This window comes from Erysipelothrix anatis (genome assembly GCF_009828745.1).
GTDB classification, from domain to species: Bacteria; Bacillota_I; Bacilli_A; order Erysipelotrichales; family Erysipelotrichaceae; genus Erysipelothrix; species Erysipelothrix anatis.
Map to the genome: position 1 here is coordinate 1 of NZ_WTSX01000010.1, position 57671 is coordinate 57671.

General features: G+C 37.1%; 51 protein-coding genes, 1 tRNA gene and 2 other RNA genes (1 of these 54 running past the window's edge). 48 read left to right on the plus strand and 6 right to left on the minus strand.

From position 1 onward, the window contains the following. Nucleotides 1–149 precede the first annotated feature (149 nt). Both GVV19_RS07830 and recU read right to left on the minus strand, forming a co-directional pair. Nucleotides 150–3224, minus strand: coding sequence for a transglycosylase domain-containing protein (locus GVV19_RS07830; RefSeq protein WP_159646882.1), 3075 nt, complete (start codon nucleotides 3222–3224; stop codon nucleotides 150–152). Further along, nucleotides 3217–3804, minus strand: coding sequence for a Holliday junction resolvase RecU (gene recU, locus GVV19_RS07835; protein WP_159639005.1), 588 nt, complete (start codon nucleotides 3802–3804; stop codon nucleotides 3217–3219). Before recU ends, GVV19_RS07830 begins: the two co-directional genes overlap by 8 nt. Before the next feature lie 211 nt (nucleotides 3805–4015). Between recU and GVV19_RS07840 the strand changes: the two genes are divergently transcribed. From GVV19_RS07840 to GVV19_RS07885, 10 genes are all read left to right on the plus strand, one after another. Continuing rightward, nucleotides 4016–4336, plus strand: a complete 321-nt coding sequence (locus GVV19_RS07840; protein ID WP_159639007.1) for a DivIVA domain-containing protein — start codon at nucleotides 4016–4018, stop codon at nucleotides 4334–4336. 17 nt (nucleotides 4337–4353) lie between these two features. Further along, nucleotides 4354–4691: RNase P RNA component class B (gene rnpB, locus GVV19_RS07845), an RNA gene on the plus strand. 129 nt (nucleotides 4692–4820) lie between these two features. Next, nucleotides 4821–5738 (plus strand): helix-turn-helix domain-containing protein, encoded by a 918-nt coding sequence (locus GVV19_RS07850; RefSeq protein WP_159646884.1) that lies wholly within the window; start codon nucleotides 4821–4823, stop codon nucleotides 5736–5738. Beyond that, nucleotides 5735–6328 carry a CDP-diacylglycerol--glycerol-3-phosphate 3-phosphatidyltransferase gene (pgsA, locus tag GVV19_RS07855; protein WP_159646886.1) on the plus strand — a complete coding sequence of 198 codons (594 nt, stop codon included), beginning with the start codon at nucleotides 5735–5737 and terminating at the stop codon, nucleotides 6326–6328. The genes GVV19_RS07850 and pgsA overlap by 4 nt, the downstream gene beginning before the upstream one ends. Before the next feature lie 43 nt (nucleotides 6329–6371). Next, nucleotides 6372–7391, plus strand: coding sequence for a recombinase RecA (gene recA, locus GVV19_RS07860; RefSeq protein ID WP_159639013.1), 1020 nt, complete (start codon nucleotides 6372–6374; stop codon nucleotides 7389–7391). Between the two features lie 265 nt (nucleotides 7392–7656). Continuing rightward, nucleotides 7657–9213, plus strand: coding sequence for a ribonuclease Y (gene rny, locus GVV19_RS07865; protein WP_159639015.1), 1557 nt, complete (start codon nucleotides 7657–7659; stop codon nucleotides 9211–9213). Further along, nucleotides 9213–9977 carry a TIGR00282 family metallophosphoesterase gene (locus GVV19_RS07870; RefSeq protein ID WP_159641610.1) on the plus strand — a complete coding sequence of 255 codons (765 nt, stop codon included), beginning with the start codon at nucleotides 9213–9215 and terminating at the stop codon, nucleotides 9975–9977. The genes rny and GVV19_RS07870 overlap by 1 nt, the downstream gene beginning before the upstream one ends. A 72-nt stretch (nucleotides 9978–10049) precedes the next feature. Continuing rightward, on the plus strand, nucleotides 10050–11048 hold the full coding sequence (locus tag GVV19_RS07875; RefSeq protein WP_159646888.1) for a S66 family peptidase: 999 nt from the start codon (nucleotides 10050–10052) through the stop codon (nucleotides 11046–11048). 127 nt (nucleotides 11049–11175) lie between these two features. Further along, complete coding sequence (locus tag GVV19_RS07880; RefSeq protein WP_159641612.1) at nucleotides 11176–12834, plus strand: ribonuclease J; 1659 nt, start codon at nucleotides 11176–11178, stop codon at nucleotides 12832–12834. Nucleotides 12835–12848: 14 nt separating this feature from the next. Continuing rightward, nucleotides 12849–15203 (plus strand): DNA translocase FtsK, encoded by a 2355-nt coding sequence (locus tag GVV19_RS07885; RefSeq protein WP_159646890.1) that lies wholly within the window; start codon nucleotides 12849–12851, stop codon nucleotides 15201–15203. A gap of 62 nt (nucleotides 15204–15265) precedes the next feature. Here GVV19_RS07885 and GVV19_RS07890 read toward each other — a convergent pair whose 3' ends face one another. Further along, nucleotides 15266–16954, minus strand: a complete 1689-nt coding sequence (locus GVV19_RS07890) for a proline--tRNA ligase (protein WP_159646892.1) — start codon at nucleotides 16952–16954, stop codon at nucleotides 15266–15268. A gap of 182 nt (nucleotides 16955–17136) precedes the next feature. On the opposite strand from GVV19_RS07890, the gene ssrS reads away from it, so the two are divergent. The 8 genes from ssrS (at nucleotide 17137) to recD2 (ending at nucleotide 23834) form a co-directional block, all read left to right on the plus strand. Beyond that, nucleotides 17137–17298, plus strand: a non-coding RNA gene (gene ssrS, locus GVV19_RS07895) — 6S RNA. Between the two features lie 88 nt (nucleotides 17299–17386). Next, on the plus strand, nucleotides 17387–17617 hold the full coding sequence (locus tag GVV19_RS07900) for a YneF family protein (RefSeq protein ID WP_159646894.1): 231 nt from the start codon (nucleotides 17387–17389) through the stop codon (nucleotides 17615–17617). A gap of 31 nt (nucleotides 17618–17648) precedes the next feature. Then, nucleotides 17649–18362: a biosynthetic peptidoglycan transglycosylase gene (locus tag GVV19_RS07905; RefSeq protein ID WP_159641615.1), complete on the plus strand. Its 714-nt coding sequence runs from the start codon at nucleotides 17649–17651 to the stop codon at nucleotides 18360–18362. Nucleotide 18363: 1 nt separating this feature from the next. Next, the gene (gene trpS, locus GVV19_RS07910; RefSeq protein WP_159641616.1) at nucleotides 18364–19353 is read left to right on the plus strand and encodes a tryptophan--tRNA ligase; all 990 of its coding nucleotides are present in this window, start codon (nucleotides 18364–18366) and stop codon (nucleotides 19351–19353) included. Nucleotides 19354–19441: 88 nt separating this feature from the next. After that, nucleotides 19442–19840: a transcriptional regulator Spx gene (gene spx / locus GVV19_RS07915; RefSeq protein ID WP_159639033.1), complete on the plus strand. Its 399-nt coding sequence runs from the start codon at nucleotides 19442–19444 to the stop codon at nucleotides 19838–19840. Between the two features lie 19 nt (nucleotides 19841–19859). After that, nucleotides 19860–20984: a tRNA 2-thiouridine(34) synthase MnmA gene (mnmA, locus tag GVV19_RS07920; RefSeq protein ID WP_159646896.1), complete on the plus strand. Its 1125-nt coding sequence runs from the start codon at nucleotides 19860–19862 to the stop codon at nucleotides 20982–20984. Beyond that, nucleotides 20965–21699: a CPBP family intramembrane glutamic endopeptidase gene (locus tag GVV19_RS07925; protein WP_159646898.1), complete on the plus strand. Its 735-nt coding sequence runs from the start codon at nucleotides 20965–20967 to the stop codon at nucleotides 21697–21699. Before mnmA ends, GVV19_RS07925 begins: the two co-directional genes overlap by 20 nt. Nucleotides 21700–21707: 8 nt before the next feature. After that, a complete protein-coding gene (recD2, locus tag GVV19_RS07930) occupies nucleotides 21708–23834 on the plus strand; it encodes an SF1B family DNA helicase RecD2 (RefSeq protein WP_159646900.1) in 2127 nt (708 codons plus the stop codon). Nucleotides 23835–23866: 32 nt separating this feature from the next. Here recD2 and mscL read toward each other — a convergent pair whose 3' ends face one another. Continuing rightward, the gene (gene mscL, locus GVV19_RS07935; protein ID WP_159641620.1) at nucleotides 23867–24274 is read right to left on the minus strand and encodes a large-conductance mechanosensitive channel protein MscL; all 408 of its coding nucleotides are present in this window, start codon (nucleotides 24272–24274) and stop codon (nucleotides 23867–23869) included. Nucleotides 24275–24429: 155 nt separating this feature from the next. On the opposite strand from mscL, the gene pepD reads away from it, so the two are divergent. The 4 genes from pepD (at nucleotide 24430) to GVV19_RS07955 (ending at nucleotide 28299) form a co-directional block, all read left to right on the plus strand. Beyond that, complete coding sequence (gene pepD, locus GVV19_RS07940; RefSeq protein WP_159646902.1) at nucleotides 24430–25854, plus strand: beta-Ala-His dipeptidase; 1425 nt, start codon at nucleotides 24430–24432, stop codon at nucleotides 25852–25854. A gap of 92 nt (nucleotides 25855–25946) precedes the next feature. Then, nucleotides 25947–26402 (plus strand): PTS sugar transporter subunit IIA, encoded by a 456-nt coding sequence (locus GVV19_RS07945; protein WP_159646904.1) that lies wholly within the window; start codon nucleotides 25947–25949, stop codon nucleotides 26400–26402. Nucleotides 26403–26504: 102 nt separating this feature from the next. Further along, nucleotides 26505–26591: transfer RNA gene (locus tag GVV19_RS07950), tRNA-Leu, on the plus strand. Between the two features lie 961 nt (nucleotides 26592–27552). Next, entirely contained in the window at nucleotides 27553–28299 is a 747-nt protein-coding gene (locus GVV19_RS07955; protein WP_159646906.1) for a helix-turn-helix domain-containing protein, read from the plus strand. Nucleotides 28300–28698: 399 nt separating this feature from the next. Here GVV19_RS07955 and GVV19_RS07960 read toward each other — a convergent pair whose 3' ends face one another. Then, complete coding sequence (locus tag GVV19_RS07960) at nucleotides 28699–29541, minus strand: helix-turn-helix domain-containing protein (RefSeq protein WP_159640316.1); 843 nt, start codon at nucleotides 29539–29541, stop codon at nucleotides 28699–28701. Nucleotides 29542–30050: 509 nt separating this feature from the next. Between GVV19_RS07960 and GVV19_RS07965 the strand changes: the two genes are divergently transcribed. The 5 genes from GVV19_RS07965 to GVV19_RS07985 all read left to right on the plus strand — a co-directional run bounded on the left by GVV19_RS07965 (nucleotide 30051) and on the right by GVV19_RS07985 (nucleotide 36504). Beyond that, a complete protein-coding gene (locus tag GVV19_RS07965; RefSeq protein WP_159646908.1) occupies nucleotides 30051–31820 on the plus strand; it encodes a hypothetical protein in 1770 nt (589 codons plus the stop codon). Nucleotides 31821–31977: 157 nt separating this feature from the next. Further along, nucleotides 31978–32607 (plus strand): ATP-binding cassette domain-containing protein, encoded by a 630-nt coding sequence (locus GVV19_RS07970; RefSeq protein WP_159646910.1) that lies wholly within the window; start codon nucleotides 31978–31980, stop codon nucleotides 32605–32607. A 370-nt stretch (nucleotides 32608–32977) separates the two neighbouring features. Then, nucleotides 32978–33319, plus strand: coding sequence for a hypothetical protein (locus GVV19_RS07975; protein WP_159640325.1), 342 nt, complete (start codon nucleotides 32978–32980; stop codon nucleotides 33317–33319). 413 nt (nucleotides 33320–33732) lie between these two features. Continuing rightward, nucleotides 33733–34164 carry a hypothetical protein gene (locus tag GVV19_RS07980; RefSeq protein WP_159640328.1) on the plus strand — a complete coding sequence of 144 codons (432 nt, stop codon included), beginning with the start codon at nucleotides 33733–33735 and terminating at the stop codon, nucleotides 34162–34164. A gap of 378 nt (nucleotides 34165–34542) precedes the next feature. After that, entirely contained in the window at nucleotides 34543–36504 is a 1962-nt protein-coding gene (locus tag GVV19_RS07985; protein WP_159646912.1) for a MucBP domain-containing protein, read from the plus strand. 170 nt (nucleotides 36505–36674) lie between these two features. Here GVV19_RS07985 and GVV19_RS07990 read toward each other — a convergent pair whose 3' ends face one another. Further along, nucleotides 36675–36947: a hypothetical protein gene (locus GVV19_RS07990; protein WP_159646914.1), complete on the minus strand. Its 273-nt coding sequence runs from the start codon at nucleotides 36945–36947 to the stop codon at nucleotides 36675–36677. 368 nt (nucleotides 36948–37315) lie between these two features. Here GVV19_RS07990 and GVV19_RS10870 point away from each other — a divergent pair, with 368 nt between their 5' ends. The 21 genes from GVV19_RS10870 to GVV19_RS08105 form a co-directional block, all read left to right on the plus strand. Beyond that, nucleotides 37316–39640 (plus strand): InlB B-repeat-containing protein, encoded by a 2325-nt coding sequence (locus GVV19_RS10870; RefSeq protein ID WP_159646916.1) that lies wholly within the window; start codon nucleotides 37316–37318, stop codon nucleotides 39638–39640. A gap of 176 nt (nucleotides 39641–39816) precedes the next feature. Further along, the gene (locus GVV19_RS08000; protein ID WP_159646918.1) at nucleotides 39817–40674 is read left to right on the plus strand and encodes an AAA family ATPase; all 858 of its coding nucleotides are present in this window, start codon (nucleotides 39817–39819) and stop codon (nucleotides 40672–40674) included. A gap of 221 nt (nucleotides 40675–40895) precedes the next feature. Then, a complete protein-coding gene (locus GVV19_RS08005) occupies nucleotides 40896–41480 on the plus strand; it encodes a TetR/AcrR family transcriptional regulator (RefSeq protein WP_159646920.1) in 585 nt (194 codons plus the stop codon). 45 nt (nucleotides 41481–41525) lie between these two features. After that, the gene (gene gap, locus GVV19_RS08010) at nucleotides 41526–42530 is read left to right on the plus strand and encodes a type I glyceraldehyde-3-phosphate dehydrogenase (protein ID WP_159640346.1); all 1005 of its coding nucleotides are present in this window, start codon (nucleotides 41526–41528) and stop codon (nucleotides 42528–42530) included. A 532-nt stretch (nucleotides 42531–43062) separates the two neighbouring features. Next, the gene (locus tag GVV19_RS08015) at nucleotides 43063–44553 is read left to right on the plus strand and encodes a leucine-rich repeat domain-containing protein (RefSeq protein ID WP_159646922.1); all 1491 of its coding nucleotides are present in this window, start codon (nucleotides 43063–43065) and stop codon (nucleotides 44551–44553) included. 90 nt (nucleotides 44554–44643) lie between these two features. Then, the gene (locus GVV19_RS10955) at nucleotides 44644–45660 is read left to right on the plus strand and encodes an InlB B-repeat-containing protein (protein WP_407926021.1); all 1017 of its coding nucleotides are present in this window, start codon (nucleotides 44644–44646) and stop codon (nucleotides 45658–45660) included. Between the two features lie 160 nt (nucleotides 45661–45820). Further along, on the plus strand, nucleotides 45821–45985 hold the full coding sequence (locus GVV19_RS08035; protein ID WP_159640352.1) for a hypothetical protein: 165 nt from the start codon (nucleotides 45821–45823) through the stop codon (nucleotides 45983–45985). A gap of 135 nt (nucleotides 45986–46120) precedes the next feature. Then, nucleotides 46121–46435 (plus strand): hypothetical protein, encoded by a 315-nt coding sequence (locus GVV19_RS08040; protein ID WP_159646929.1) that lies wholly within the window; start codon nucleotides 46121–46123, stop codon nucleotides 46433–46435. A 38-nt stretch (nucleotides 46436–46473) separates the two neighbouring features. Beyond that, nucleotides 46474–46980 carry a GNAT family N-acetyltransferase gene (locus GVV19_RS08045; RefSeq protein ID WP_159646931.1) on the plus strand — a complete coding sequence of 169 codons (507 nt, stop codon included), beginning with the start codon at nucleotides 46474–46476 and terminating at the stop codon, nucleotides 46978–46980. Between the two features lie 88 nt (nucleotides 46981–47068). Beyond that, entirely contained in the window at nucleotides 47069–47527 is a 459-nt protein-coding gene (locus tag GVV19_RS08050; protein WP_159646933.1) for a hypothetical protein, read from the plus strand. A gap of 143 nt (nucleotides 47528–47670) precedes the next feature. Beyond that, on the plus strand, nucleotides 47671–47883 hold the full coding sequence (locus GVV19_RS08055; RefSeq protein ID WP_201288205.1) for a helix-turn-helix transcriptional regulator: 213 nt from the start codon (nucleotides 47671–47673) through the stop codon (nucleotides 47881–47883). A gap of 5 nt (nucleotides 47884–47888) precedes the next feature. Then, nucleotides 47889–48320: a hypothetical protein gene (locus GVV19_RS08060; RefSeq protein ID WP_159640364.1), complete on the plus strand. Its 432-nt coding sequence runs from the start codon at nucleotides 47889–47891 to the stop codon at nucleotides 48318–48320. 142 nt (nucleotides 48321–48462) lie between these two features. Then, nucleotides 48463–49644, plus strand: coding sequence for an NAD(P)-dependent malic enzyme (locus GVV19_RS08065; RefSeq protein ID WP_159646935.1), 1182 nt, complete (start codon nucleotides 48463–48465; stop codon nucleotides 49642–49644). Next, a complete protein-coding gene (locus GVV19_RS08070; protein WP_159646937.1) occupies nucleotides 49645–51012 on the plus strand; it encodes a class II fumarate hydratase in 1368 nt (455 codons plus the stop codon). 18 nt (nucleotides 51013–51030) lie between these two features. Next, entirely contained in the window at nucleotides 51031–52932 is a 1902-nt protein-coding gene (locus GVV19_RS08075; protein ID WP_159646939.1) for a BglG family transcription antiterminator, read from the plus strand. A gap of 9 nt (nucleotides 52933–52941) precedes the next feature. Next, nucleotides 52942–53280 carry a PTS lactose/cellobiose transporter subunit IIA gene (locus GVV19_RS08080; RefSeq protein WP_201288206.1) on the plus strand — a complete coding sequence of 113 codons (339 nt, stop codon included), beginning with the start codon at nucleotides 52942–52944 and terminating at the stop codon, nucleotides 53278–53280. Between the two features lie 134 nt (nucleotides 53281–53414). Beyond that, complete coding sequence (locus GVV19_RS08085; protein WP_159638664.1) at nucleotides 53415–53738, plus strand: PTS sugar transporter subunit IIB; 324 nt, start codon at nucleotides 53415–53417, stop codon at nucleotides 53736–53738. Beyond that, nucleotides 53738–55096, plus strand: coding sequence for a PTS sugar transporter subunit IIC (locus GVV19_RS08090; protein WP_159640376.1), 1359 nt, complete (start codon nucleotides 53738–53740; stop codon nucleotides 55094–55096). Before GVV19_RS08085 ends, GVV19_RS08090 begins: the two co-directional genes overlap by 1 nt. Before the next feature lie 84 nt (nucleotides 55097–55180). Next, nucleotides 55181–55699 (plus strand): GrdB-related putative oxidoreductase, encoded by a 519-nt coding sequence (locus GVV19_RS08095; RefSeq protein WP_159640379.1) that lies wholly within the window; start codon nucleotides 55181–55183, stop codon nucleotides 55697–55699. 16 nt (nucleotides 55700–55715) lie between these two features. Beyond that, nucleotides 55716–56672: a N(4)-(beta-N-acetylglucosaminyl)-L-asparaginase gene (locus tag GVV19_RS08100; protein ID WP_159646941.1), complete on the plus strand. Its 957-nt coding sequence runs from the start codon at nucleotides 55716–55718 to the stop codon at nucleotides 56670–56672. Nucleotide 56673: 1 nt separating this feature from the next. After that, on the plus strand, nucleotides 56674–57671 hold the 5' portion of the coding sequence (locus GVV19_RS08105; protein WP_159646943.1) for a Sapep family Mn(2+)-dependent dipeptidase. The gene runs 112 nt beyond the window's last position; 998 of the gene's 1110 nt are visible here — the first part of the coding sequence; its start codon is at nucleotides 56674–56676; its stop codon lies off the right edge, out of view.

The window sequence follows — 57671 nt, forward strand, 5'->3', positions numbered from 1 at the left end:
TTCATTTTTATCTCATAACTATGCATAATCCGTGTTCCCATAAGAAAACCTCCCGTATTGAATCATTTTACAATAATTCGTTTACAAGAGGTTTTTTCTTGAGTCCCAAGGAACTAGGTCAGTTCCTAGTAAGTTGGTGCTTTTGTTTGTTATTCAAGAACAAGAGTTACTGGGTTTTTTCCAACGACGGATGTTCGAATAGATTGTGTGGTTGTACCGTTGACGGTATAACCAATAATGCGTTTCTTGTCTTGACCGGATGCATTCACAATGTTCAAATACTGAGAATTTGGATCATTGAGCAATGTCTCTACGGTAATGCCGGACTCGAATTGATTATCGCTAACATCAACTTTTAAGGTCAATGCCGCAAGTTCTTTCGAAGTATACTGTTTACCTGCAACATTTGGTGAGACGCTTATTACTTCACCATATGCCATATCGTTTCGTACGACAAAGTTTGGTTGCAGTGTTACTCCTTTTGGTTCAGCCCAACCACGCATGATGCCATAAGACTGGCCAACAAAGTTCGGGAAGGCTTCGCTAGGAATTTGAGAAGCGTCTACCGGCTTACAGATTTGATTTGATTTCCGTGATGTTGCTTTTTCAAATGTGTAGTATGAGCAAACTTCAAGTTGTTTTGTTCCTGGTGGAACAGAAGCAGCAACGGTGAAGGTGTTTGATTCACTCATTTGCTCTGCAATAGGATTTCCGTCTGCTCGGATTTCTGTTTTGTATCTGACTGCACCATAAATCCAGGATTCATCGAAGACACGTTTTCCAGTAACACTACCACCGTGTGGGTGAGGCATTACTAAGCTTGCATCCGCTTCTTTGAGTTTTGAAGCATCAGGGTAAGCTGTCATATCAATATTGAATGTGAATTGCTGTCCAATAGATGTTGCCGTAAATGTAGCGTCTGAAAGTGGACTTAGATCCTGAGGTTTTGCTTCAGCAAGTTTTGCGAAGTCTTTCAGAATGTATCCAGTTGAAATTAGGTCTTTATTCATATCAGGTAATGGTGACTGATATGGGAAAGGTCCTTTAATATGTGTAATCTGAGTTACATCAGAAGGCATTGAGACATCTGTTGGAACACCGAATGAATCTTCAAGTAAGGACAGAATGTAACTGTTTAGTTTACCAGGTACATTACGCTCTTGCTCTGATGGTGAGAAATAAGGTTGACTAATCTGTCCGCGATCAGCAGATGGGAATCCAACCCACGTTGAGATTGAGAAATCCCCGGTAGCGGTCATCATGAGACGGGACTCTTGTGCCGCTTTAGGGTAACCAAGTTCATCCGCCATAATCGGGTCATACTGGTTAGTTCCTGTTTTACCGTAAACTGGGTAGTTTCTGCGTGTTACGTTTGTATAGTCTGTACTTCCGCTGTCGATAACATATTTCATGTTTCGGGTTGCCATGTATGCAGCTCCAGGTTGGATAACCTGTGTTGGAGTGTATTCTGGTACGTATGGAGCACTACCATCTTCAAATTCGATGCGAACGACAGTATGTGGTTTGATATATTTTCCATCATTGTAAAGCATAGCATTTGCAGCGGCCATTTCAGCAGGTGTTGCATAGAGTGGGTCATTACCCATCGCAACTCCCCAGCCAAAGCCGTTGTTAGTTTCATCAATTGTTAATCCGATATTTGTGAAGTATTGACGGTATGCATCGTACCCGATTTTGTCTGCGACGGTCATAAACGTTTTTACAGCCGGCACGTTTCGTGAATCGGAGATAGCACGGTCTAACGTGATTTCACCTTCGTAGCGGTTATCGTAGTTTGTAACAACAAATCCACCACCCGTATCGTATGGATCATCGGTAATGATGTGGTCCGTTGACCAACCTAAGTAGTTGTATGCTGGCGCATAACTGACGACAGGTTTCAATGTAGAAGCAGGACGAACACGAGCGTACTTAGTATTCGTTGCACGGTTTGTGATTCGTTGTCCGTTATAATCATAACCACCAACAGTTCCGACAATCTCACCAGTTTTGTTATTGACGACTGCGGATCCAACTTGGATGCCGGAATCTTCATCAAATGTTAGTTCTTCAATTTCACGAGCTTGAACGCGGTCAAGGCCAGCTTGAACATCTAAGTCAAGTGCTGTATAAACCTTCATTGGCACTTTTCCAGGATCTTTTCCTGTTAATTCAATAACCTCTTCGACTACAGCGTCAGCGTAGGATTGATAAGGGTGTGCATTTCCTTGTTGCGCTTTACGTTCGACCAATAAGTCCTCAACACGGACAGCAGATGCAATTGCATGCTCTTCGTCGCTAATATAACCATGTTGAAGCATTAAGTCGAGAACTTGTTGTGTTCGTTCGTTCGCTTTTTGAATATTCATATATGGCGAATAAGCATATGGAGCATTGATAACACCAGCCATCATTGCGGCTTCAACCGTGTTAAGCTCACTTGCTGATTTTCCAAAATAGGCCTTGGAACTGTTTTCGATACCAACGGTATTGTTTCCAACTCCAAAATCAATTTGGTTGAGATACAGTTCTAAGATAAGTTTCTTACTTAGAACACCACCACCATCAATTTTTTGTGAAAGGTAGATTTCCTGAATTTTTCGGCTGATTCCAGAGCTTCCGACATCAGGACCTTTGACATCTTCACCATCTGACCCATCAGACATAAATTCTGTTTGTTTAATTAATTGCATCGTGAAGGTTGATCCACCTTCAGAGAAGTCTAACCTCCCACTCGTTACAGTTTTCTTTAAGTTATTGAGTGCTGCACGTGTGAAACGTGGAACATCAAACCCGTTGTGGGTAAAGAAACGAGAATCTTCGATTGCAATAAAGGCATCAATGACAGAATTGGATAGGTCATCATAACCAATGTTGTCTCGCAATTTGTATCCTGTTTCAAAGAAGGATTGGTCATTGGATGCGTAGAATGTTGAACTCGATGTTGGGATGAAATCCTCATGAGCCAGTGGTGTTGTTTTATTAATCTGAATTCCGGCATATATACCGACAGTTGCAACACCGAGAACACCAAGTGATGTTAAAACGATTAATACCCAAGCGGTAATGCGTTGTGCTTTAAGTTTACCGGCCACGGGTTCTTTTCTTTTTTTCTTTTTCATTGGACCTTTTGATTGTTTCTTTTTTGAATTATCAGTTGAAGGCGCTGTGTTTCCATCTGAAACACGTCGGAATTCAACTGTTTTCTCATTGTTATCACTCATAAGATACTCCTTTTTGGTAGACCTCTGCGATTACAGGGATGTAATTGCAAGGTATTTGGTAGGACGCGGTCACACTATGACCGTGTTGTTTGATCCATTTATATGGAATTGAACGTTGCGTTGTATCCTTTATAAATGGCAGTAAGTCTTTGGCAAAGATCAGGTAAGTTTCGTCATACTCGCTAAAACGTATAATTAAGAAGGCGATTGCCCCTTGTCGATGAACCGCAGTCAAATGGTCAATTTGATGCTGGTGCAGCGCTGCAAGTGGAAAAACAGTTTTGTTCCGTGTTTCTTTAGCCTCGAAATCTAAAGCATAGCTGTTCCAAACCCCTTGGTAATCAGTGGTCGAAGCCTGTCTAAAATATGCTTCGGTTATTTTAGCTTTATTTCGCGAAGGATAGTCAACATTAACAATCTGGATCGGAGTCGGCTTTTTATGGACCACCGCAATCTCTCGAATGAGATACTGTTCATTGGTTCTGTTGAGGTCTTCTTCTAAACTCATACCACGCCGGCTAGTAACACCAGAAGTGGTTGTTCTTTGGTAGACTTTTTTGCTACCAGGATAATTTATCATAGAATCACCATAGTTATTATACTATAATTCCATATTTTTACATACTTTTGAAATGTGGGAAGTTACGGAAGGGGGAAGTACGCCTGTAAAATATGAAAGATTTGTGTATTTTCATGAAATTGCGGTAAAGAAAACTGCGGGAAACGAAATGCACGCAATCGTGCTTGAAGTCATAGACCCTTTTTGAGATAATACTTGTGAGGTGAATACGATGACACAGAAACTAACACAAGATATGATTTTAAACAAAGAATTCCATGTCGATTTCAAAGGATACAGTGCGCTTGAAGTTGATCAATTTTTAGATGATGTTTTAAATGATTATGCAATGTTTGAAACACTTCTTAAAGAACAACACGAGCGTTTAATGAAATATGAAGAATCATTAGCGCAGCAACGTAAGATGTTACTAGAGTATGAAGGCAAATCACGCGCACAAGGCGACATAACTCCAAACCAATACAGTCACGTTGATGTTCTAAAAAGAATTTCAAAATTAGAGGCTGCAGTCTTCGAAAACCAAGATAAATAGTGTATAATACTCACGTACATGAAAGATAATCGCTGCATTCGTTAGAATGTAGAGGAAAGTCCATGCTCGCACAGTCTGCGATGACTGTAGTGTTTGTGTCTGATGAAACCATAAGTCAGAGCATAGAGGCATCTATGACGGCAGATCAATATCCTAAGGCTTCGGCTATGGATGGCGACTTGAAAGTGCCACAGTGACGGAGTCTATTGTGAAAACAGTAGAGTGGAACGCGGTAAACCCCATAAGCGAGAAACCCAAAATTGGTAGGGGAACTCTAACATACAAATTGAAGTATCACGGAGACGTCTTAGGACGTAGATAAATGATTATCGTAACAGAACATGGCTTAATGATTGTATATGCATTAAAGGAGCGTAAGCTCCTTTTTTTATCCATGTGAACGCATTGTAAAAGTTTGTTTAGATTGTTATAATCGGTATGTATGAAAACAAATAAGTAAATATATAAGGAAGGTGGGTTAAAGTTGGACAGAATCGGATCCATTTTAAAAGAAAAACGAATTGAAAAAGGATTGTCACTTGAAGATATGAGTAAAACGACAAAACTTTCGACAATTCAATTGGAAGCGATTGAAGAGGGAAACATTCAGTTTTTTAAAGAAGACCTCTCATACCTCAGCTATTTTGTTCGTTATTATGCAAATGCCTTAGGGGTTAGCTATGATGAACTGCGTGGTGAATTGGATGATACCATTCATGCGTATACTGATTCCATTACGGTATCACAAATACAAAAACAAGATGAAATTACAACGAATATAAGAAATAAAGTGAACCCGAATGCAAACGTTAAAGTGCACCGGGCTAAAAAATCACGACGATTTGATTTTGGTACGGTCGGTCTTGTTGTACTTGGGGTTGCAATTGTAACCTTGTTTGGTTATTTAGCAATCACATATGTTGTACCGATGTTCGGAAGTTCCGATCCCATCGAAAAACCTGTAATTACTGTTCCTAAAGTCGAAGAGGAAGAGAAACCTGCAGAAGGCAGTGGTAATACTGGAACTGAAACAACTCCGGAAACCAAGCCAAATACAACGGTGACAGTCAATCGTACATCCCCAACAGAATATACAATTGCGGGCTGGGAACAAGGGAAAGATGTCACCCTTGATTTCACATTCAACGCAACGTCTTGGATGCAGTTTGAAGAAGATGGCAAGATTATGACAAGCCCAGCAAGTGGAACATACCCACAAGGCCAGACGGCAAAAGTTACCGTTAAACCAAGTAAGAACAAAAAAATTGAAGTCCAATACGGAGCATTCAAAGGAAATACAATCAAGGTTAATGGCGTAGATTTGGAAATTGATCCAAGCATCGCGCCTGCAGATGTCGTGTTGTTAACCTTTACGTTTATTGAAGGAGCAACGCAATCATGAATTTAGCAAATAAATTGACTGTTTTTAGAATTATTTTAATACCGATTATTTTACTCATTGAACTTTTCCCATATAGCCAATTTGGAATTAGTATTCCATACTATACAATTGATCATGTTTCAATTTCACTCAAAAGTATCATAGTCCTCATTGTCTTTATTGTAGCGTCACTTACCGATTTTGTAGACGGTTATTTAGCGCGAAGCCGTAACATGGTGACAACATTTGGAAAATTCTTAGACCCAATTGCAGACAAGTTATTGGTGAATACATTGTTTGTTCTATTTGCATACCAAGGGGTTGTTCCTGTTGTTGCAGTTATTGTAATGATTTGGCGTGATACTATCGTGGATGCAGTCCGGATGTTATTATCTCAAAAAGGTATGGTAATGGCAGCTGGGTATTTAGGTAAAGTAAAAACTGTAGCGCAGATGCTTGCAATTATTTTTGTTTTACTCAACAACTTACCATTTGAATTGTTTGGAGTACCGTTCTCATCCATACTTGTATGGTTTGCAACAATCATGTCACTACTCAGTGGTGCATCCTATGTAATTCAAGCACGTTCATATTTAACAGAATCAATGTAGGATTTCAAAGTAAACTCGTGTATTTAAACTAGAGGAGATCACCATGGAAAATGATAAAAGAGATAAAATTTTAGACGAAACACTGAAACAAATTGAAAAACAATTTGGTAAAGGATCCATCATGAAACTCGGCGAACGTAGTGCCGTTGATATTGATGCAATCAGTTCGGGTTCCTTAGCATTAGATGCTGCACTCGGAATTGGTGGTTATCCGAAAGGCCGTATTATTGAAATTTACGGTCCTGAATCAAGTGGTAAGACAACGCTGGCACTTCATGCAATTGCAGAAGTCCAGAAGACCGGTGGGAAAGCTGCATTTATTGATGCTGAGAATGCCATTGATCCTGTTTATGCACAAAATTTAGGCGTAAATATTGATGAGTTAATCCTATCTCAACCGGATTCGGGTGAGCAAGGGTTAGAAATCGTGGATGTGTTAGTACGTAGTGGTGCCGTTGATCTTATTGTTGTGGATAGTGTTGCTGCTCTAGTTCCTCAAGCTGAGCTTGATGGTGAAATGTCAGATGCACATGTTGGTTTACAAGCACGGATGATGTCAAAAGCGATGCGTAAACTTGCAGGTGGTATGAACCGTGGAAACTGTACAGCGATTTTCATTAACCAATTACGTGAAAAAGTGGGAGTTATGTTTGGAAGTCCCGAAACAACACCAGGTGGTCGCGCGCTTAAGTTTTACTCATCGGTCCGCTTAGATATTCGTCGATCTGAACAAATTAAGCAAGGTACAGATATCGTTGGGAATAAAGCGAACATTAAAGTTGTAAAAAACAAGGTAGCACCGCCATTTAAAGCGGTACAAGTTGAAATCATTTATGGTAAGGGTATTAGTTATACTGGTGAAGTTATTGATTTAGGTGTTGAACACAACATTATCAATAAAAGCGGATCATGGTATTCTTATAATGACCAAAAAATTGGACAAGGTCGTGAAGCAGTACGTACATACCTTGACGATAATCCAGAAATTAAAAAAGAGGTTGGAGCCTTGGTTCGCGATAAAGTGTTGCCACCAAAAGAACAATCTACTGAAAAAGAGTCATAGACTCTTTTTTTTTGTTTCATTGTAAGCAAGATTATAGAGAGTGTACCTTCGGAGTTTAAATTTCGGACCCATAAGTGAATTCATGTTGAACGTAAAAAGCGGAAAATGATACGGTTTTCATTGTGGTGAAGATGGAAACTGTAAAAGACGAGGCAATTCAGTATGGGTGGTTTGATTTCTAGTTGTGAAACGCTCCAAAATAAAGTATTATATATATGTTAGTTATCTAACAATTTAATTATTTTAAAGAAGGTAGGGGCAAATAATGGACAATGTAACATTATTCTCCATCATTACCGGTTTGATTGTATTTGTTGTTATGGGGATTGCGATGGTCGTCATCAACAAATTAGGAATTAGTCGCTCTAAAAAAGAAGCGAATTCAATTATCAATGACGCAAAAGAAAGAGCAGAAACATTAACTCGTCAAGCACATTTAGAAGCGAAGACGAATGCCTATGAAGTTAAATTAAATGCTGAACGAGAAGCGCAAAAATTACGACAAGAATTACAAGAATTTGAAAGTCGTCTCGAACGCCGTGACGAAAATTTAAATATGCGCGACAAGAATATTGTCACTCGTGATAATGAGCTACTTGATATGAAACGCGATTTAGAATCTAAATCTGCCAAATTGGACAAGATGGAAGAAGCATTAAATGAACGTACGGAAGTACAACTTAGAGAGCTTGAGCGCGTCGCATCGATGCCTGCTTCAGAAGCTAAAACAGAATTATTTGAAATTGTAGAAAAACAAATGGAACATGAAGTATTGTCATATATCCGTGATCAAGAGGAGGAAGCTCGTTCACGAGCTGATGACATCGCACGTAATATTATATCTCTTGCTATTTCACGCTATGCACAAGAAGAAACAACACAACGTACTTCTACAACAATTACATTACCAAACGAAGAAATGAAAGGCCGTATTATAGGTCGTGAAGGTCGAAATATTCGTGCCTTTGAAAACGCTACAGGTGTTGATTTATTGATTGATGATACACCGGAAGTTATTACATTATCATGTTTTGATCCAATTCGCCGTGAAGTTGCGCGAATGGCTCTTGAAACATTACTCAGTGATGGTCGTATTCAACCAGGACGCATTGAAGAAGCGGTTGATAAAGCACGAAAAGAACTGAATACAATTATTTCAAAAACAGGTCAAGATACACTCTTTGAACTTGGTATTAGTAAAATGGATAAAGAAATTGTGAATGTCTTAGGACGTCTCAAATACCGTTATTCATATGGTCAAAACGCACTTGCACATAGTATTGAGGTTGCTAATTTAGCCGGCATGATGGCGGCGGAGTTAGGGCTTAACCAAAAACTTGCGAAACGTGCTGGATTACTCCATGACATCGGGAAAGGTCTCGATTTTGAAATGGAAGGATCCCACGTTGAGCTTGGTGTAAGACTTGCGAAGAAATATAACGAACACCCAATCGTTGTGAATGCAATTGCATCTCACCACGGTGATGTTGATGCAACGAGCGCAATCTCTGTTCTTGTAGCAGCTGCTGACACATTAAGTGCAGCACGACCAGGAGCACGATTCGAATCATTTGAAAGTTATATTCAACGACTCGAAGATCTTGAAGCAATTGCTTCAACGCATGAAGGTGTGCAACGTTCGTTCGCAATTCAAGCAGGTCGTGAACTTCGTGTACTTGTAGTACCAGAAGAAGTTGATGATCTGGGAACAGTTAAGATGGCACGCGAAATTCGCGAGTCAATCGAAGAGAATCTAACATACCCAGGACAAATTAAAGTAACGGTTATTCGCGAACTCCGTGCCTTGGAGCTTGCAAAATAATGCGTATCTTGTTTGTTGGAGATATTGTAGGAGCAAGTGGTCGACAAATTGTTGTTGACCACTTACCTATGTTAAAACAGCAATACGACATTGATTTCACAATCGCGAATGGTGAAAACAGTGCACATGGTAAGGGGATTACAAAGAAAATTTATAATCAACTCATCAATGCAGGTATTGAATGTATTACAATGGGAAATCATACGTTTGCGAAACGTGAAATTTTTGATGATTATGAGTCCTGTCCAGAACTGCTGGTTCCTGCGAATATAGATCCGGTTGATTTTGGAAACTACTACAAAGTATATACAGTAAAAGAAAAACGCATTTGTGTTGTTAATCTCTATGGAGAAGCATTCATGAATCGCGTTGGTGGAAGTCCGTATCCTTTTATGGACGATGTTCTTGAAAATGTTAAAGCTGATTATTATTTTGTTGATTTTCATGCAGAGTCAACAAGTGAAAAGATGCTTTTTGCAAATGTATATAGTGAAGACATCAACGCTTGTGTTGGGACTCACACGCATGTTCAAACTGCCGATGAACGTTTAATTGGCCGTGTGGCATATATAACCGACGTCGGTATGTGTGGCGCTCGTGATAGCATTATTGGTCGTGATGTTGAAGAACTCTACCACAATGTTATCTTGGGTGAAAAAACCCGTTATACTGTCGCAAGCGGCGATTCATTCTTGAATGCGGTGGTCATTGATATCGACGATACCACCATGGAATCAAAATCAATTCAACGCATTGCCATTTAAGCATCTTCGGATGCTTTTTTTATTGGTGTTCGATGATAAATTACGTATAATAAGAAAAACGGAGGAATACTCATGCAATATAATCAACGATTCACACTAAATCCTGGAGACACCATTGGATTCTTCTCACCATCTTCGCCAATCACAGCAACCGTTCCAACACGTTATGAGACTGCAAAGCAGTATTTGGGTTCTAAGGGGTTTAAAATCAAAGAAGGTAAATTGACAGGAAAACAGGATTTCTACCGCTCTGGAACGATACAAGAGCGTGTAGCTGAATTTAATGCGCTTTTAAGAGATCCAGAAGTTCGCTGTATAATGTCAACGATTGGCGGTTTTAATTCCAACGCCATGCTTCCATATATTGACTACGATGCCTTTCGCGCTGATCCGAAGATAATTATTGGGTATTCCGATGTCACTGCCGTACTATTTGCATTATATGCGCAAACGGGAATTCCTACATTTTACGGTCCGGCAGTTGTTCCCTCTTTTGGCGAGGTAGAGCCATTTAAGGGACTAACATATCATTATTTTGAGCAGGTGTTGATGCATAGTGAATTACCCATTGCGTTGGTTAAACCTGAAGTGTGGACCGATGAGCGAAAGCCCTGGCATCTTCCTTATAATCAAAAAACAGAAAACAGTAATGCATGGACGATTATTAATCCAGGGAGTGCCCGTGGACGTCTTATAGCTGGAAATCTGAATACGATGCAAGGGATTTTTGGAACTCAATATATGCCAGAGATTAAACATGGTGATATATTGTTGATTGAGGATTCTATGAAAGATGCCATGACCGTAGAACGTTCATTCGCGTTATTGAAAAATGCTGGTGTATTTGAGCGTATTGGTGGTTTAATGTACGGAAAACATGAACTTTTCGATGATCAAGGAACGGGACGGAAGCCAATTGATATCCTTTGTGAAGTCATCGGAGACATTCCCAATATTCCGATAATTGATGGTGTTGACTGTAGTCATACGCATCCCATGTTTACACTCCCGATTGGTGCTGTAGTAGAAATTGATACTGAAAAAGAAATCCTTGAAATCATATCTTATTAAGATAAAAAAAATAAAATACCCGTTCATGTCGGGTATTTTTTAATGAACTTAAGCCGTTAGTAGTGTATAATAGAAATAACGAATTCACACTTAATACATAAGAATGTTTAAAAAGGAGATTTTTTTTATGGACAAAATTAAATTCCTCGCACTAGGAGGACTTGACGAAGAAGGAAAAAACCTAAATATCGTTGAGATAAATGACGACATGTATATTGTCGACGCAGGATTGAAATATCCAAAAAGTGATCAATTAGGAGTCGAAGAAGTAATTCCTGATTTATCCTATATCAAAAAGAATAAGAACCGTGTTCGTGCTATTTTCATTACGCACGGTCATGATGATGTGGTCGGTGCATTACCATACTTACTAAAAGAAGTGAAAGCACCAGTATATACAACCCCATTGGTTGCGAATATCATTGAAGACGATTTACGCGCACGTAAAGTTAAAAACGTAAAGATTTTCAGAATTAAACGTGATAGCAAATTTAAAGTTGGAAGCCGTCAAATGATTTCATTTGGTGTTACCCATTCAATTCCAGATTCATTTGGATTAGCCATTGCTTCTGATCAAGGGTATATTGTGTTTGCAAGTGAATTCATTATCGACTTCAATATTCAAAATAAAGGATTTACAACTGAGCTTGCGAATATCTCAGATATTGGGAAAAAAGGCGTTTTCTTACTTGCTGCCGAATCTGGATATGCAAAACATGAAGGATTTACATCCCCACATCACCGTACGAGCCGACGTTTAGAACGAGTATTTGAAAATACCGATAACCGTATCATTGTAACGTTGTATGAACAAAATATTTTCCGTTTCATTGAAACAATTGAAATGGCTCAAAAATTTGGCCGTAAAGTGTTTATTTACGGAGATGCGCAAAGACGCTTGATTACACATATCGAAAAACTAAATTACTATAAAATGCCAGAAAATATTGAAATTGATGCTAAAGAATTCGACAATACTGACGAAAATGTTGTGATTATCGTGTCAGATGTCGGCCCAAATGTATTCCGTAAAATGGCGAAAATCGCGATGGGCGAAGATTTAAAAATTGAAGTCCGTGATACAGACAGTGTCATTGTTGCGTCACCAGAAATTCCTGGAACCGAACAAGAAGCAGGGTTGATGATTAATGAACTCTACAAAGATGGCGTTCAAGTCACAACAATGAGTTACAAAGAAGTTCTTGCGATGCATGCATCTGTTGAAGATATCAAAATGATGATTTCATTATTGAAACCGAAATATTTTGTACCTGTAAAAGGGGAATATCAGCACTTAGTTGCGAACGCAAGTATTGCGGTAGAAATGGGCATCAGCGCTGGAAACATTGTGATTCTTGATAATGGTCAAGTAGCTACTTTCGAAGAAGGTCGATTAAAATCAACTAAAGAAGTAATCAAACTTGAAGATGTTCTCATTGATGGTAAAGACCATTTAGATACATCAGGACTTGTTCTTCGCGATCGTCAAATTCTTGCGACCGATGGAACAATCATTGTAGGTGTTGTCATCAACAATAAAACAAAAGAAGTTCTTGGAGGTCCAGACATTCAATCACGCGGTGTTATCTACCTTAAAGATGCAGACAATGTGATGAGTGAAGTTGGAACAATTCTTGAAAATACCATTGCCAAATTTAAAGAGGAACGACGTTATACCAATGTCGATGCTCGTAACGAAGCGCGTGATTTAATCGCAAAGTATATCTTTAAGCAAACTGGAAAACGACCAATGATTCTTCCAGTTATTATTGAAATCAACGTTTAAAAAGGAGGACCATTGTGGCGGCTAAGAAAAAAAGAAAAACAAAAGCAAGTATAGCGAGACAAAATGAATTGATTCGCTTTCTCGTATCAATCGCGACAATCGGATTCTCGGTTATCGGATATTTCCGATATGGAATAGTTGGTGAAATCATCGATAACACGATGCGCGTCGTCGTAGGACAATATACGTTCCCATACTACATTCTCATTACTGGAATTGCATTCGTTGCGATGGTGAAACCAAAACAGTTTTCCCGATCCATAAGCTTTTGGTTAGGGATTAGTTTACTAATGGTATCTTTGATATTAACCGTATCATTATCCTTCAATCAAGATTTGGTTGGCTGGCCAATAATCGTGGACTACTTTACGAGTGTTCCGAAGATTTTTATGAATTATAATCAACCTGCATATGGTGGGATTATTGGTGCTATCTTATATGGTGGTTTGTCATTTCTTGTTGCGCGGGAAGGTGTTATTGTAATTATCTTTGTCTTTTCAATCTCTGCGTTAGCGTTACTCTTTTCACCGCAACAAATTGTGGATACGGCAAGCAAAGGGACAGAAAAAACAAGTTCATTCTTTGGACGTCGTAAAGAAAAACGAGAAGCGAAGCAACTTGAAAAAGAAGCTGAAAAAGCCGCAACCGTTGAAGATATGATCGCGAAGAATTATGATGAACCAGATGTTCGAGCTGGTTTCATGTCGTTAGAAGATGCTTCAAGCCAACAACCGAGTCAACATACTGGAAGTTCATTGTTTGTAACGTTAGATGATGACATGCAACACGAACCGATAGGTAATGAAGATTCTGTAAAGGTATTAGATACGCCTACTTCAGAGACACGTGAAATTGTCGATTCTGTAACATTACCGTCTTCTGATGCAACCACGTTACGTGAAAATGTCAAAAATGATAGCGATCAAAGACCCTTAAGCTATGATAATTATCGAGTACCGCCGGTCACGTTGCTTGAAACGGCGAAAGCGAACAATCGCTCTAACGCAAATGCAACTAGCGCTAAGAATAAAGCTGACCGCTTAATCAATGTTCTGAAACAGTTTGGCATTGAAGCGACGCTTATCGATATTCATATCGGACCCGCAGTTACAAAATTTGAACTCAAACCAGACAGCAACGTAAAAATATCGAAGATTTCATCAATCCAAGATAATTTGATGATGGAACTCGCGGTCAAAACCTTACGCATTGAAGCGCCAATCCCTGGAAAAAGTGCAGTTGGAATTGAAATTCCAAATGTTGAAATGATTCCAGTGAAAATGAAGGAAGTTATTAACCAATCGCCTAATTTTGCGGATAAAGACAACATCAACGTCGCACTCGGAAAAGATTTAATGGGGAAACCGATTACTGTTGCCTTGAATAAAATGCCGCACCTTTTGGTTGCTGGAGCAACGGGGAGTGGTAAGTCAGTATGTATGAATTCCATTATTACTTCAATAATTCTTAATAAAAAACCTGACGAACTTAAGTTGTTGTTAGTGGATCCTAAAAAAGTAGAATTTACACCCTACATGGATATCCCACATTTAATTGGTCCGGTTATATCAGACCCAATGCAAGCATCGATGGCTTTAAAGGTTATCGTTGATGAAATGGAAGAGCGTTATGATACATTCTCTAAAGTGGGTGTCCGGAATATTGGATCTTACAACGAAAAGGTAAAATTACACCCCGAAGAAAATCGACCATTCATGCCTTGGATTGTTGTTATTATCGATGAGTTAGCAGATTTAATGGCAGTTGCTGGAAAAGATGTTGAAACAAGTATTCAACGAATTACGCAACTTGCGCGTGCTGCGGGTATACATCTCATTGTTGCAACACAAAGACCATCAGTGGATGTTGTAACGGGTGTTATTAAAGCAAATATTCCGTCACGCATTGCCTTTGCGGTTTCAAGTTCGATTGATTCAAGAACTATTCTTGATACAGTCGGTGCTGAGAAACTATTGGGTTATGGGGATATGCTATACATTCCTATGGGCGAACCTAATCCAGTACGAGTTCAGGGTGTATATGTAAGCGATGATGAAGTACGTCGAATCGCTGAGAAAGCAAGCATGCAAGCAAAACCACAATATGACGATGCATTTATCCGTCTTGATGGTGTTGAAGGAAATAATGGATTTGTTCAATCAAATGAAGATCCATTGTATGAAGAAGCTTATGAATTTGTTGTTAAAGAACAACGGGCTTCGACATCCTTGCTACAGCGTCGCTTTAAAGTGGGTTATAACCGTGCAGCAAACCTTATTGATGCCCTTGAACAAAATGGTATCATTGGCCCTGCAAATGGAAGTAAGCCACGCGATGTTTACAAACAAGCGTCTATAGAAACAGAATAACTCACCAAATAGGTGAGTTATTTTTTGTATATGTAAAAAAACTGACCGTAGTCAGTTTGATTTTATTTTAAGAATGATTGAATTGTAGTGAGAACTTCGTCACGATCAAGTTTAATCGCTTCGTCTTTATTACGCTCTTTAAATTCAACTTGATTGTTTTCAACATCACGACCAATCGTAATTCGTAATGGGATACCAATTAATTCCATGTCATTAAATTTGACACCAGGACGTTGGTTGCGATCATCAAGAAGAACCTCAATTCCTGCTTGTGTTAACTCGTTGTAAAGGTCAGTTGCATAAGCCATATGTTCATCACTCTTGCTATTGATGACAACAATTGAGACATGATATGGTGCTAAATTGATTGGCCAAATGATTCCGTTATCGTCATGACTTTGTTCAACGATAGCTGCTAAAGTACGACCCAGTCCGATTCCATATGAACCCATATATACGTCTTGAAGTTTATTGTTTTGATCAAGATATTCTAGATTCATTGCTTTTGAGTACTTAGTTCCTAATTTAAAAGTATTTCCAACTTCAATTCCTTTTGAAAAGGTAAGAACACCAGTACCATCAGGGTTTGGATCGCCTTCTTTAACATTAGATACGTCAACAATATGTGTTGCTTCGAAATCTGAGTGATTAGCATTGATGAAGTGGAAGTCATTTTCGTTAGCTCCGACAGTGAAGTTACGTAAGCCTTCAATTTCTTTATCAACAATAATATCAATATCGAGACCGATAGGACCTGCAAATCCAACATTAGCATTTGTAATACGTTGGACATTTTCAAAATCAGCAAGTTCAACTTCAGTTGCACCATAGATTTTGGAGAGCTTTGTTTCGTTTACATCACGGTCCCCTAAAACGCAAACAGCGACGAATTTATCGTCAAGACGGTAAATAAGTGTTTTAACGAATGTTTTGACATCTTGATTTAAAAATGCTGATACTTCTTCGATTGTTTTTGCATTGGGTGTGTGCACTTTTTCAAGAGATTTTAAATCATCGGTACTGACGATGCGTGATACGTTCTCAGCAACTTCTAAGTTGCTTGCAAATCCTGTATCTTCACCAAGGACTAGGATATCTTCTCCAATTTCAGTAACTGCTTGGAACTCTTCTGAGAGAAGACCGCCCATAATTCCAGTATCCGCACGTACAATACGATAATCTAAGCCAATACGATCAAAAATACGTTTGTAAGCTTCAAACATTGCATCGTAAGAATCGTTTGCGTCTTCCAATGTTGCATCGAATGTATAGGCATCTTTCATCACAAATTCACGAACACGAATGAGTCCAAAACGAGGACGGGCTTCATCACGGAATTTAGTTTGGAATTGGTATAAACTAAAAGGCATATCTTTGTATGATTTAATTTTCATCTGTGCTGCTTGAGCAAAGAGTTCTTCATGTGTTGGTCCTAAAACGAACGGTTTTTGGTAGCGATCTTTCAATGTAAACATGCTTGAACCAATGATATCACGACGTCCTGAAGCAATATAGACATCTTCCGGGATAAGGGTTGGCATGGTCATTTCCATGGCATCAATGCCATTCATTTCTTCACGAATGATAGTTTCAATTTTATCTTTTACACGAAGTCCTAGCGGCATATACATATACACACCTGATGAGCTTTTTTTGATAAAGCCGGCACGTACAAGTAGGTTACCACTTGTTGAATCTTCGTCTTTTACATCCTCGCGTAGGGTGTAAAAGAAACTTTTACTTAATTTCATAGTTCACCTCGAATTGTTTCTTTTATAGTATAGCATGAAACGTATTCCTATCCTATATTAAAAGTGCTATTTAAGTGCGTTTAGGCCGATAATAATGTGTATTGTACACAACAATTAGTAGTAGGATATCAGGTGGATAGCGGTTACAAATCTTGTGGTTTGGTCAAATTGTGATATAATATAAATGCCTAGAAGGAACTAATATTTTTCCGACACTTTGATATAAGGGAGTTCGGATGTACTTGCGGCAGCGTGAAAACTAGCTACGTGTTAGAATCCCAAACCAAGAGACAGAACACCCACCTGTAAGAAACAGGGGACAATATCAACCTTCTGGGTTTTTTTGTGTTTAAGAGGGAGTCTGGGGTTGTTTTTACCCACTAAACAGTATAGAATATAGATATAAATTAGTTTAATAAGGATGGTGAAACCATGTTAAGTATTCTTGAAGCGAACACAACTCTCATCAGTATTGGATGGGTGTTACTTGGAGCAGTTATTGGAGGAATCGCAACTTTCTTCATAACAAAACATATGTTTGAAAAACAAATTAAAGAAAATCCACCAATCAACGAAAAAATGATTCGTGCAATGTATATGCAGATGGGGCGTAAGCCTTCAGAAGCGCAGATTCGTCAAATTATGAAATCGATGGGTCAATAGAAAACACAGGCGACTGTGTTTTTTCATTAAAATGAAGAAGAAAATACTCAAAGGTTTATTGGTGGTTGCCCTCGCTGTCTTAGCAGTTACGGGATGGATTGTATACCAAGGTTACGAAGAATATACGCGAGCGATAGCGGAGCGTCCTGTTACGCAAATGTTTGCGGATGAAATGGCAGAGGATGATTTTGTCTATGCCGATCAATTACCTGAAATGTTAAAGGCGAGTGTTATCGCAACTGAGGATGCCCGCTTCATGACACGCTGGACAACGTTGGATTATATCGCACTCTCGCGAGCAACGTTACGAAATATCCAGAATCTTAGTTATGTTGAAGGTGGCAGTACAATCCCACAACAAATCGCAAAGAATTTTTATTTTGGCGATGAAATGACGCTTCGACGCAAAGTGGCCGAATATTTTGTTGCGCGTGATATGCTAAAAACATTTAGTAAAGAAGAAATTCTAGCGATTTACATTAATATGAATTACTATGGCGATGGTTATGATGGTCTGGAAGCAGCAACACATGGCTATTTTGGTGTCGATCCGATTGATTTAACGGATGCCCAGGCAACAATACTTGCAGGTATCCCGCAAGCGCCGTCGCATTATCAACTGAGTACAAATTATGAAGGTGCGAAAGCACGACAGCGACACGTACTTAATCGACTTGTTAAAACGAAAGTCATTACTGAAGCACGTGCTCAAGAAATTTACGATACCGATATTTACGGAGGTTAACATGAAAAAAAGAATGATTAGTGGAATTAAACCCACTGGACAATTAACGTTAGGAAACTACATTGGCGCTTTGAGACCTTTTGTCCAATCTCAGGAAGAGTACGATGTGAATGTGTTTATTGCAAACTTGCATTGTATTACAATGCCGATTGATCCCCAAGAACTTGAGACAAACCTCAAGGACGCCTTGTTGTTTTATTTAGCAAGTGGATTGGATCCTGAGAAATGTACCATCTTTTTACAAAGTGATGTGAAAGAGATTGCTCAATTAGGTTTTATTATGTCTTGTGTAACGCCAATGGGTGAGTTAAATCGAATGACTCAATATAAAGACAAAAAAGATACAGGGATGTCACTCAGTGGTGGCTTCTATACATATCCGACACTAATGACCGCTGATATTGTTATTCATCAAGCTGATTTAGTACCAGTAGGTGAGGACCAAAAACAACATGTAGAGCTTGCACGTAATACTGCAGAACGATTCAACAATCGCTTTGGTGATACTTTTGTGATTCCAGAACCTGTCATTGCGAAAGTTGGAAGCAAAATAATGTCACTTCAAGATCCAACGAAAAAAATGAGCAAGTCAGACACTGAGGGCGAAAAAGGCGTTATTTATCTTCGTGATGATCTTAAATCAGCACGTAAAAAAATTATGTCTGCAGTAACCGATTCACTTGGTGTTGTGAAGTATGATGTTGAGAATCAACCTGGAGTGTCTAATTTGCTTACCATTTATGCAGCACTAGAGAATATATCAATTCCTGAAGCAGAAGCGCAGTTTAAAGACTCACAATATGGAGGATTCAAAAAAGCGGTTGCCGATCGGGTTGTTGCAGAGTTGGAAATGCTTCAAACAGGCTATGAGAAATTTAACCAAGGAGAATACCTTGCTGAAGTCCTTGAGAAGGGTGCAGAAGCAATGCGTCCAACAGCGAAAAAGACGCTTGAAGACGTCCAACGTAAAATGGGTTTAGATTGGTTGTAACATAATATCACACACCAATCTAACGCAAAAAACACTATGAAATAAAGGCTTTACACGTTATAATGATAAGTAAAAGAGGAGGTCTCTTATGATTGTACTATACTCATCTCCCGGATGTGCGTCGTGCCGCAAAGTGCGACAATGGCTAAAAGAACGTAATCTCAAGTTCATTGAGAAAAACATTTTCACATCTATGTTGAGTGAAAAAGAAATTAAACATCTTTTGATGCGTAGCGAAAATGGAACTGAGGATATTATTTCCAAGCGCTCAAAAGTTATGCAAGAATCACAAATCGATCTTGATGCATTATCAATTAATGAATTAATCGTTTTCATACAAAGACATCCTTCAATTCTTAAAAGACCAATCGTTATGAATGAAAAAACTTTCTTGGTAGGTTATGATGAAGAGGAAATTGATGCATTTTTGCCGTCTGAAATGAGACAGTCGCATCGTATTTCTATGGAAACAGCATCTGAATTATAAGCAATAGAAAGTTGGTATTATGAAAGTATTAGTAGGTTTATCAGGGGGCGTCGATAGCGCAGTCGCTGCTCACTTATTGAAGTCGCAAGGACATGATGTTACTTGCGCTTTTATGCGTAACTGGGATTCGTTTGCCAATAATGATATTATGGGTAACCCAACAATTATGGACGACATGTGTACACAGGAAGTCGACTATGCAGATGCGAAACGAGTTGCTGACCACTTAGGTCTTCCATTGCTTCGTGTCGATTATGTCAAAGAATACTGGGACAATGTCTTTTCCTTCTTTCTAGCAGAAACAGAACGAGGACATACCCCTAATCCAGATATTCTTTGTAACCGATATGTAAAATTTGATTCATTCTATGATTTTATGGATAAAAATGGCTTTGATATGCTTGCTACAGGGCATTATGCAGTGACTAAAGATGGTAAAATGTTTAGAGCAGAAGATCAAAACAAAGATCAAACATATTTCTTGAGCCGTGTGAAACCAGAAGTTTTACCACGTGTTATGTTTCCATTAGGGGAACTTAATAAAGAAGAAGTTCGTAAAATTGCCTTAGAATTAGATTTACCAGTTGCTACCAAAAAGGATTCAACTGGAATCTGTTTTATTGGTGAACGTGAATACCGTGATTTCTTAAAAAACTACCTCAAAGATTCTGAAGGATCAATTGTTGAAGTTGATTCAGGGAAGGAAATTGGACGTCATCAAGGCGTCATGTTTTATACCATTGGACAACGACACGGATTGAATATTAATACATCAGTTGGACCATTCTTCGTAGTTGGGAAAGACCTTTCAACGAACACGATTTATGTTGGTAAAGGATCAGACCATCCAATGCTCTTTGCCTCAAAAGCAGAGATTGCTGAGATGAACTGGTTCTCAGACAGACCTAAAGCAACAATGGATGCAACGGCGAAGTTCCGTTACCGCCAAAAAGACTTAAAAGTTCGTATTACATGGTTTGATGACACGCGCATTGAAGTTACAATGTTAGAAGATGTAAAGTCAGTAACATTAGGACAAGAAGCAGTCTTTTATCTTGGAGATGAAGTGCTCGGTGGTGGTCGCATTGATCGAGTATTTGATATTCATGGTAAAGAAGTTAAGTATGACTCACGTCTCGCTTAATCAATCAAATAAGAATGCTATATTTACGCTCAAGGAGACTTTAGGTGTATTGGCACATTACTTTGTGGGTATGCAATTTGCATATCCACTTTTAGGAATGTGGGTATCCCTGGACATACTTAAAATCAAGACATCGTATTCAGGAATAATGGTCGTTTCGCTAGGTGTAGGATTCTTTGGAATGCTTTATATCGTTCGAAAGACATTGCGCTTATTAATTCGAGATTTAAAAAAACGATGGCGATATTTATGCAAGCAAATGGTGATAGGAGCAGTAATTCTCGGCATCGTAAATTTATTCATGAATTGGATAATTCTGTTGATATGGGGTAATGGTGCGATAGCGGCAAATCAAGAACTCGTATATATGAAGATTTTGAATAGTCCAATCAGTGCATTTTTTTCGATCGTATGTGTAACGCCATTTGTCGAAGAAATTGTGTTTCGGGGTGTTTTGTATCAAAAATTTGGTTTTGAGAGTTCACAACGTATTGGAGTCATTATCTCTTCATTACTATTTGGAATGTTTCATGCCTGGCCCGGCGATAGCATGGGTATTTCGTTGCTTTTACCGATATATTTATTTCAATATACTGTTATGGGATTTTTACTCGCAAAATATGTTGCGAAAACAGAGACAATTTTCACCTCAATCGGTATACATTTTTTGAATAACTTGATAGGCTATATAGGAATAATACTAATGATAGGATGAGGGTAAGTATGGAACAAACTGTTAAAGGCGTCGTAGATTCAGCGATATTTGTAAATGAGCAATCTGGATTTGGTATCTTTAGAATTGTTCTTTTTAATACCAATCAAAAACCCTTAACGATCAAAGGACCTATCAGTGCTTTGGAGCTTGAGTCATTCTATGAATTCACAGGTACTTATCGAGAGGATCCTCGCTTTGGGATGCAGTTTGCCGTAAGTGCATACCAGAAAATGATGCCACAAGATCGTGATTTCATCATTCGTTATTTAAGTGGTCCAAATTTTCCAGGAGTTGGTCAAAAATCTGCAGAAGCACTTGTAGATAAATATGGGGCAACAATTTTAGATGATATAAGAAATAATCCTGACTTTATAATTGAATGCAAAGGCATTACACAAGGTAAAGCTGAGTTGATTATGGAAAAAGTTCGCTACCAAGATCCAATTGAAGATGCTGTAGCTTTTTTGATAGCGAATGGACTGGGTAATAAGCAAATCATTAAAATTACTAAGGCGTATGGCGAGGAATCTGTACCGTTGATAAAAAGTAATCCGTACCGTCTGGTTTATGATATTGATGGCATTGGATTTAAAACAGCAGATAAAGTAGCGATGTCATTAGGTTACGACATGGATGACCCAAATAGAATTGAAGCACTCATGCTTGATCGCTATAAAACGCTAGCATTTGGGCAAGGTGACAGTTACATTTTCCGAGAACAACTTATAGAGAGTATACGTCCATCGGAGTTGGAACGTGCAGAAATCGCGATTGACGCATTAATAGAACATGGTGAACTTGTTGAAGATGAAGACCGTCTCTATCATTATACCCAATATGAAAGTGAGACATATGTCTCAGATTTCTTAAAAGAATTCAATTATCCAGCGGATGAGTTTTTACTTGATGATATTGATGAAAAAATTGATGCTGTGGCGCAAGATTTGCGAATTGATTTTGATGATGTCCAACTACATGCTATTAAAGAATTTATGGCATCAAATATGATGATTTTAACAGGGGGACCAGGTACTGGTAAAAGTACGTTATTATCCGGGATAGTCACTTTACTTCAAAAAAATATGCCGTGGCTTCAGATAACGTTGTGTGCTCCAACAGGACGAGCCGCAAAACGTATGGAAGCATTAACAAATGTACAGGCGTCTACAGTTCACTCGGCACTTCGTTGGGATTTGGAGTCAAATCAATTTGGTATGCATGAGGATAATCCTCTTGAGGCAGACATCTTAATTGTTGACGAGTTTTCGATGGTTGACATTTGGTTGTTTGCGAACCTATTAAAAGCAAGTGGTCGTGTTAAAAAGTTTCTGTTTGTAGGTGATCAAAATCAGTTGCCTTCGGTAGGAAGTGGATTTGTACTGGGTGACTTGATTGCATCCAAAGCTATTTCAACCATTGAATTGGAACGTAATTATCGTCAAGAATCAGGCTCTGAAGTCATTGACCTTGCGGTGAATATGAATCAAGGGATTTTTGAAGTGGCATCGTATCATCGTGATGTGAAGTTCTTTGATGCTCGCTATGGTAGCGTTAAGGATATCGTCCTTAAACTGGTGGATCAAGCCTTATCCAAAGGGTATAGCTTGCAGGATATCCAAGTGCTGGCTCCAATGTATGACGGTATTGCTGGGATTGATAACTTAAACCATTTTCTTCAAAAAATGTGTAACCCAGAGAGTATTTCTAAACCGCAACATATGGTGGGAACTCGAATATTCAGAGAAGGAGACAAAATTCTTCAACTCAAAAATCAACCAGACGACTTTGTTTTTAATGGTGACATAGGGACCTTAGTCGAAGTAGACTCCAAGTATATGGTCGTTGATTTTGATGGCAATTTTGTTGAGTATGAGCCTTCGAATTTTATAAACATTACGCATGCTTATGCAATGAGTGTTCATAAAGCACAGGGGAGTGAGTACCCAATTGTAATCCTAGTTGCAGTTTCAGATTTTTATCGAATGTTGTCGCGTCGTTTGTATTATACTGGTGCAACACGTTCATCGAAATCACTAATTTTAGTGGGGGAATATGATGCATTCAGAAGAGCTGTTGATAATCATCATGAATCCAAACGGCAGACTTATCTTGAAGAACGCATGCGATCCAAATAAAAAGAGTTACACAATGGTGCAACTCTTTTTTACTATTTTTTTGATTTTAACTCTTCAAGAATACCTTGGAGAAGTATGACTTCCTCGCTTGGTGCTGCTGGTGCTTCTTCAACAACTTCAGCTTCTTGTTTTTTCGAGAACTTATTGATTGCCTTAATTGCAACAAAGATACTCATGGCGATGATTAAGAAATCTATCGTAGTCTGAATGAATGACCCGTAGTTTAATGTCAGTGGGTTCGTTTCATCAGGTCTTAAAAGGATGTTCAATGAATCAAACGATCCACCACCTGTTACGACACCAACTAATGGCATAATAATATCATTAACTAAAGAGGTAACAATTTTCCCGAATGCGCCCCCAATAACAACCCCAATTGCCATGTCGAGAACATTTCCCTTCATCGCAAACTCTTTAAATTCTGCTAGAAATTTTTTCATGTAATCCTCCTCCTTATAATTACTTGAAATTTCAAATACTAACTTAATACTAACAAATATAGAGGCGATACACAAAGGATATGAAATAAAAATTAAATGCGATTCAGAGTCCAAATATATGATATGATAATCACATTAGAAAGAAGGATATTACAATGAATGAATCAACAATTATGAACTACTTTAAAGCGATAAGCGCTATTCCTCGTGCTTCTTTCAACGAAAAAGGCATGCATGATTATCTCGTAAATTTTGCCAATGAACGTGGCCTCAAAGTTATTTCTGACGCAATGTGGAACGTTATTATTTTTAAACCGGCATCAACAGGTTACGAAAACGCACCATCCGTCATGCTTCAAGGTCATACTGATATGGTCGCAGAAAAAGACAGCAGCAGTGATCACAACTTTGATACTGATGGATTAGAGCTTTATGAAGAAGATGGGTTTCTCAAAGCGAAAGGCACAACATTAGGAGCTGATAATGGTGTTGCTGTTGCCTATATGTTGGCACTTCTTGATGATAAAAATGCGAAACATCCTGCATTGGAATGTGTATTTACAGTCCAAGAAGAGACAGGATTAACAGGTGCTGAGAAAATCGATGTGTCGATGCTCGAATCACGTTTAGTGATTGGTCTTGACTCATCTGGTGAATCGGAGATTTATGTATCTTCATGTGGTGGTGCACGTGCAGTTTTAAATCGTGATGTTACATTTGAAAATAAGACAATGAAAACAGTAACAGTAGCAATCACGGGACTCTTTGGTGGGCACTCTGGTGGTGAAATTGATAAAGAACGTGGAAATGCTAATAAAATTGCAGGGATACTCATGTATCGTGCTGCGCAATTGATGGATGTTCGTGTTGTAGCTTTTGCAGGTGGAGATAAAATGAATGCCATCACACGAGAAGCGACATTTACACTTGCCGTGGAAGATATCCAAGCATTTAAGGATTTCTATGAGACTGCAACAAATGAATTTAAACTTCAGTATGCTGCAAGTGATGCTGGCTTAGCATTTTCTTTAACAGAAGGTGAAACAGAAAAAGTACTAGATATCGATGCTTCTCGCGCAGTTATTACATCATTATTCATGCTACCATATGGTGTCATCCAAATGAGTAAAGATATCGAAGGACTCGTTATTACATCAAGCAATATTGGTAAAGTAACCCTAACTGACACAACTTATGAAGTCCAAATGTCAATTCGTGCAACACAAGCATTTGTGAAGGACACTGTCCTAGCTCAAGTTGATTGGATTGGTCGACAATGTGGCATGCAATCGGAATTTTCTGCGAAGTATCCCGGATGGATGTACGATCCACAATCAAAATTCCGTGAACATACTGAGAGAGCTTACCGTGAACTCCGTGGCGAAGCAATGAAACACGAAGCAACGCATGGTGGTATGGAACTCGGGATTTGGAGTGACAAACTTCCGGGATCAGATATTGTTAGCTTTGGTCCAATTATGTATGATATTCATACACCTTTGGAAAGACTTGATATTGGCTCATTTGAGCGCACATATGAGTTTTTAGTCGTTCTGTTAGAAGGACTCAATAATTATTAATCACAAAGCCCCCAGAGTTGTCTGAGGGCTTTTCAGTATCAATATACCGAACTTGTAGAATGTGGTATTATAAGTAATATGGAGGAAGAATCATGACCAGTAAATTAAAGTTTAATTCATTTGGAAGTGGTACTATTTTGGGATTGGAAGACGTGCCAGATGAAGTGTTTGCAAATCAAATCATGGGTGAGGGCTACGCTATCGATCTTACTTTGGGAGAAATCTATGCACCCATTGATGGTGAGGTAAATATGCTTTTTCCTACAGGACATGCCATTGGTTTCATTTGTGATGATGGTTCTGAATTTATTATTCACTTGGGAATTGATACCGTTTCATTGAATGGTAAGGGATTTGAAACACTTGTTGATATTGGTGATTATGTTAAGCAGGGTCAGTTGATTTCGAAATTGGATTTGAATTTCATCAATGAAAAAGGGTATAGCACAATTAGCCCAATAGTTTTTACGACAGGCCAGAAAATTAAGCTAATTGCAGAGGGAAAACACGTTAAATACGGAGAATCAGATATATTTAAATTTGTCTAATCGTATTTTTCTCTACCAATAGAAAATTGTGCTAATTTTATTAACTTTAATCCTAAATTCTATTGATTTATCGGGCTAATTGGATTATTATAGTTAAGCAATGCCCGAGTGGTGAAATCGGTAGACGCACTGGACTCAAAATCCAGCGAGGTAAAACTCATGACGGTTCGAGTCCGTCCTCGGGCACCATAAGATGAATAATAACTCTGAATTTTAACTAATTCAGAGTTTTTTGTATTTACTGAAAGAAGATAAAACGAATAGATGGCCACTGAAAACGTTGGTTTCTAAACATATAAAAAATGAGTTTAACAATTCAGGATTAACAGTTAGAGTGTTTGCAAAAAAAGTGCTTGCACCGACAATTTTTCAGATACTGCCATATGCTGCATATGGTAGCACATTATCTCATATCATTGACGCTATGTTACAGTAAATTATTGTATCTCTTGCAGATATGATAAATAAAAATGTTGAATTTTTTGATCCTGATAAAACAATCGAAGATAATGAATAAGCCCAAAAAAACATAAGGCCTATGAACTTTTAGACGGTTCAATTTTGCAATCTTACAAGGCGTACCACAACCAAGTAAAATCCACTCAATACATTGATGACTTCTTTGAAACACATAAATGATTGGGTTCTAAAATATTGAATTTTGGTTAAGAAAACTAATACATCGTCATCATTAGTATGTTACGAAGGTTTGGATGCAGGTTTAACAGTATATATAGGAGGTAAAAGCATAAATTTTAAGAGTATGTAAACTCGTCCAAGGCTAATTGATATGACATTTTCAATAAAAAGACGAACCTGAGTTTAATCATCATGATAGAGAGCAAAATACATTCTTATTAATCTTCAGAATATCGAGTTTATTTGTTTGAGATAAATAGGTTCCCTTTCATTTCGTATTGTTTATGATTTTTCCTATTTACTGCCTATATTTACAGTATATTACCAGTGCTTGAAGTAAGAAATGCTGTCGACTCATAATTTGCTATAATTATTGTAGAAATTAGATGCAGTTCTGAATAGGTATAGTTTAAGAAGAGAGAATTCTATCATTTGATTATGTAAGCAACCGCAAGTTGCGTTACGAATTCTATAAACAAGGATATACTTCTGGTATACGGAGGATTACAAAATGAAAATAAATGAATTACTACGACTTCATCGAGAAAAGATTGGCTTTACACAAGAACAGCTCGCTGAGACAATTTATGTCACAAGGCAAGCAGTCTCTAAATGGGAAAGGGGAGAATCATTACCTGATCTGGAGAATATAATTATTCTTAGTGATTTGTATGATATATCAATAGATGAACTTTTGCGAGGAGCAAAATTTTTGGTGAAACCATTCCAAATTGGAGAGCACTCTTTCAGAAGAAATTTGCTCATTGGTATAATAATTTCATTATTGTTTTCTTTCATAGTATATGGAGGAAATAATCTTGTTGTGTTTAGTTTCGTGCTAATTTTTCTCGTGTTAATAACGGTAACTTCTATTAAGGAAGGCAAGATAATCATTACAAAGCAAGGGATTAAAGTTGTTGACTATAAAAATACAATTCAAAAAATTCGATCAGTTTTTTCTAAAGACCGTAATGTGCTAAATTATTCGTTCAATGAAATAAACAGTTTTTCGATAAATTATGTGAAACGTCTAAGAATGAGTCCATTTGATTTTCATCCAGATATATTTCAGGTAGTGTTTAGAACAAGTGATGGAAAAGTTCATACTCAAACATCGACACCTCAAGTGACAAAAAGTTTACCAATAATATGTGATTACCTAATGAAAAAGGGAGTCACGGTTTATGATGATAATGAAATCATAGAAATCATTATCAAGGGAGAGAATATATACGAAGTGCTGCATCGAGATAACTAGAAATTGTTAATGTTCAAGGTGTTTTTTTTTTTTTTTTTTTTATACTGTACGAAGGTTGAGCTTTGTAGCATTGTATTTTTCATAATTTATGTTATAACATACTTAAATTAAAGGTAACCGTCCACTGAGAAGCTCAATAGACGGTAAGTAGGTAAGGAGCGACATAATCATATAGGTGTGATGTAATCATGAGAATGATTTAGGGCAATGTCCTGGTAGGCATCAAAAAAACATTCAAACAAAGAGGACACTCATTACGAGTGTCTTTTATTACAAAAAGAAAACCTCTGATACTGTTTAATACAGAACTGTATGTTCGTAATTACAGTAGTAGAGGTTTTAAAATTGTAAAAAGTATTAAATGATTGCTTGATTGAAATTCGTGATTACTTTGAGCTATTAATGTTGTGAAGCGAATACAACGAATGGTGTAATATCAGACATTCGTTTTTCTCGTATTAAATAATCTAAAATCATATCAATCGTTTCAGTATCCACAAATGGTGCGAGAGGAATCAAGCCTTCAACACGCGCATTCGGCATAGACAGAGTAAGTTCAACGTGTTTGCGTAGTACAGCATCTTCTACAAACGGATATAGGCCTTCAATACCTTCCATGTCACTTTTCTCGTGAGCATAAGTGAATAAATTATTAATAGTCTCTGCATCCATAAATGGAGCAAAAGGTACGATGTCTGAGAGTTTGAAATCTTCTCGTAGTTTTAATTTTCGGATGATCATATTTAGATCTTCTTCATCTATAAACGCAACCAATGGCACAATGTCCTGAATTTTATAACGATCAATGTTTTCAAGAATCCAGGCATTAATTTGACTTGTTTCCATAAAAGGAGCAATTGCAATCAGTGATTCGACCGTGAAATCTTCAGGGTCAACTTTACTAAATACTTTTTCGAAAAGATCGGGCTTTGTAATTGGAGCAATATCAATAATTTCTTTCTCGTTTAATGGTTCATCATTTTCTATCTTTCGAACAGATTCTGCCATCCTTACATTTCCAAGTAGTTCATCAATTGAAATTGAAAAAATTTGTGAGAGTTCTGATAATTTTCCAATATCGGGACTTGTTAATCCATTTTCCCAAGATGATACTGCTTGATGGCTTACACCAAGTGTTTCTGCTAGTTCTCCTTGAGTAAGGTTTCGTTGTTTCCGTTGTGCGGCAATTACCTTACCAAGGCGATCCATATTAAATGTACTGACATTGTGAGTGATTTTCATAATCATACCTCGCTTTCTAACTAAATCTTACAATCTGAGTGTCACATTATAAAGCAAGCGCTCCTTGAATTATAGATTCAAGTAACGCTTGAATTAGTGTTTACTTATTGTTTTCATAATAATACGGTAATAATCTTCTGTCAATGAGATGTCATGATAGCGATCTTTTGGGAACTAATCAATCCTAGAAATTCACTTAAAATATTCTACATCTTACGCTGGGAATTATTAATTGTTATAAAAGTGTTTAAGGTTAGCGATAAGTATCGTAGTAGAAAAGAGCTATTTTGATAATGGAATACCAACTCGACTTTAAACTGTCGAATGACTTAGCCTTGACTCTTGCAAAGCATCAGTCTGTTTAAAACTACCAAATAAGTGCAAATAACGACGACTTGGACAGATATACTGTAAAATGAAAATTTTGTTTGGTAGTATTTTACTATAAGTCTTAAGATTAATGTATCGAAATTATCATGTGTATCCTGTGATGATGAGAGGAATAGTAAATGAAGAAAACAATTAACATGATCTTATTAAGTGTTTTTACTTTTACGTTACTAATGTCAATTTTCCAAGTAGATAGGTTTTCTGAGTCAATAACTATCGAAAACTATGATAACGAAGAAGTTGAATCCTATTACATGGTTTTTGATAGTGATTCAGCAGATAGCAACAATAAAAATCGACTGTTGAATGAACTTGATATCTTATTCAGTCAGTTAGAGTTTAATATATATATTATAGATGTGAGTAAAGTGCGCGAAGACCGTTTAAGTATTATAGCAAAAACGAACGATAGATCGTACATTAATAATCTACCGATTCGGAACGCTAAATTGATTGAAATAGGTAATTTCTCAAGCATAAATAACGGATTCACCAATTTATTTCAAGTTTTCTCTAAAAGCGTACTTAGCTTAGACTTGGTGGATACTTTACCCACGAGTCTGCAGTTAGAAAATTTTAAAATTAATGTGACAATACCTCTAAATATTGAAAATAAGCAAATAGTATCTTTACTTAGCTCAATTGCAAGCAATTATAATGCACAAATTGTTAAATCAGAAGTGTATGTGCAAGATTCCTTCATATTAAGAATATTTAATATGAACACATATCTTTACTTTTCTTTTTTGTGTATCCAGGTACTAGTTGTTTTTAATGCAATTTTATCAAACTCTAAAGAAATAATCATAAGAAAAATTGAGGGATATAGTTCTCTCAATATTTGGAAAAGTCTCACAATTAATAAACTTTCACTGTGGCCATTCTTTATAATTGCACCGATACAGTTAGGATTAATTCTTTATGTTTATCCGTACAGGAGTATCACAAAATATCTTATCAAAATCGAATTGATTTATTTGATGTTTTCAATCATTGTGTTGCTTATAGCCGCTTGGCTCATGATTTGGATCATTTGTAAGCACAAAGAAAGTGAACTAATTAAAGGAAGATTACCTTTAAGAAGAATCCAATATCTCGTTATGTTTCTTAAAATAGCTACTGTATTCATGCTCTTAACCACAGTTCCTGCAGTGGTTGATGATGTTATGAGGTACACTTCGATGCGTTCTAATTCACGAGAATACTTTGAGAAGTATGATGGATATTATGCAATAGACGGAAGCAATAATGATTCTAGAATGATGACAGAAGAAATGTCTCGAGATTTGTATGAAAGCATCGACTTGGAAAAATTTGTCTACAGTGCATATGAAAATGATAATGGGCAAATAATCGTAAGCGTAAATGAGGATTATTTTGAAAGAGCGAAAATTTCAGTGATGGATTATGAAATATATTTTTATGCTCCATCCGATAAAACATTTTTACCGAGTATGTTAGCGGACTACTTCCCTAACAGCTTTAATGAATTTGTGTTTAATGAACTTGAGAAACCATTAGGAGATTATGCTCTCAAAAATAGATTGATGATTGTTGATGGCGATGATAGGTTAATAATATATATACCTACTGAGAACACAATCTATCATTCAATCATAAAGTTTGATGGAAGTGAGAGCGATTTTCAAAACTACATTAATTCTCTGACTTTAAGTAAAAACTTGGGAACTCCTTTGATATCAATTAGCTTAAATGAAGCATATGTTGAAGTACAACATATATTTGCGAAGACTGCGCTAAGAGCGATTTGTGTTTTGATTGTGACACTAAGTGTTTTGCTATTGTGCAATTTTAGTAATGTCGCAATATCTAGAAAGAACTATGTAAGCGTAGATAGAATATATATATATCAGAAGGGTATGCTTTAAAAAAATCAACGAGAGATTATCTCGTAAACAATATGTTTATGTACTTACTTGTGTCAATACTTGGAAGTGTGATTCTGAAAATAAGTCCAATGAATTATATACTACCGTTGATATTAATATTATTATGTGATCTGCTGGCTATTGTAGGAGGCAACAAATGAAAATTCAAGCTGAAAATATCGTAAAGAAATATGGTCAAAGAGTGGTTCTAAACAACTTCAACATTTTGATTGAATCTGGAGAATTTATGGCTTTAATGGGTGAAAGTGGTTGTGGTAAAACCACATTGGTTAATATACTTGGGCTCATTGATTCTGAATTTGAAGGTGTAGTTAAATATGATGGAAAAATAATTTCAAGATCGAGTGATAAAAGACAGATTTTGAAAAATGACATTTCTTTTATCTTTCAAAATTACGGGCTTATTGATAATAAAACCGTAGAATACAACTTATCTTTACTTCTAAACGTCAAAAAAATGAGCAAAGTGGAAAGGCAGGAAGCAATTAATTTAGCATTGAGTAAAGTAGGTTTAATTGATATTTTAGATAAAAAAGTTTACGAGCTGTCAGGAGGAGAACAACAAAGAGTCGCATTATCAAAAGTCTTCCTTAAGAAATCTAAGCTAATTATTGCTGATGAGCCAACAGCATCGTTAGATAGTGAAAATGAAAAAGAAGTGATGCAATATTTTAATGAGATAAATCAGGAAGGCTGCACAATTGTTGTCGTAACACATAGTGCAACTGTTGCGAGTTATGCAAAGAGAACCGTGAAAATTGAGTAATCACCAGAGTGAGGGTTAATGGATCGTGTATCTAATAGTATATCTTTAGATAGTGTTCCACAATATCACTTTCGACCATCAAACTATGCCATGACACTGAATTTTCCAATAATTGATGATGCAGGTATGCAATGATTATATGTATTGAGTGCTACTTATGTTAGGTTGATACATAGCACTTTTCAATGAAGCTACGTCAAAACCTTGGAAATAAGACAAAATATCAAGTATTTCGAAGGAACGAACACTAGTAATTGCGGTAGGAATATTTTAAACAATAGACTTAGTTCAATTTGAATTCTTATTGCTCTACAAGCGCTTCATCATCGATCGTATCAGGAATAAGTGTGAAATAGAGGAGGGTGATAATATGAAAAGAGTAACTGTAATCAGTATACTGCTATTACTTGTAGTAGGGTGTGCTTCAAATAATGATTCGTTAAGAACTGTTACAGTATGTAAGAGTAATTATTCTTTTTCAAACTACAGTTCATTCACGCATACAATAATTGCCCAGGGTGATGAAATACAAAAAATGGATGCTGTTGGAATACTAAACTTTGATTCTATGGAAGATAGAGATTCGGCTTTTAAAATGTACAAAGAAAGTGAATCAGAGTTTAATGAAAATAATGGAATAAGAGTATCAAATGAAATCTATGAAGATACATCAATAGTACAGAACTATGAGTATGATTTGGAATTAGTGTGAGGCGAAAATCTGATCATGAGAAATATAAGTCCAAATAAAAACATAAATCGAGGGACCTATTTATCTCGCGATATGATGATTAAACAAATAGAGTCTACAGATTTCACTTGTAATACAGAATAGGGTCTTTCCGCATCAATAGAACCTAGAAGCGTTTTGTAGCATTTCTTGACTTTAATCTCCTAAAGTGATTACAAGGATATGCGATTTTTTCATGTAATTGTATGTTAAGAAAACATAGTGTATTGATAAAAGTCTAGGTACTATTCAATACTTTAGTGAGGATATACAAGGAAGCAGTTTATTCTATTTGTCTTCAAAGTTAAATTTAATTGATTTGAGAAAACTAAATGCTAAATAGAAAGGAAAGTAGAGCATACCTTGTATGCTTAGTAACTTAAAGGAAAACTATTATGGACACACTCTACTCATTAATTGTTAGCAATATGAAGGATAAGATTCTTGATTTACAACGTTACACAGACGAGCTTTATGGCCATTCATCAGATTTACCAGCGTATCGTGTTATTATGCGAAAACTTTATGTTGATTATAGAGATAGTAATGGAAATATCGTGAAAAATGTATTACTTGAATGTCCAAAATCACCTCTTGAAAGAGACAGGTATAAAAGTCTGATTGAGTTAAGAATATATACGGGACTTCTATATTTACCACTGCAATTGGATGACTTAATGGTGGAGGAGTTTGGCAGGGATTTGTGTGTGATCATTGATGGTATGTATGATAACGAATATGATTTTGTTGCTTTCAGACTTGTCGTGGAGAAATCTATGATTGAAGAAATGTACGAGCAAATTGCCCATGTATTTGAAATAGTGTAGGTTCATACCGAGTAAAAGTGCCTACGTTAGGTTCAAAATAAAGGAAAATTCTCAATTCGGGGGTTTTCTTTTTTTCTGATTATCTGCACATTTTTTGAAAAGTACAGATGAAATATCTCGAATGATAAGATACGTGAAGTTAATGATACCTAGTACGATTCCTAAATAAATGTACAATTACATTCATTTCTTTTAGAACTAATCTGCGTTGACGCAAATGCTATGATACCCTTTTTATTCGTGCATATTTGATAATTTCGGGATTTCTTAGATTAATTACCAATGCTATGACTTATAAAAATATTTTAAAAATTCGCATAAATCACATTCTGGTGCTATTATATTAGTGTAGCGTCAAATCACTACGTGGGGGGAAATATGAAAAAAGGAAAAATCTGTTCGACTTTAGTCGCACTGACACTCTTACTTATGAGTGTTGCGCCAATGGTCGAACCAGTTTTAGCTCATCAAGTTACGATGGGTGGAGCAATACAAGGTGGCGAAACATACGGGGAATTCAATAGTATTCTCGTATATCCGAATTCTGAATCGTCAATTCTTACAAGAACCAATATGTTCAATATGAGACGATTCGATAATTGGGATACATCACATGCATGGTCAAAAAGCTATGCGCCCTTAGACGGAATTCAAAGTATTGCACCAGGTATGGAAGTAAGTCTTCTACTATTGGAAGAACCAAGTAAAATTGAAGATTTCTTGACGAAAGACTTAGAATTTGTGTTCAGCATTACAAATGATGGTGAAAACTATACTGTTGCTACACAAGATCTTCAATACAATGAAGGTACACAAACCTACATTTATCCTAATGAAGTTCAAGGATATAAATTAGAATTCATTAATCATTCATCAGAGACTCAAGCAATTGATTCCGTGGCGAATGTTCAACATACGATTAAATTAAATTATAACAATATGAGTCAAGACCAGCTTGCGGGGAAAGAACCGCTTGCTTATTGGGTTGATTCACAATTTGTCAATCAAGAACCTAAACCAACGACACAAAAAATTTATGTCATCCAGCCTAAAATCTCGGGTCAAGTTAAGTACCAAGAACTTGAAAATGAAACCAATGCACCTCAGTGGGATACAGCAGTTGTAAAAGAAAATGCTGTTGTTCAACTAATTGAAAATACACCGGTTGGTAATGTAGTAGTTGGCGAAACAAAGACCGATGCAAACGGACAGTATACATTCTCAAGTTTGAAAAATAACGCAGACTCCTACAAAATCTCAAACAGTGAAAATAGTCTCAGTGTTCGAGTCATGGAAGATAATGGTGAAACATGGATTCTGTCAGACAACATGTCTGATTTTGTAAAAGGAAATGGCGTTTCCATAGGCCGTATTACAGATATAAGTAGATATGATGAATCATTTGAAACTGCTTTTGCGAAAGTTCGATGGAACCCAGAGTTCAAGACCATAAATGAAGAAGGATCTCATGCGGTAGATATAAAGACAATCATAACTGAGACTAAAGAAGAGCCACAACCAACTGAATTAACTGTTAGATATGTGGATACATTCGGAAATACGATTGCTCCAAATAAAGCAGTTCAAGGTCTTGTCGGTGATGCTTACGATGTTTCAACAGCTGATTACAAGTTAAATATCGAAGGCTACTCATTCAAAGAAACTGAAGGTCTATTGATGGGGTCATTGACTGATGAAGCGCAAATAGTTACTTATATCTATACTAAGAATCCGGTTAGTCCATCAGTATTAACTGTAAATTACATTGATAAACTTGGAAATACAATTGCGCCAAGTAAAGTGATTCAAGGACATGTTGGTGATGTCTATGATGTCTCAACAGCTGAGTTCAAACTAGAAATTAAAGGTTTTACTTTTGATAAAATTGAAGGGGTGTTAAGTGGAACACTTGTTGACGCAAAACATACTGTTACATTTATATATGATAAGCTACCCGCGAACACATCAGAGTTAACTGTAAACTATGTCGATACTTTTGGAAATACGATAGCGCCAAGTAAGGTTGTTCACGGTTTAGTTGGGGATGCATACGATGTATCAACACCAACTTTCAAACTTGAATTAAAGGGTTATACGTTTAAAAATGTTGAAGGACTCGTTGTTGGAAAATTAACACAAGAGTCACAAGTCGTTACCTATATCTACGAACAAGATACTGTTACACCTGTGAAACCGGTCGAACCAGAAAAACCTGTAGAGCCTACATTACCCGCAACCGGAATGAACAATTCATTCATGGTATTAGGTAGTTTAATACTTACACTCGGTCTACTATTGATTGTCAAAGAAGAGACGAACAAATCAACGCGTCAACAATAAAACTTTACGAAAAATGATATTGGAACGAATTATGCAAATAGCGTTTCTGATTCATTCGAACTAAAAAGTAGTTGCACTAGCATTAAACTATAATAAAAAGCATCTCTTATGGATACTGAATGCCAATTGGCAAAGTATGAACACGAGATGCTTTTTTGTGCTAAGTGTCTTTACTTACGTCGTTCCAATGCAATAGTTCCAAATCCCGATATAATTGCTATATAAAATCCAAGGTTATACGTAAACCCTGTATTGTATACTTGATAAATACTTAACTCGGGATTAAAAAAAGATAAAATTAAAGAAAATGGTGCGATCCAACCATGCCATAGTCCGCTAAAAAAACCAGCAGGATTTACTTCAGTTGCCACGTTATTGGGTACGCATCCTGTGAGTAAAATAAGACTAAAAAGGACTAGTAAGCCAATTCGAATTTTTTTCATAAATGAACTCCTTTCTTTAATAATAGCATAGATAATAGAGGTCTGTTGTTTATTCCTCGTCGCCAGTATTGTGATTCGTTCAATTTTTAAATTCAACGATGTGACAGAACTAATTAATGCCGTGAATCTTAGTGATTACCCAGTGTGTTCTGCATTCATTAAATAATGAGCATAAAATATCATTGAACAAAGCCACGACACCATGAAGTACTTTAATTTCTAACGATAATTTTTAAAATCTCAAAATGAATTGACCATAGTGGTAACTTAAAGGAAGATATTGTCCTCGTTAACAATTTTTCATGATATATGTCGAAAGTTATGATATGGTTAGTATTATAGAAAGAAATCAAAATGGGGGTTTTGATATGAAAAAATCATTTAAGATTTTGAATAGTTTTCTTGTATTAGTTCTATTGTTCGGTCTGTTATCCATTCATACAGTTTCGGCACAAGAAAGTTTAACACAACAAGAAATATTTGAAGCAATTGTAAAAAAGGCCAATGGCTTCGATCCGAATGAAGATATGGTTCTGGAACAAGAACATTACGATGCTGCAGAACGAGTCTCAACAATGCTGGAGTATCCAATGAATGGCTGGAATAATCCATCTGAGTTGGTATACTTGAACGACTTAAGTTATCTTGAAAAACTTACGAATATGAAGGAATTAAGCATTCATGTTCCAACAGTAATTGATGCATTTGAATATGATGTCAATTATTTAAATACACTCCCTTACGAACGTTTAACATTAGGTACACGTATCGGCTACAGTATAAATGATTCAGAAATAGTCAACATTCAGAAGAATCAAGTAAAATTACTCGAAATGCTTGATCGTCCTGACAAAGTTGAAGTTAGGGTTGCGAAATTTGGTGTCCTTGATAATGACTTTTTACTTGGTCTCGATTTGAAACCAAGCATTGCACTGCTCACTACAATTGACGAAGAAGCGAATATGCGAGATTTAGCACTCGATTTTGCATTTAGTCATGAAGCGAATGGCGTTCGCTATTATAAGACACATGTTGCGAACCCTTTCGCTACAACACTGACACTGGACGAATCAGCACATGTTATTTCTGATCAAACGCGCACAAATTCTGAATGGGACTTATTGATTTTTGACCAAGACAGTCTGCGTCCTATATTTTATGATGTCAGTGGAAATGTTGTCGCAGGTCAAGACGAGTATTGGTCTTATCTAGGGAAAGCTGTAGATTCCATGGACGTATTCTTCACCGAGGATGAACTCAATGAAATCATTTCAAGATTTGTTGATTATTTATCCTATTTAGGAAGTCAAATCACAAATAATTACGAATTTTTATATGAAACTGATGCTTTACTTGTTGGCGAAACTGACCCAGCTGTCATCGAAGATTTGAATGAAACAATTGCATTTGCTAAAGAATTAATTGCAGAACTAGAACAAGAACTACTTCAATTGAAGACAGAGGGTACGTCTAGTGAAACAAAAGTTGTTGACTTTGCGATTATGCAAAAAGGTGTTGATGCTACTCAAGAACATTTCTTTGAAACCAGTCAAAGATTCTTTGGTAACTTGAGAATTACGGACGATGTTTATCAAACATATACCGTCACATTTGACTCAAATGGTGGTACTCGTATCCCACAATTACGTGAAATTAAAACAAATAGTAAAATTGCCGAACCAGTAACTCCAACGAAAGGTTCGATTGCATTTGAAGGTTTGTTCAAAGAGGCATCTTTAACTACTCCATGGGATTTTGATACCGATGTGGTAACTGAGGATATCACTTTGTATGCAAAATGGGACGAGATTATTCACGATGTACACTTTGATTCTAAAGGTGGTACCGCAATTGATTCACAGCGTATAGTCGACCAAGAACTTGTCGTAAAACCATCAGATCCAACATATCTTGGACATACCTTTGAGGGATGGTATCTGGATCAATCCTATACAACACAATATGATTTCACATCACCAGTGTCCAATGGCTTAACACTTTACGCGAAATGGAATAAAATTCCTGTAAATTACACGGTCACCTTTGATAGCAGGGGCGGATGCTTGGTGGACGCCCAGTCAGTATTGGCGGGTACAACTGCATCCGTTCCGAATGATCCTACACAAAGTGGATACACGTTTGGCGGGTGGTATAGTGATGAAGCGTATGCTTTAAGCTATGATTTTACGACGCCTGTTAATGATAATTTAACTCTATTTGCCAAATGGGATAAGGCTACTGTATCCCACATTGTTTCTTTCGAAAGCAATGGCGGTAGCTCTGTAGATGATCAAACGGTACTAGAAAATACTAAGGCAGTTGAACCATTGACACCGACTCGTGATGGATTCACATTTAAAGGGTGGTATCGAGATACAACTTTCGAAAATATGTACAATTTTAATCAACTCGTAACTGAAGATTTAACACTGTATGCAAAATGGAGTCAAGACGCGATTAATCCAATTGACCCTGTAGATCCAATTGATCCAGTAAAACCAATTGATCCAGTAAAACCAATTGATCCAGTAAAACCAATTGATCCAGTACAGCCAATAGATCCCGTACAACCTGAGCCAACGCTACCTGAAACTGGAGTAGGTAATATGCTGAATAATTTTGGTATGTTCCTCATAGGATTTGGGATTTTAAGTGCTTTTGTAGGTTATTATAATAAACGAAAAACTGTTTAGTGGTTTTAAAACACAAAGAGCTCCGCAATTGATCACGTGCAGAGCTCTTTTTCTTTGCTGAAAGTTAACAGAAATTCTAAATACCATGAAACTTTAGGACAAGCTTACGAGTTAAAGTAAGCATCATGATATACTATAGTTAATCTAATATATGTAATTAAGAAAGAGGTGATTGTATGGTCTTTTTGAAGTCATTTCAGCTTTTGAATGCTATTGGTGAGCACAAAGTATACGAATCAGAAACTAAGAATATTTATGCAACTCGGTACCCATTAGGAATTTTTCCTCTAAAACAACTCGAGACGTTGTCTTTTGCACCAATCACAATTTTCTATGGGAATAACGGCTCAGGAAAAAGTACGGTTTTGAACATTATTGCCCAAAAGTGTCATGCAAAACGAATTACACCTTTAAATAAAGGTATATTCTTTGATAATTACATTGAGAGATGTCAATTTGAACTTCATGATGAAGGCCTTCAAGAGATAAAAGTAATCACAAGTGACGATATTTTTGATTATCTTCTGAACATTAGGGCCATCAATACAGGCGTAGATCGTCAAAAGGAACTTCTGATTCAACAATATCTTGATGCAAAATACGACACTCGAAATATCAATCAGCTTGATACATATGACAGTTTAAAAGAGAAAGTTGATGCACGCAGTAAAACAATGTCACGTTATGTCCGCGAGAAACTTATGACAAATACGATTCAAGAACAATCTAATGGCGAGTCAGCCCTAATGTTTTGGGAAAAAGAGATAACTGAGAACGCAGTGTATATTTTAGATGAGCCCGAAAATAGTTTATCCGCGAGTAATCAGAAGAAACTTTGTAAGTTTATTGAGGAATCAGCACGCTTTTACAACTGTCAGTTTATCTTATCAACGCATTCCCCATTCTTATTAAGTTTGAAGGGTGCCATGATTTATGATTTGGATGATGTACCGGTACGCGTGAAAAGATGGACCGAATTAGAGAATATTCAGGAATACTATCAGTTGTTTAAGGATCATAACTCTGATTTTTAAATACGCTCAAATTTTTAAAACACCAGACTCGAAATAGATGATCCGTCTGGAGTCAGATTTAAATTTGGAAGGAAGCTTCGAAGCTTCCTTTTTTATTACAACAAATTTGATGCTACTAATGCATACATTACGGTTAGAAAATTTATATAGTGTCTGATTTGACAGAAGGCTTAATTCATATTATATTATAAAGGAACGTTCATTCCAGAACAGAGGTGATTATGGCGAGACCAAAAGAATTCTCACGCAGTGAGGCTATTGAGAAGGCAATGTTAGCTTTTTGGCAGTATGGCTATTCTCAAACTAGTATGCAAATTTTGACAGATGCAATGTCAATGAGTCGCTCCAGTATATATAGTGAATTTGAAAGTAAGGAGGCATTGTTTACTTTAGCGATTGACCGGTATGCTGAGAAAAAAATGACAAAACGTAATACTGATCTTGAACATTTAAAGGGATCGGGGCGCGATCGAATTCAAGCGGTCTTTGATATATTGATTGACGATTTACATAATCAATCATTGCCTGATGGATGTATGCTTACAGATACTTTGAGTGAAATTCCTGAAATCGATAAAAGTATTGCTGATTTTATATCACGAAATTTCAGTGAGATTCAAGGCATGTACCAAGATCTAATCAGACTTGGTAAGACGGATGGGAGCATTCAATCAACCATTCCGGATGAACAGTTGGCACGAATGGTGTTTAATCTTCATGAAAGTACAATCATTCTGAGTACAATAAACTTTGATGGTTCGTCTCAAAAACAAGTAGTCCGAGATTTTCTGCAACTCATTGCATAATACATCTGAAAAAACAGGGGATAGAGTCCCATCGAGGAGATAATAATGACAAAAAGAATCGCAATTAATGGTTTTGGCCGCATAGGTCGTATAACATTGCGTCGTATATTAAGCGATGCACCAGATATGGAAGTTGTCGCAATTAATGATTTAACAGAACCAAAAGTACTCGCACATCTATTCCGTTTTGACACTGCGTTTGGCCAATTTGACGGCACAGTCGAAGCTACTGAAAATGGTATTATCGTTAATGATAAATTTATCAAAGTTTATTCCGAACGTGACGCACATAACCTTCCATGGGGTGAAGAAAACATAGATGTTGTTATAGAATCAACTGGATTTTATACATCGGAAGCTAAATCGCAAGCACACATTGATGCTGGTGCCAAGAAGGTTATTATTTCAGGTCCAGCAGGACCGATTAAAACGATTGTCTTTAATGTGAATGATGAAATTTTAAATGCAGATGATCGCATTATCTCGGTAGCATCATGCACCACAAACGGCCTCGCGCCAATGGCTAAAGCATTGAATGATGCCTTTGGTCTAGAAGTCGGAACGATGACAACAGTCCATGCATATACGGGGAATCAAGCAATGGTTGATGGACCTAAAGGTGATAATCTTCGTGGAGCTCGTGCTGCTGCGGCAAATATCGTTCCGTACACCACAGGTGCTGCGAAGGCGATTGGATTAGTGCTTCCAGAACTAAATGGAAAACTTCAAGGTCATTCACATCGTGTACCAGTAATCGACGGTTCAGTTGTCGAATTAGTAAGTATCTTAAGCACAAAAGTAACTGATGAAATGGTGAACAACGTTATGGTTAAAGCAACTGATAATAATCCATCTTTTGGTTATACTGACCTCGAAATTGTGTCGAGTGATATCATTGGAACACCATTCGGATCAATCTTTGATGCAACACAAACTGAAGTTACAACTGTTGGAGACTACCAGTTAGTCAAAACAGTTGCGTGGTACGATAATGAATTTGGATTTGTAACACAACTCGTGCGCACATTACTTAAATTTGCAGCATTATAACTCAAAATTCGAATCGTATTAGGACCATCACAATTGAACTCTTGGAGTCGAGTATGTAAGCGACATACCGATATCCAAGAGTTTTTTACGTTCATAAACTTGAAAATACCCCTCGACAATACGAATTCAGTTTTTAAGCTTAGTGAATAACTTATCATTGCAAGAAATGACTAAAAATTTGTGCCATTTAAGCATGAAGCATTTGTTAATATTCCAATTCTAATAAACCTGACATTAGGACAAAATATCATAATAAAATGCAAAAATGAGAACGCATTTTTGCACACTTAGAGTGGTATTCTTAAAGTAGGTTAAATCGAAGCGAAAAACACTAAGAAAGAAGGACCATCATTTTAAAATACATGTGTCGAATATTTAATTTGATTGATGTGCGATGTATTTTAGAGATGCCCCAACTTCTTCGTAGTACAACTCGATTAACGCTGTAGATACAGAAAAAGTACTGATGACACGCTATCCCGTAACGTATCATTCATTTTCGAGTTTCTGTATAAATAGAGGGGGAAATACAATGAATAAAAAGATTAAAGGAAGCTTAGTCGGCTTACTAACAGTAGTCATTGTCGGTTCTACAGTGCCAACATCAATCTTTGCTTTGGAAAATACCAACGAAGATTCGTTGAATACTGTTGAAACTCGTGTCGATTCTAATGTAGATGCACTAGAAGAAACTACAAAAGTGGACACAAAAGACGCATCCGAAAAAGATGCTATCAAAGAAACTGAATTAGCAGAGCCAGTGATTGAAAAAACTATGGAAACCGAACTGAATGAAGACAAGACATTAGATTTAGATAACTCAGTTCGCGTCAATGCCCAACCAGCAGCTGCGGCACTTGATGAGAATGAAATTGTTAATTTTCCAGATCCAGTCGTTTATAATCGCTTATTGTTACATTTTGCAAAACCTGCAGGATATCAATTTACAAAGAAAGATTTAAAGCAAGTTCGATACATTGATTTTCAAGGTAGCTCCACTGAATTTGATCATGTGACAACACTTTCTGGTTTAGAATATGCAACAAATCTAGAAAATTTAGGATTCACATATGTGACGATGTCAGAATCACTTTTACAAGAAATTGGTACACTTTCGTCATTAAAATCTTTAAACTTTAATTCAGTATTTTTCAAAGGTACAGATGCATCATACAATTATGGTGGAAACACTCCTGTATCAATTCAAAACGATGTAGATTTTTCACCACTAGGAAATCTCTCGAATCTTGAAACTCTTTTTGTTAACTCTGTTAATTCAGAAATGACAGCAAATTACCAAATTAAAGCGCGCGGACGTTTCAATTTTGAAGGTTTAAAAAATCTCACAAACTTGAAAAAATTAGATATTGCAGTCGTTGATGACATGCATGATAATAGTGCTGCATGGTTATCTGGATTAGTTAATCTTGAAACATTATCCTTTACCGGATCGTCACTGAACAGCGTTGAAGGCATTAAGGATTTACCTAAACTTACAAGCGTGAACTTAACAGGTAATAAGATTACAGATTTCACGGCTGTAGGGGGAAAACCTTATCTAAGAGCTACACAAACAAGAACTGCAGTCGCAGACACCGTATATTTGGAAACAATTGATGGAAGAGACAACGTGGTCACTTTGGATCATATTGTTAAAGGTGCAAACATTGTAAAAAATGATGTACTAACATACTCCGGTTTTACGAATTTCTTACCAATCAGTAAAGAAGACACAACGTCAGGTTCGAAAATGCTCTTGCAGATGACCTCATCTCTAAATATCTCACGTTATAACTACGTTACTGGTGAGAATGATATCAAAACTCGTGGAATTCTTATTGGTCAAACATTAACAGATCAAAATGGAATTAAACTGACTATTCAAACGATTGTTCCTATCGGAATCCAAGTAACATACGATGAAAATTATGATCAAGGAGCAGTAACAACAGTTGGTTATGATCCTTATACACCAATCGAAAACCGTACACCAGTACGCGCTGGCTATACATTTGAAGGCTGATTCGTTGATCAAGATACACAAACACCATTTGATTTTGACGCTACAATTCTCGAAAATGTAACACTGTATGCAAAATGGGAAAAAGAACCGATTAAATTATACGATGTAACATTTGATAGTAACGGTGGTTCAACAGTTACTTCTCAAACGGGTCTTGTTGCTGGATCAAGTATTACTAAACCAGCAAATCCAACAAAAGATGGATTTACATTTGAAGGCTGGTATGCTGATGAAGCACTCACAACACTGTGGAACTTTGAAGCAGATACTATTACAGGTCATACAACACTTTATGCTAAATGGAGTGCAATTCCAGTCGCAACATACACTGTAACATTTGAAACAAATGGCGGTACGAAAGTATCACCACAACTTAACCTATTAAGTGGTGCTAAAGTAATTGCTCCTAAAATTCCATCAAAATTAGGAAACATCTTTGGTGGATGGTATAAAGATGCAACGCTTCAAACACCTTGGAATTTTGATGTCGATACAATTTCAGAATCCATTACATTATATGCAAAATGGAACTTAGCACCTGTTGCTAAATTTGAAGTAACTTTTGATAGTAACGGTGGTTCAGCAGTTGCTACACAAAGTGGGCTAACGGCTGGTTCGAAGGTTGTCATGCCGGAAAACCCAACAAAACAAGGATTTGTTTTTGATGGCTGGTTTATGGATACATTATTTGTAACTCCTTGGAATTTCGCCCAAGACACAATCAGTGCATCAATGACATTATATGCAAAATGGCGTGTCGCTCCGGTTACGACATTCGAAGTAACATTTGATAGTAATGGTGGATCAGCAGTTGCTTCACAACGTGATTTAGCAGCAGGGTCAAAAGTTACAAAACCTGCGGATCCTACAAAAAAAGGATTCAAATTCGCTGGTTGGTATCGTGATGAAAGTCTCACAACAGCCTGGAATTTTGATTCAAATACTGTAAATGAGTCCCTAACACTTTATGCAAAATGGGATAAAGATAGTAAAGAAGTACTTCCAGAAACAGGAATGTATACACAATCTATGATTGGTCTTGCCCTTGCAATTGTTGCAATTGGCGGAATGATGATTGTCTATAGCAAGAAAAAAGAAACTGAGTAAGATTTCATTTATTGAGTCGAATCAATTCTCAAAAACCCAGACTGTAATAATTGACAGTTTGGGTTTTTATATGCTTTTGATGTATGTTGGCCATTAGAATACTTAATGGTACAATTAACTCAAAAGAATGATTGATTCAATTTCATGAAGGAGATTAACAATGATTGGGAAAAACGCACACAAAGCATTGTTATTAGGCATCGGATTTGAACTTTTTGCAATTTATCTTGGACAGATCAATACTGGAGCAGCATCCTGGATTGGATTTTTCTTTGCAATAGCAGGCTTGTTATGTTTTTATATAGGCGTATTTTCACCTGATTAACTTCACTTATGATTCAAAGAATAGATACAACTATAAAATTGGGTATCGAGTAGTAGACATGCGCTGATTACTCAAGTATGATTTTGATAGAGTATACAGCTGTTAAAAATCGTAAGTGTAAACGAGGAGGATGAAATGAAACGACGTTATAAAGCACTTTTAATAGTTTTAACTTGTCTTGGTGTAATTGCAACAATGGGAATAATTGATTATAAACGCATCGGATATGATAAGGATACAGATAATGGGTTTTCCGAACCTATTTTTGCGATTCGAGTAGGAGATGCAGGTGGTGGATTCACGGATGAGTATCGAGGCCTACTCTATTGGATCCGTGTTGGTACTGATGGTAAGGAAGAACCACTTGAAGGCTTTGTATACAAGTGTATTGATTTTTTTCCGGTATCGTTGATACCTACAATGCGTGAGAATTTTTGCAGTAAAGGATAATTTGACCGACGTGACAATAAGATGGGAGAGGGATATGTATGTTTCGATTAGCAACTAATGACGATGTTCCACATTTACAACGGCTATTAACCAAAGCGTGGAAAGTAACCTATGCGGAGTTGTATCCAGAAGAATACATCAATCGCGTCATTTCTGAATTCTATAATTATGATAGGTTGATGCACGAAACAAGCACCAATTCGAAGGAATGGTCCGGTTATTATGTAATTGAAGTTGATAAAGAGATAATTGGTTGCATTGGTGGTGGTGTGGTGGACGACCAGACTGGAGAAATCTATGTACTCTATATTGATCCAGATCAGAAACGTAAGGGCTATGGAAGCGAACTTGTTCACGAATTTACGCGTAAACAAATAGAAAACTATAACATCAAAATACAGAATGTCGCAGTTACAGAAGGAAACGAAATGGGAATTCCGTTTTATGAGAAGATTGGATTTAAAGCTAAAACCATCAAGGAACTGTATTTTAATGATGGAAGCGTTCAATCAAAATCAATCGTAATGCAAAGAGCTGTGTCATAAGAGTAGAATGTTTCGATTGTGATTTTCAAATCAACATGATTTCTCTAGAGTAATCAATTATAATAGAGGTAGAAAATGGGTGGGGACAATGAAAAAAATAGTAAGTACTTTATTCTGTATCTTCGTAATTACAGGATGTACACAGCAATCCAATCAAGTAATAACAACGTGTACGGACACGAGTAATCCAGAATTTACGCAAGAACTGGTGTATATTAGAGATAAAACTGGAAGCATGGAAGGATATAAAGCAGCCATAGGCATGAAGTTTGAATCGAAAAAAGATCTTGATGCTGCCGTAGATAGAGCAAAAGAAAGTGAAGGGAAATATAATCAATATCCATGGATTGATTTCTCATACACAGCTGAGAACAATATACTAACAACCAAAATTGTGTATGATTTCAAATCAGTAACACCACAGGAAGTTAAAGATGCTGGATTTACTGGCTTTATTGATGGTGATAAATTTTCAAATATTATTAATGATAAGGAAGTAGAAAATATTAAATTGCGTGGAGCTGGATTTGTTTGTGTTGAAAAATAATGACAGCATTTAATCAAAGAGAAATCGAGAGCGAGTTATCTCGATTTTTTTTCGGGAATTGAAAAGTAGCTAATGATTAGCATTATATAATGTCAAATATACTTGACACAGTTACATGCGCATATGTATAATATATTTGACATATGGGAGGTCATGATATCAAAAACTCAAAAATAAAAGCGTTAAGAAAAGCTAAAAACTTATCTCAGATTGATGTTGCGAATGCGGTGGGTGTATCACGTCAAACGATTATCAGTGTCGAAAATGGCAACTATAATCCAACGCTTGATCTTTGTATTCGTATTTGCAAACTGTTGGACGTGACCTTAAATGATTTATTTTGGGAAGAGGGGTAATTGAAGTGTTTTCAGAAAAAATGGATGAGCGAATGATAATGATTCGTGGAAAAGGATTGTTGTATGGTTTTTTTGTAATGATTGGACTCATAGTTCTTAAAAATTTGGCTGTTGATCTATTCGGGCTATCCCTTGAATCAGCAACACGAACAGATTTTGTTATTATCTATATAGCTTTATTTACAGTTGTTGGTTATATGTTGTTGCACGATGGTGTTGCAGATACTTACATCGAACGCGTTCGCTATATATTTCTTGCTCTTAGCCTGCTGTTCGTTAGCATGATATTGATAGTGATTGTTCAAGGAGAAACAATTGGATTTATGCCACTCTTTACGAATTCAATGGGTTTGATTGTTCAGGCAATTGTAACGGTCGTATTTACCATTCTTGTCTTTAGAAAGTATGCTTCACTAAGAAATATTGAAGATATTTAAGAGTTATTAACGATGCTTTAATCAAGCGTCGTTTTTTTATAAGGCGCGTATAAATATTTTCCTAAGTCAATATGCATATCCTTAGTGTGCGAACGAATCTTAAAATGATAAAATAGAAATAACAAGGAAAGAGAGAGCAAATATGGATAATTTGATCGAAGCGTCATTAGCGTTGCATAGCAAACTTAAAGGAAAAATTAGTGTTGAGAATAAGATGGACGTTACATCTCTTGATGATTTAAGTCTCTTATATTCCCCAGGGGTGGCACAACCGTGTCTAAAAATTAAAGAGCATAAAGAAGCAGTCTATGATTATACATGGAAAGGCAATACGGTTGCGGTTGTCAGTAATGGAAGTGCAGTTTTAGGTCTTGGTGATATCGGTCCCGAAGCGGGATTACCCGTTATGGAAGGGAAAGCGATGTTATTCAAAGCGTTCTCAGGTTTAAACGCTGTTCCACTCGTAATTGATGTCAATAACCCCGATGAAATCATTGCTTTCTGTAAAATGATTGCTCCAACTTTTGGAGGTATTAACTTAGAGGATATCAAAGCACCAGAGTGTGTTTATATCGAACAAACTTTGAAAAATGAACTTGATATTCCTGTATTTCATGATGATCAACATGGTACAGCAATTGTAGTGATTGCAGGTTTAATCAATGCATGTCGACTCGTTCAAAAAGATCTTAAAGATGCGAAAGTTGTAGTTGCAGGAACGGGTGCTGCAGGAAGTTCAATCATTCGGATGCTTCATGTCTATGGTGTAACCAATATTTACGCCATCAACAATCTTGGTGTTGTCGATAAGACAAAACGCGAGTCCTATGATTTTGTCGTTCAAGAATTGTGTGACTATCTTGCTGATGTTCAAGACGAAGCTACATTATCAGATGTGATACAGGATGCAGATATCTTTATTGGCGTATCACTTGCAAATTTACTTTCGAAAGAAAATGTTGCACAGATGAACTCTGATGCAATTGTCTTTGCGCTTGCAAATCCTAATCCCGAAATTTCATATCCAGATGCAAAAGCAGCGGGAGCTCGCATCGTCGGAACGGGACGTTCAGATTACCCAAACCAAATCAATAATGTGCTTGCATTCCCTGGTATTTTCAAAGGGGCTTTGGATGTTCGGGCACGGCAAATTAGCGAGGCAATGAAGATTGCAGCTGCCGAAGGTATTGCTTCCTTGGTTGAAGATCATGAACTAACAGAAGAGTATATTATACCAACAGTTTTGGATCCGCGTGTTGTAGGCGTTGTCGCACAAGCTGTTGCTGATAAAGCCGTTGAAACAGGATTGGCTAAGGAGGACTAAATGTCAACAATCAATGATATTTATGGGAGTGTTGAAATTCCAAGTGATGTGTATTGGGGTGCAAATACACAACGGAGTCTTGTGAATTTTCCGATTGGTGAAGAAACAATGCCGCAACCTCTTATCGAAGCACTTATTGTGGTAAAAAAAGCGTGTGCAGCGGTTAATAAATCACATCACAAACTTGATGTTGAAATTGCTGATGCGATAATAATGGCTTGTGATACGCTTCTCGATGGGGATTACGATAACCAATTTCCACTCTCCGTTTGGCAGACCGGAAGTGGTACACAAACGAATATGAACGTAAATGAAGTGATTGCGAATCTAGCCAATGAGCGTTTAGGAGAAACTAAAGTTCATCCCAATGATCATGTTAACTATGGTCAAAGCTCCAACGATGTGTTTCCAACAGCGATGCATGTGAGTGCTGTCTTGGCGATTAAAAATTACTTGGAACCGAGTTTAAACAGAATCATCGATACTTTTACAGCTTTAGGGAATACCTACGGTACAATTATTAAAACAGGAAGAACACACCTTCAAGATGCAACTCCGATTTCGTTTGGTCAAGAGTTAAGTGGTTGGCAATACATGTTCATCGAAGGAAGACGTCAAACAGATGATGCATTAAAATACTTACGAACGTTGCCTATTGGTGCAACAGCTGTAGGAACGGGTCTAAATGCTTATGAAGGTTTTGATATCGCAGTCTGTGACATGTTGAATCGTTATCTAAACGAATCATTCAAAGCAACAGAGAACAAATTCCATGGAATAAGTTCAAAAGATAGTTTTGTCTTCAGTCACGGGGTCCTAAATACAATTGCAAGTAATGCAATGAAAATGGCCAATGATATCCGTTTCCTTGCGAGTGGTCCACGGTGTGGGTTGGGGGAGATTAACTTACCCGCTAACGAAGCAGGCAGTTCAATTATGCCTGGAAAAGTGAACCCAACCCAAAGTGAAGCATTGATCATGGCAACAATTCAAGTTATGAGTAATCAACATGCCGTGACCATGGGTTCGGCGATGGGCAATTTTGAATTGAATGCGTGCATGCCATTGATAATCTATAATACACTACAGTCGACACGTCTACTTGCGGATGCACTTCAATCGTTTAATGATCGTTGTTTGTCCGGAATTACTGTAAATGAGAATAAAATGAATACAAATCTTGAGACATCACTGATGACTGCCACATTCTTGAATCGTAAATTTGGCTATGATGAAACAGCTACTATCGTGAAAGAAGCACATCAAAAGAGTTTGAGTATTCGGGATGTTGTGATAGCACGTGGATTGATGGGTAAAGAAGCGTTTGATGAATTTTTTGACTATGAGAAGATGATAAAACCAGATTAGATGTAAGGAGGGATAATCTTGAATTCAAGACAACGAAAAATTCTTGAGTACCTATCAGAGCAAGACGCATGGATTAAAGGAAAAGAGTTGTCCAAAGTTGTGGGTGTTACGGATCGAACAATTCGATCGGATATCGATGCCCTCAACCAAAACTATCCTGGTATCGTTGCATCAAGCACGCGTGAAGGATACTTAATTGAGTTATCAATTTATCAAAAATACAAAGAAGCATCCGATGAAATTATCCCGCAAACACCTAACGAGCGAAGTATATACATTATAAAAGAACTACTATTCAGCAAACAACGCCGCAGTATTGTTGCATTGCAAGAAGCATTATTTGTTAGTGAGCATACCATTGAAGGCGATATCAAGCGTATCCGGGAGTTAATAAAGCCCTATGGAGGCTTAAAATTGGTCCGAACTGACAATCATATATACTTTGATGGAAATGAACACGTGAAGCGAAAAATTTATCGTGATTTGCTAGCAGACGAAATTAAAGACAATTTCATTAATATTAATCGAACGGCATCATTGTATAAGCGCTTTGATCTTGTGCGTGTTACGGAAATATTTGAAGCGACACTTGCCGATTATAATTATCAAGTGCGAGAGACTGCTGTGCCAATGATTGTTGTTCATATTGGAATTACCATCGAACGCATGCTTAGTGGTCACTACTTGGATAAAAGCAATAATAATCTTCAGGACAGTGTAGAGTTTCAAATTGCTCAAGATTTCTTTCATAAGATAGTTACGATGATACCAATTACATATTCAGAAGTTGAAGCTGAGGCACTAGCAACTATTCTTATGGGATATAAGAACGCTGTAAAACTGAGTGAAACCCTTCAATATGAAGGGAAGGATGTCAATATCTCGAAGCTACTTGCTGATTTAACGGATGTTATCTTTCAAACGTTTGATTTGGATTTCACAGATGATGAGGATTTTCAAAACGGACTTCGCTTACACTTGCAATCGCTCGTTATGCGCGTCACGAATGAAACCGTAATTCCTAATGCCCATTTACAAGAAATAAAAAAATCATATCCCCTAATTTTTGAAATGGGGTTAGTGGTGAGCCGATTGATTGGAAATGCGTTTGGATTTGAATTATCAGAGTCTGAGGTTGGTTTCATAGCAATTCATATAGGTGCGGCTTATGACCGTTTATCCAGTTCTAAAAAATATCAAGTAATGTTGATTGCCCCTAATAACCGCAGCTTGTCGAAATTGACAAAAGGAAAGATCACCAACATGTTTAAAGACCGAATTGAAATTGCTGAAATTCAGGAGTATTTTGTTGAAAAAGATGTATTGAATCATGACATTGATTTAATCATCTCAATTTTACCAATCGAACATAGTCTTGAAATACCAACAGTACAAATTTCGATGTTTGTCAATCATGATGATGAGAGTAAAATCTTTAGAGTTTTAAATGAGATGGATAAGAATCGCTTTAAACATGAATTTGGAAATCAATTTGGGACGCTAATTGATGAACGGTTTTTCTTCAATAATTTAGATTTGGATACACCAGAAGCAGTCATTGATTATGTTTCAAAGGCACTTCAAGATAACTTTATTGTTTCGGAGCATTTTAAGCAATCGGTCTTAGATCGAGAAAAGATGTCATCGACGTCCTTTATTTATGCCATCGCAATTCCACATCCGCTGGATTTGGAAAGTCATCAGTCTAAAGTTGCTGTTGCATTGTTGAAAAAACCAATACGCTGGGGCAGTTATGATGTGAAACTGGTCATGTTACTCGCAATAACAGAAGAAGATAGTGCAAAGATGTGGCTATTCTTCGATTGGTTGTCAGAAACCATTACCAATACCGAAAAAATGTCGAAACTACTTCAATCAAAAAATAGAAATGAATTTGTTCATTGGATGATGAACGACTAGGAGGAAATTATGGAAGATTTAGAATTAGTGAGTTTTAAAATTATTAGTGCTGTAGGCGCAGCGAAATCATCGTTTATGGAAGCAATGACCTATGCAAATGCATATGATTTTGATAAAGCACGTGCACTAATCGAAGAGGGTGAAGCATATCGTGTCCAAGGGCATGAAGCTCATTTTGGCTTAATTCAAAAAGAAGCTAGTGGTGAAAAGACAGCTTTAAATTTAATCTTGATGCATGCTGAAGATCAATTAATGGCAGCTGAAACAATTAAAATTCTTGCGGAACAGTTGGTTGCAAGCTATGAAAAAATTCATACGCTCGAACAACTAATCCAAACTCAATCTTAAGAACTCGTCAGAGTTCTTTTTTTGTATCACATAAAATCACGTAATTTTGTTCCGTTTACTTAGGAAATGTCCTTAGGTGGAAGCACTTTCATTGTGCGGTATACTAAAAGTACATAAAGGAGGGAGAGAATCCTATGAAACGTGTCTATTTATTCTGTAATGCTGGGATGTCTACAAGTCTACTTGCAAGTAGGATGCAATCAGTCGCTGATACCCATAACTTACCCATTGAAGTTAAAGCTTTTTCAGATTCTAAGATGGAAGCAATTGTGAATGAATTTAACCCAGATGTTATTCTTTTGGGTCCTCAAGTTAAATACCGCTTGGAGCCAACTATTGAAAAATTCGGACATTTGGGGATTCCTATTGAAGTCATCAGTCTTGAAGACTATGGGAATGTGGATGGAGAACGTGTTCTTAAACGATCAATTTTACTCATGAAGGAGAATAAAAAATAATGTTTGATACACTAGAGAGAGTGCTTGCTCCGATAGCGGAGAAGCTCAGTAAAAATAAAGTTCTATCAGCTATTCGTGATGGATTTATTATAAGTACACCATTTATTATTGTTGCATCGATCTTCTTACTTATTGCCAACTTCCCGATTCAGGGGTATCCGGAATTCATGGCAAGTATCTTCGGTGCAGGGTGGGATCGTCAACTATCATCTGTTGTTTCCGCTACATTTGATGTTATTTCGATTCTAACAGTTGTTGGTATTGGATATGCCTTTGCTCGAGAACTCAAGGTTGATAGAATTTCAGGTGGTGTTGTTGCACTTGTTTCATTCCTAATCCTTACACAAACAAGCTATCCAGAATATGTCAATGAAGCTGGAAAAGCATTCCGAGGATTCTCATTTGGCGTTCTTGGTTCACAAGGAATTTTCTTGGCAATGATTGTTGCCCTAATTTCTGTAAAAATCTTTGCATGGGTTCATCACAAAGGGTGGATTATTAAATTACCTGAAGGGGTACCACCTGCAGTTATGGAATCATTTGCTGCATTGATCCCAAGTGCATTTGTATTCGTAGTTTTCTTCCTAACACGTATCGGATTCTCAGCAACAAGCTTTGAATATGCACACGTCTTTATCTATAAAGTACTTCAAGCACCGTTAATGGGCTTTGGAGAATTTAAAGCATTTGATGTTATTTACCAATTCTTAAGTAACTTATTCTGGTTCTTCGGAATTAACGGTCCAGCTGTTACAAATACAGTGTTCCGACCAATTCATGAAGCAATGACATTGGCAAACCTTTCAGCATTTGAAGCTGGACAACCACTACAATATATCTTCACTGGACCATTTAGAGATTTCTTCTCAAACTTTGGTGGTGGTGGTTCAACCTTATCACTCGTTATTGTCATGATGTTCTTTGCGAAATCACAACGCCTCAAACAATTGGGTCGTCTCTCAATTGTTCCAGGAATCTTTGGTATTAATGAAATGATCATTTTTGGATTACCAGTTGTTCTGAACCCAATTATCATTATTCCATTCTTATTTGTACCTGTGATTAACTCAATTCTATCGACGATAATGATGACGACGGGACTCATACCACTGACAACGGGAATTGCGTTACCGTGGACGACACCATTCTTCTTCTCAGGTTGGCTATCGACCGGAAGTATCTTTGCCGGTATATTCCAAATTGGATTGGTCGTTCTCGACTGCTTCCTTTACTACCCATTCTTCAAGATTCTTGATAAACAATATCTTCATGAAGAAAGCTTAAAAGGTAGTGAAAACGACACAATTGATGAGCTCGATGGCATTTCACTCGATGATATCTCATTTGATGATCTGTAAGAATTCATAATTTGCCAAAGCAGCTTTCCTGACATCGAGACGGGATATAAAGCTGCTTTGCTTTATTTAAAGGAGGTATGCTTCATGCGTACATTATTATTTTTTGATCAAACCCAAGCAGGTGCTGGTGGGAAAGAACGTCCCAATGTTGAACTTGCTGTTGAAAAAGGTGGAATCGGTTCCTATCATATGTTTGAGAGTAACCTTAAAGATGTGAATGCTTCGGTTCTTGCAACGATGTATTGTGGCAATCAGTATTTCTTTGATAATCAAGATGAAGTCGTTCGTAAAGTTGTTGGATTGGTCAATAAGTTAAAAGCTGAAATGGTTATATGTGGTCCATGCTTTAACTACAAAGATTATGCCCATATGTCCGCAATATTAGCGAACGCAATTGAAACACAAACGGATGCGAAAGCAATTGTTATGTGCTCTGTTGAGAATGACACGGTTATCCAAGAGTTTAAGGATCTTGTGACTATGGTAAAAATGCCTAAAAAAGGTGGCACGGGATTGCGTGACTCATTTGCAAATATGGCGAAAGTCATTGACGTAAAAACGAACAATGGTAATATGGAATTAATTAAAGACTACATTTATTAGAAGGAAGGTACGCTCTATGTGGGGTATTATTGCAACGTGGCGAATGGCTAAAGAAGGTATTGATGATGCTGTAGTAAATCTTCAAGATGGTGGAAGTGCGGGTGATGCCATAGAAACAGCAATCAAAGCAGTTGAAGATTTCCCGTTTTATAAATCTGTAGGATATGGCGGATTACCAAATGAAGAAATGGAAGTTGAATTAGACGCTGCTTATATGGATGGAACAAGTTTTGATGTTGGCGCAGTAGCAGCCCTCAAAGACTTTGCGAACCCAATTTCAATTGCACGTTCTCTTAGTGCGTTCCCTGTGAATAATCTACTTGTGGGTGCAGGTGCTGAAGCGTATGCTCATAAACACGGTTTTGAACGAAAGAATATGCTTACAGATCGTGCTAAAATTCATTATAAAAATCGCGTTAAGGACTTGCGCGATACAGAAATTAGTCCATATTCAGGACATGATACAGTCGGAATGGTATCACTAGATCGTGCAGGTCATGTTGTAGCAGGTACATCAACAAGCGGCTTATTCATGAAGAAAAAAGGACGTGTTGGGGATTCACCAATCATCGGTTCTGGTCTTTATGCAGACAGTGAAGCGGGTGGTGCATCCGCAACTGGTCTTGGCGAAGATCTCATGAAAGGTGTCGTATCTTATGAAGTTGTACGACTCATGAAAACGGGAATGAGCCCCCAAGATGCTGTCAATAAAGTTACTTTTGATCTAGATCGTGAACTTATCAAACGTCGCGGAAAAGCCGGTGATATCTCAATTGTTGCTATGAACCAAAACGGTGAGTGGGGCGTTGCGTCGAATATCGATAATTTCTCATTCGCAGTCGCAACCGAAGCACAACCTAACACTGTATACACAACAAAACGTGTTGGTGATACGATGGTTCATGAAGTTGCATCTGAAGCATGGTTGGAGCAATATCTAACGGATCGCATGAAACCATTGGAGGAAAAGTAACATGATACCTCAAATATATGAAAAAATAGATGCATTAATGCCAGAGTTACTGCAGTCGATTCAACGACTCGTAGCGATTGAATCGGTTGAAGGCGTGCATACACCAGATGCACCGTATGGTGAGATGCCTAAAAAGGCTTTGCTAGAAGTATTAGCGATTGCTGAAGAACTTGGCTTTAAAACAAAAAATATCGACAACATTATTGGCTATGCGCAATATGGCGAGGGTGATGGTGACTATATCGGTATTTTCGGTCACGTTGATGTTGTGCCTTTGGGTGAAGGGTGGCAATACCCACCACTTAAAGGTGTCATTGATAACGGTCGTATTTATGGTCGCGGAGTTCTTGATAATAAGGGACCCATCTTAACGAACTTATATGCTCTTTATGCTCTCAAAGAACTCGGAGTAACTTTCAATAAACCAGTCCGCATTGTTTTTGGAACCAACGAAGAATCAGGATTCGGATGTGTGCAACATTACCTTACCAAGGAAAAACCTCCTGTGTTTGGCTGGACACCAGATTGTAAATGGCCTGCTGTCTACGGTGAACGGGGACGGGCACTCATTCAGTTCGTCAATCATGGATCGCTGGAATCGTTTAACGCATTCGTGAATGAGTATATTCTATCCAGTCCAACGAACGGTGTTAAATTGGGTATTAATGTTCGGGATGATGATTTTGGTGAAATGATCATGCGTGGATATAAACTGGGTGTCATTGAAGAAAATCTAATGTTCCAAATATCATTAAGCTATCCCAATGCCAAACCAATATCCGAATTGATCGAAATGATCAAAGCTGTAGTTCCAGATTCAATTGAAGTGATATGTGCCCATAATTGGGATCCTGTATTTTACGATAAAGAATCGAATGAAATTACGTTGCTGACAGATGCCTATGAAGAGGTTATAGGAACTCGATTGCTTCCGGTGACGACCACAGGTGGTACTTACGCCAAAATAATTCCAAATATTATTGCTTATGGTCCTAGTTT

What these genes read in the sequence shown, in the direction of transcription:
- GVV19_RS07830 (WP_159646882.1), bottom strand. Translation starts at nt 3,224, where the DNA reads ATGAGTGATAACAATGAGAAAACAGTTGAATTCCGACGTGTTTCAGAT.
- recU (WP_159639005.1), bottom strand. Translation starts at nt 3,804, where the DNA reads ATGATAAATTATCCTGGTAGCAAAAAAGTCTACCAAAGAACAACCACT.
- GVV19_RS07840 (WP_159639007.1), top strand. Translation starts at nt 4,016, where the DNA reads ATGACACAGAAACTAACACAAGATATGATTTTAAACAAAGAATTCCAT.
- pgsA (WP_159646886.1), top strand. Translation starts at nt 5,735, where the DNA reads ATGAATTTAGCAAATAAATTGACTGTTTTTAGAATTATTTTAATACCG.
- recA (WP_159639013.1), top strand. Translation starts at nt 6,372, where the DNA reads ATGGAAAATGATAAAAGAGATAAAATTTTAGACGAAACACTGAAACAA.
- rny (WP_159639015.1), top strand. Translation starts at nt 7,657, where the DNA reads ATGGACAATGTAACATTATTCTCCATCATTACCGGTTTGATTGTATTT.
- GVV19_RS07870 (WP_159641610.1), top strand. Translation starts at nt 9,213, where the DNA reads ATGCGTATCTTGTTTGTTGGAGATATTGTAGGAGCAAGTGGTCGACAA.
- GVV19_RS07875 (WP_159646888.1), top strand. Translation starts at nt 10,050, where the DNA reads ATGCAATATAATCAACGATTCACACTAAATCCTGGAGACACCATTGGA.
- GVV19_RS07880 (WP_159641612.1), top strand. Translation starts at nt 11,176, where the DNA reads ATGGACAAAATTAAATTCCTCGCACTAGGAGGACTTGACGAAGAAGGA.
- GVV19_RS07890 (WP_159646892.1), bottom strand. Translation starts at nt 16,954, where the DNA reads ATGAAATTAAGTAAAAGTTTCTTTTACACCCTACGCGAGGATGTAAAA.
- GVV19_RS07900 (WP_159646894.1), top strand. Translation starts at nt 17,387, where the DNA reads ATGTTAAGTATTCTTGAAGCGAACACAACTCTCATCAGTATTGGATGG.
- GVV19_RS07905 (WP_159641615.1), top strand. Translation starts at nt 17,649, where the DNA reads ATGAAGAAGAAAATACTCAAAGGTTTATTGGTGGTTGCCCTCGCTGTC.
- trpS (WP_159641616.1), top strand. Translation starts at nt 18,364, where the DNA reads ATGAAAAAAAGAATGATTAGTGGAATTAAACCCACTGGACAATTAACG.
- spx (WP_159639033.1), top strand. Translation starts at nt 19,442, where the DNA reads ATGATTGTACTATACTCATCTCCCGGATGTGCGTCGTGCCGCAAAGTG.
- mnmA (WP_159646896.1), top strand. Translation starts at nt 19,860, where the DNA reads ATGAAAGTATTAGTAGGTTTATCAGGGGGCGTCGATAGCGCAGTCGCT.
- GVV19_RS07925 (WP_159646898.1), top strand. Translation starts at nt 20,965, where the DNA reads ATGACTCACGTCTCGCTTAATCAATCAAATAAGAATGCTATATTTACG.
- recD2 (WP_159646900.1), top strand. Translation starts at nt 21,708, where the DNA reads ATGGAACAAACTGTTAAAGGCGTCGTAGATTCAGCGATATTTGTAAAT.
- mscL (WP_159641620.1), bottom strand. Translation starts at nt 24,274, where the DNA reads ATGAAAAAATTTCTAGCAGAATTTAAAGAGTTTGCGATGAAGGGAAAT.
- pepD (WP_159646902.1), top strand. Translation starts at nt 24,430, where the DNA reads ATGAATGAATCAACAATTATGAACTACTTTAAAGCGATAAGCGCTATT.
- GVV19_RS07945 (WP_159646904.1), top strand. Translation starts at nt 25,947, where the DNA reads ATGACCAGTAAATTAAAGTTTAATTCATTTGGAAGTGGTACTATTTTG.
- GVV19_RS07955 (WP_159646906.1), top strand. Translation starts at nt 27,553, where the DNA reads ATGAAAATAAATGAATTACTACGACTTCATCGAGAAAAGATTGGCTTT.
- GVV19_RS07960 (WP_159640316.1), bottom strand. Translation starts at nt 29,541, where the DNA reads ATGAAAATCACTCACAATGTCAGTACATTTAATATGGATCGCCTTGGT.
- GVV19_RS07965 (WP_159646908.1), top strand. Translation starts at nt 30,051, where the DNA reads ATGAAGAAAACAATTAACATGATCTTATTAAGTGTTTTTACTTTTACG.
- GVV19_RS07970 (WP_159646910.1), top strand. Translation starts at nt 31,978, where the DNA reads ATGAAAATTCAAGCTGAAAATATCGTAAAGAAATATGGTCAAAGAGTG.
- GVV19_RS07975 (WP_159640325.1), top strand. Translation starts at nt 32,978, where the DNA reads ATGAAAAGAGTAACTGTAATCAGTATACTGCTATTACTTGTAGTAGGG.
- GVV19_RS07980 (WP_159640328.1), top strand. Translation starts at nt 33,733, where the DNA reads ATGGACACACTCTACTCATTAATTGTTAGCAATATGAAGGATAAGATT.
- GVV19_RS07985 (WP_159646912.1), top strand. Translation starts at nt 34,543, where the DNA reads ATGAAAAAAGGAAAAATCTGTTCGACTTTAGTCGCACTGACACTCTTA.
- GVV19_RS07990 (WP_159646914.1), bottom strand. Translation starts at nt 36,947, where the DNA reads ATGAAAAAAATTCGAATTGGCTTACTAGTCCTTTTTAGTCTTATTTTA.
- GVV19_RS10870 (WP_159646916.1), top strand. Translation starts at nt 37,316, where the DNA reads ATGAAAAAATCATTTAAGATTTTGAATAGTTTTCTTGTATTAGTTCTA.
- GVV19_RS08000 (WP_159646918.1), top strand. Translation starts at nt 39,817, where the DNA reads ATGGTCTTTTTGAAGTCATTTCAGCTTTTGAATGCTATTGGTGAGCAC.
- GVV19_RS08005 (WP_159646920.1), top strand. Translation starts at nt 40,896, where the DNA reads ATGGCGAGACCAAAAGAATTCTCACGCAGTGAGGCTATTGAGAAGGCA.
- gap (WP_159640346.1), top strand. Translation starts at nt 41,526, where the DNA reads ATGACAAAAAGAATCGCAATTAATGGTTTTGGCCGCATAGGTCGTATA.
- GVV19_RS08015 (WP_159646922.1), top strand. Translation starts at nt 43,063, where the DNA reads ATGAATAAAAAGATTAAAGGAAGCTTAGTCGGCTTACTAACAGTAGTC.
- GVV19_RS08035 (WP_159640352.1), top strand. Translation starts at nt 45,821, where the DNA reads ATGATTGGGAAAAACGCACACAAAGCATTGTTATTAGGCATCGGATTT.
- GVV19_RS08040 (WP_159646929.1), top strand. Translation starts at nt 46,121, where the DNA reads ATGAAACGACGTTATAAAGCACTTTTAATAGTTTTAACTTGTCTTGGT.
- GVV19_RS08045 (WP_159646931.1), top strand. Translation starts at nt 46,474, where the DNA reads ATGTTTCGATTAGCAACTAATGACGATGTTCCACATTTACAACGGCTA.
- GVV19_RS08050 (WP_159646933.1), top strand. Translation starts at nt 47,069, where the DNA reads ATGAAAAAAATAGTAAGTACTTTATTCTGTATCTTCGTAATTACAGGA.
- GVV19_RS08055 (WP_201288205.1), top strand. Translation starts at nt 47,671, where the DNA reads ATGGGAGGTCATGATATCAAAAACTCAAAAATAAAAGCGTTAAGAAAA.
- GVV19_RS08065 (WP_159646935.1), top strand. Translation starts at nt 48,463, where the DNA reads ATGGATAATTTGATCGAAGCGTCATTAGCGTTGCATAGCAAACTTAAA.
- GVV19_RS08070 (WP_159646937.1), top strand. Translation starts at nt 49,645, where the DNA reads ATGTCAACAATCAATGATATTTATGGGAGTGTTGAAATTCCAAGTGAT.
- GVV19_RS08080 (WP_201288206.1), top strand. Translation starts at nt 52,942, where the DNA reads ATGGAAGATTTAGAATTAGTGAGTTTTAAAATTATTAGTGCTGTAGGC.
- GVV19_RS08085 (WP_159638664.1), top strand. Translation starts at nt 53,415, where the DNA reads ATGAAACGTGTCTATTTATTCTGTAATGCTGGGATGTCTACAAGTCTA.
- GVV19_RS08090 (WP_159640376.1), top strand. Translation starts at nt 53,738, where the DNA reads ATGTTTGATACACTAGAGAGAGTGCTTGCTCCGATAGCGGAGAAGCTC.
- GVV19_RS08095 (WP_159640379.1), top strand. Translation starts at nt 55,181, where the DNA reads ATGCGTACATTATTATTTTTTGATCAAACCCAAGCAGGTGCTGGTGGG.
- GVV19_RS08100 (WP_159646941.1), top strand. Translation starts at nt 55,716, where the DNA reads ATGTGGGGTATTATTGCAACGTGGCGAATGGCTAAAGAAGGTATTGAT.